The organism is Cellulosimicrobium protaetiae (assembly GCF_009708005.2).
GTDB classification, from domain to species: domain Bacteria; phylum Actinomycetota; class Actinomycetes; order Actinomycetales; family Cellulomonadaceae; genus Cellulosimicrobium; species Cellulosimicrobium protaetiae.
The window spans coordinates 4537284-4594168 of record NZ_CP052757.1; the positions used below are offsets into that span (position 1 = coordinate 4537284).

General features: G+C 74.1%; 51 protein-coding genes (1 of these 51 only partly in view). 24 read left to right on the forward strand and 27 right to left on the reverse strand.

Translation table 11 applies throughout. From position 1 onward, the window contains the following. Positions 1 to 58: 58 nt before the first annotated feature. The 4 genes from FIC82_RS19520 to FIC82_RS19535 all read right to left on the reverse strand — a co-directional run bounded on the left by FIC82_RS19520 (position 59) and on the right by FIC82_RS19535 (position 4373). Positions 59 to 883, reverse strand: coding sequence for a DUF5926 family protein (locus FIC82_RS19520; RefSeq protein ID WP_154799585.1), 825 nt, complete (start codon positions 881 to 883; stop codon positions 59 to 61). A gap of 81 nt (positions 884 to 964) precedes the next feature. Then, positions 965 to 2056 (reverse strand): pirin family protein, encoded by a 1092-nt coding sequence (locus tag FIC82_RS19525; RefSeq protein WP_154799586.1) that lies wholly within the window; start codon positions 2054 to 2056, stop codon positions 965 to 967. Positions 2057 to 2700: 644 nt separating this feature from the next. Next, the gene (locus FIC82_RS19530; RefSeq protein WP_154799587.1) at positions 2701 to 3708 is read right to left on the reverse strand and encodes a hypothetical protein; all 1008 of its coding nucleotides are present in this window, start codon (positions 3706 to 3708) and stop codon (positions 2701 to 2703) included. Between the two features lie 89 nt (positions 3709 to 3797). Then, entirely contained in the window at positions 3798 to 4373 is a 576-nt protein-coding gene (locus FIC82_RS19535) for a DinB family protein (RefSeq protein ID WP_154799588.1), read from the reverse strand. A 104-nt stretch (positions 4374 to 4477) separates the two neighbouring features. On the opposite strand from FIC82_RS19535, the gene FIC82_RS19540 reads away from it, so the two are divergent. The 5 genes from FIC82_RS19540 to FIC82_RS19560 all read left to right on the forward strand — a co-directional run bounded on the left by FIC82_RS19540 (position 4478) and on the right by FIC82_RS19560 (position 10002). Continuing rightward, positions 4478 to 5092, forward strand: coding sequence for a TetR/AcrR family transcriptional regulator (locus FIC82_RS19540; protein ID WP_154799589.1), 615 nt, complete (start codon positions 4478 to 4480; stop codon positions 5090 to 5092). 273 nt (positions 5093 to 5365) lie between these two features. After that, positions 5366 to 6034 (forward strand): biliverdin-producing heme oxygenase, encoded by a 669-nt coding sequence (locus tag FIC82_RS19545; protein WP_168732144.1) that lies wholly within the window; start codon positions 5366 to 5368, stop codon positions 6032 to 6034. A gap of 772 nt (positions 6035 to 6806) precedes the next feature. Further along, positions 6807 to 7970 (forward strand): heme/hemin ABC transporter substrate-binding protein, encoded by a 1164-nt coding sequence (locus FIC82_RS19550; protein WP_154799591.1) that lies wholly within the window; start codon positions 6807 to 6809, stop codon positions 7968 to 7970. Between the two features lie 152 nt (positions 7971 to 8122). Continuing rightward, entirely contained in the window at positions 8123 to 9133 is a 1011-nt protein-coding gene (locus FIC82_RS19555) for a FecCD family ABC transporter permease (RefSeq protein WP_082918938.1), read from the forward strand. Next, positions 9130 to 10002 (forward strand): heme ABC transporter ATP-binding protein, encoded by an 873-nt coding sequence (locus tag FIC82_RS19560; RefSeq protein ID WP_154799592.1) that lies wholly within the window; start codon positions 9130 to 9132, stop codon positions 10000 to 10002. The genes FIC82_RS19555 and FIC82_RS19560 overlap by 4 nt, the downstream gene beginning before the upstream one ends. 121 nt (positions 10003 to 10123) lie before the next feature. Here FIC82_RS19560 and FIC82_RS19565 read toward each other — a convergent pair whose 3' ends face one another. From FIC82_RS19565 to FIC82_RS19575, 3 genes are all read right to left on the reverse strand, one after another. Continuing rightward, positions 10124 to 13642: a right-handed parallel beta-helix repeat-containing protein gene (locus FIC82_RS19565; RefSeq protein WP_171445721.1), complete on the reverse strand. Its 3519-nt coding sequence runs from the start codon at positions 13640 to 13642 to the stop codon at positions 10124 to 10126. A 240-nt stretch (positions 13643 to 13882) separates the two neighbouring features. Further along, a complete protein-coding gene (locus tag FIC82_RS19570; protein ID WP_154799594.1) occupies positions 13883 to 15988 on the reverse strand; it encodes an elongation factor G in 2106 nt (701 codons plus the stop codon). A gap of 119 nt (positions 15989 to 16107) precedes the next feature. Next, the gene (locus FIC82_RS19575) at positions 16108 to 16941 is read right to left on the reverse strand and encodes a MerR family transcriptional regulator (protein WP_154799595.1); all 834 of its coding nucleotides are present in this window, start codon (positions 16939 to 16941) and stop codon (positions 16108 to 16110) included. Positions 16942 to 17135: 194 nt separating this feature from the next. On the opposite strand from FIC82_RS19575, the gene FIC82_RS19580 reads away from it, so the two are divergent. Beyond that, complete coding sequence (locus FIC82_RS19580; protein ID WP_064316144.1) at positions 17136 to 17921, forward strand: SAM-dependent methyltransferase; 786 nt, start codon at positions 17136 to 17138, stop codon at positions 17919 to 17921. Positions 17922 to 17993: 72 nt separating this feature from the next. Here FIC82_RS19580 and FIC82_RS19585 read toward each other — a convergent pair whose 3' ends face one another. From FIC82_RS19585 to FIC82_RS19595, 3 genes are all read right to left on the reverse strand, one after another. Next, a complete protein-coding gene (locus FIC82_RS19585; RefSeq protein WP_047231906.1) occupies positions 17994 to 18671 on the reverse strand; it encodes an HAD hydrolase-like protein in 678 nt (225 codons plus the stop codon). Next, the gene (locus FIC82_RS19590) at positions 18668 to 19045 is read right to left on the reverse strand and encodes a hypothetical protein (RefSeq protein ID WP_144425411.1); all 378 of its coding nucleotides are present in this window, start codon (positions 19043 to 19045) and stop codon (positions 18668 to 18670) included. The genes FIC82_RS19585 and FIC82_RS19590 overlap by 4 nt, the downstream gene beginning before the upstream one ends. An 83-nt stretch (positions 19046 to 19128) precedes the next feature. Beyond that, positions 19129 to 19659, reverse strand: a complete 531-nt coding sequence (locus tag FIC82_RS19595; RefSeq protein ID WP_168732145.1) for a DinB family protein — start codon at positions 19657 to 19659, stop codon at positions 19129 to 19131. Positions 19660 to 19739: 80 nt separating this feature from the next. Between FIC82_RS19595 and FIC82_RS19600 the strand changes: the two genes are divergently transcribed. Both FIC82_RS19600 and FIC82_RS19605 read left to right on the forward strand, forming a co-directional pair. Then, positions 19740 to 20354, forward strand: coding sequence for a TetR/AcrR family transcriptional regulator (locus tag FIC82_RS19600; RefSeq protein WP_082918935.1), 615 nt, complete (start codon positions 19740 to 19742; stop codon positions 20352 to 20354). 1 nt (position 20355) lies between these two features. Further along, the gene (locus FIC82_RS19605; RefSeq protein WP_053369304.1) at positions 20356 to 21582 is read left to right on the forward strand and encodes a glycosyltransferase; all 1227 of its coding nucleotides are present in this window, start codon (positions 20356 to 20358) and stop codon (positions 21580 to 21582) included. On the opposite strand, the gene FIC82_RS19610 is transcribed toward FIC82_RS19605, so the two are convergent. Together FIC82_RS19610 and FIC82_RS19615 are read right to left on the reverse strand one after the other, a co-directional pair. Continuing rightward, a complete protein-coding gene (locus tag FIC82_RS19610; RefSeq protein WP_053369303.1) occupies positions 21557 to 21940 on the reverse strand; it encodes a nucleoside triphosphate pyrophosphohydrolase family protein in 384 nt (127 codons plus the stop codon). The genes FIC82_RS19605 and FIC82_RS19610 overlap by 26 nt on opposite strands. A 29-nt stretch (positions 21941 to 21969) precedes the next feature. Continuing rightward, complete coding sequence (locus tag FIC82_RS19615) at positions 21970 to 22743, reverse strand: YwiC-like family protein (protein ID WP_253691296.1); 774 nt, start codon at positions 22741 to 22743, stop codon at positions 21970 to 21972. 258 nt (positions 22744 to 23001) lie between these two features. Here FIC82_RS19615 and nrdD point away from each other — a divergent pair, with 258 nt between their 5' ends. Together nrdD and nrdG are read left to right on the forward strand one after the other, a co-directional pair. Continuing rightward, entirely contained in the window at positions 23002 to 25212 is a 2211-nt protein-coding gene (gene nrdD / locus FIC82_RS19620; protein ID WP_154799596.1) for an anaerobic ribonucleoside-triphosphate reductase, read from the forward strand. A gap of 2 nt (positions 25213 to 25214) precedes the next feature. Further along, a complete protein-coding gene (nrdG, locus tag FIC82_RS19625; RefSeq protein WP_053369818.1) occupies positions 25215 to 25808 on the forward strand; it encodes an anaerobic ribonucleoside-triphosphate reductase activating protein in 594 nt (197 codons plus the stop codon). Between the two features lie 98 nt (positions 25809 to 25906). Here nrdG and FIC82_RS19630 read toward each other — a convergent pair whose 3' ends face one another. From FIC82_RS19630 to FIC82_RS19640, 3 genes are all read right to left on the reverse strand, one after another. Beyond that, complete coding sequence (locus FIC82_RS19630) at positions 25907 to 27040, reverse strand: cytochrome P450 (RefSeq protein WP_053369301.1); 1134 nt, start codon at positions 27038 to 27040, stop codon at positions 25907 to 25909. A gap of 214 nt (positions 27041 to 27254) precedes the next feature. Then, a complete protein-coding gene (locus FIC82_RS19635; RefSeq protein WP_154800602.1) occupies positions 27255 to 28052 on the reverse strand; it encodes an ABC transporter permease in 798 nt (265 codons plus the stop codon). Continuing rightward, a complete protein-coding gene (locus tag FIC82_RS19640; protein ID WP_168732146.1) occupies positions 27962 to 29134 on the reverse strand; it encodes an ABC transporter ATP-binding protein in 1173 nt (390 codons plus the stop codon). Before FIC82_RS19640 ends, FIC82_RS19635 begins: the two co-directional genes overlap by 91 nt. A gap of 132 nt (positions 29135 to 29266) precedes the next feature. Here FIC82_RS19640 and FIC82_RS19645 point away from each other — a divergent pair, with 132 nt between their 5' ends. Next, positions 29267 to 30196, forward strand: coding sequence for a TetR/AcrR family transcriptional regulator (locus FIC82_RS19645; protein WP_168732147.1), 930 nt, complete (start codon positions 29267 to 29269; stop codon positions 30194 to 30196). A 61-nt stretch (positions 30197 to 30257) separates the two neighbouring features. Beyond that, positions 30258 to 31952: a phosphoglucomutase (alpha-D-glucose-1,6-bisphosphate-dependent) gene (gene pgm / locus FIC82_RS19650; RefSeq protein WP_154799598.1), complete on the forward strand. Its 1695-nt coding sequence runs from the start codon at positions 30258 to 30260 to the stop codon at positions 31950 to 31952. Between the two features lie 117 nt (positions 31953 to 32069). Here pgm and FIC82_RS19655 read toward each other — a convergent pair whose 3' ends face one another. Beyond that, a complete protein-coding gene (locus FIC82_RS19655; RefSeq protein WP_154799599.1) occupies positions 32070 to 33485 on the reverse strand; it encodes an MFS transporter in 1416 nt (471 codons plus the stop codon). Between the two features lie 116 nt (positions 33486 to 33601). On the opposite strand from FIC82_RS19655, the gene soxR reads away from it, so the two are divergent. Continuing rightward, on the forward strand, positions 33602 to 34042 hold the full coding sequence (soxR, locus tag FIC82_RS19660; RefSeq protein ID WP_168732148.1) for a redox-sensitive transcriptional activator SoxR: 441 nt from the start codon (positions 33602 to 33604) through the stop codon (positions 34040 to 34042). Between the two features lie 80 nt (positions 34043 to 34122). Here the strand turns inward: soxR and FIC82_RS19665 are convergent, their stop codons facing one another. From FIC82_RS19665 to FIC82_RS19675, 3 genes are all read right to left on the reverse strand, one after another. Continuing rightward, on the reverse strand, positions 34123 to 34887 hold the full coding sequence (locus tag FIC82_RS19665; protein WP_253691297.1) for an alpha/beta fold hydrolase: 765 nt from the start codon (positions 34885 to 34887) through the stop codon (positions 34123 to 34125). 80 nt (positions 34888 to 34967) lie between these two features. After that, entirely contained in the window at positions 34968 to 35792 is an 825-nt protein-coding gene (locus FIC82_RS19670; RefSeq protein WP_154799601.1) for a 2Fe-2S iron-sulfur cluster-binding protein, read from the reverse strand. After that, on the reverse strand, positions 35789 to 37666 hold the full coding sequence (locus FIC82_RS19675) for an FAD-binding protein (protein ID WP_216609946.1): 1878 nt from the start codon (positions 37664 to 37666) through the stop codon (positions 35789 to 35791). The genes FIC82_RS19670 and FIC82_RS19675 overlap by 4 nt, the downstream gene beginning before the upstream one ends. A 202-nt stretch (positions 37667 to 37868) precedes the next feature. Between FIC82_RS19675 and FIC82_RS19680 the strand changes: the two genes are divergently transcribed. After that, positions 37869 to 38633, forward strand: a complete 765-nt coding sequence (locus FIC82_RS19680) for a hypothetical protein (RefSeq protein ID WP_154799603.1) — start codon at positions 37869 to 37871, stop codon at positions 38631 to 38633. Between the two features lie 108 nt (positions 38634 to 38741). Here the strand turns inward: FIC82_RS19680 and FIC82_RS19685 are convergent, their stop codons facing one another. Next, a complete protein-coding gene (locus FIC82_RS19685; protein ID WP_154799604.1) occupies positions 38742 to 39047 on the reverse strand; it encodes a GNAT family N-acetyltransferase in 306 nt (101 codons plus the stop codon). A 298-nt stretch (positions 39048 to 39345) separates the two neighbouring features. Here FIC82_RS19685 and FIC82_RS19690 point away from each other — a divergent pair, with 298 nt between their 5' ends. Next, positions 39346 to 40530: an MFS transporter gene (locus FIC82_RS19690; protein ID WP_253691920.1), complete on the forward strand. Its 1185-nt coding sequence runs from the start codon at positions 39346 to 39348 to the stop codon at positions 40528 to 40530. 74 nt (positions 40531 to 40604) lie between these two features. Here FIC82_RS19690 and FIC82_RS19695 read toward each other — a convergent pair whose 3' ends face one another. Then, complete coding sequence (locus tag FIC82_RS19695; protein ID WP_154799606.1) at positions 40605 to 41180, reverse strand: helix-turn-helix domain-containing protein; 576 nt, start codon at positions 41178 to 41180, stop codon at positions 40605 to 40607. Positions 41181 to 41227: 47 nt separating this feature from the next. Between FIC82_RS19695 and FIC82_RS19700 the strand changes: the two genes are divergently transcribed. The 3 genes from FIC82_RS19700 (at position 41228) to FIC82_RS19710 (ending at position 45265) form a co-directional block, all read left to right on the forward strand. Continuing rightward, on the forward strand, positions 41228 to 42178 hold the full coding sequence (locus FIC82_RS19700; RefSeq protein WP_154799607.1) for a class I SAM-dependent methyltransferase: 951 nt from the start codon (positions 41228 to 41230) through the stop codon (positions 42176 to 42178). 83 nt (positions 42179 to 42261) lie between these two features. Further along, on the forward strand, positions 42262 to 43245 hold the full coding sequence (locus FIC82_RS19705) for an NAD(P)/FAD-dependent oxidoreductase (protein WP_154799608.1): 984 nt from the start codon (positions 42262 to 42264) through the stop codon (positions 43243 to 43245). 223 nt (positions 43246 to 43468) lie between these two features. After that, positions 43469 to 45265 carry a pyruvate dehydrogenase gene (locus tag FIC82_RS19710; RefSeq protein WP_154799609.1) on the forward strand — a complete coding sequence of 599 codons (1797 nt, stop codon included), beginning with the start codon at positions 43469 to 43471 and terminating at the stop codon, positions 45263 to 45265. 20 nt (positions 45266 to 45285) lie between these two features. Here the strand turns inward: FIC82_RS19710 and FIC82_RS19715 are convergent, their stop codons facing one another. Then, positions 45286 to 45858, reverse strand: a complete 573-nt coding sequence (locus FIC82_RS19715; RefSeq protein ID WP_168732149.1) for a cytochrome b — start codon at positions 45856 to 45858, stop codon at positions 45286 to 45288. Positions 45859 to 45954: 96 nt separating this feature from the next. Between FIC82_RS19715 and FIC82_RS19720 the strand changes: the two genes are divergently transcribed. The 3 genes from FIC82_RS19720 (at position 45955) to FIC82_RS19730 (ending at position 49312) form a co-directional block, all read left to right on the forward strand. Next, positions 45955 to 47025: a phosphotransferase family protein gene (locus FIC82_RS19720; RefSeq protein WP_168732150.1), complete on the forward strand. Its 1071-nt coding sequence runs from the start codon at positions 45955 to 45957 to the stop codon at positions 47023 to 47025. Between the two features lie 179 nt (positions 47026 to 47204). Then, positions 47205 to 47675 (forward strand): NfeD family protein, encoded by a 471-nt coding sequence (locus FIC82_RS19725; RefSeq protein WP_154799611.1) that lies wholly within the window; start codon positions 47205 to 47207, stop codon positions 47673 to 47675. 167 nt (positions 47676 to 47842) lie between these two features. Then, positions 47843 to 49312, forward strand: a complete 1470-nt coding sequence (locus FIC82_RS19730; protein WP_154799612.1) for a flotillin family protein — start codon at positions 47843 to 47845, stop codon at positions 49310 to 49312. An 89-nt stretch (positions 49313 to 49401) separates the two neighbouring features. Here the strand turns inward: FIC82_RS19730 and FIC82_RS19735 are convergent, their stop codons facing one another. After that, positions 49402 to 50286, reverse strand: coding sequence for a GAP family protein (locus tag FIC82_RS19735; RefSeq protein WP_154799613.1), 885 nt, complete (start codon positions 50284 to 50286; stop codon positions 49402 to 49404). A gap of 160 nt (positions 50287 to 50446) precedes the next feature. On the opposite strand from FIC82_RS19735, the gene FIC82_RS19740 reads away from it, so the two are divergent. Beyond that, positions 50447 to 51832 carry a sensor histidine kinase gene (locus FIC82_RS19740; protein WP_154799614.1) on the forward strand — a complete coding sequence of 462 codons (1386 nt, stop codon included), beginning with the start codon at positions 50447 to 50449 and terminating at the stop codon, positions 51830 to 51832. Further along, a complete protein-coding gene (locus FIC82_RS19745; protein WP_168732151.1) occupies positions 51829 to 52608 on the forward strand; it encodes a response regulator in 780 nt (259 codons plus the stop codon). The genes FIC82_RS19740 and FIC82_RS19745 overlap by 4 nt, the downstream gene beginning before the upstream one ends. A gap of 499 nt (positions 52609 to 53107) precedes the next feature. On the opposite strand, the gene FIC82_RS19750 is transcribed toward FIC82_RS19745, so the two are convergent. Then, on the reverse strand, positions 53108 to 53701 hold the full coding sequence (locus FIC82_RS19750; RefSeq protein ID WP_154799615.1) for a TetR/AcrR family transcriptional regulator: 594 nt from the start codon (positions 53699 to 53701) through the stop codon (positions 53108 to 53110). A gap of 94 nt (positions 53702 to 53795) precedes the next feature. On the opposite strand from FIC82_RS19750, the gene FIC82_RS19755 reads away from it, so the two are divergent. Further along, complete coding sequence (locus FIC82_RS19755; RefSeq protein WP_154799616.1) at positions 53796 to 54860, forward strand: ABC transporter permease; 1065 nt, start codon at positions 53796 to 53798, stop codon at positions 54858 to 54860. Between the two features lie 24 nt (positions 54861 to 54884). Here FIC82_RS19755 and FIC82_RS19760 read toward each other — a convergent pair whose 3' ends face one another. The 3 genes in view from FIC82_RS19760 to FIC82_RS19770 are tightly spaced (at most 21 nt apart) and all read right to left on the reverse strand, a layout consistent with a single transcriptional unit that may run on beyond the window. Next, positions 54885 to 55781 (reverse strand): carbohydrate kinase family protein, encoded by an 897-nt coding sequence (locus FIC82_RS19760; RefSeq protein ID WP_253691298.1) that lies wholly within the window; start codon positions 55779 to 55781, stop codon positions 54885 to 54887. 21 nt (positions 55782 to 55802) lie between these two features. Beyond that, on the reverse strand, positions 55803 to 56468 hold the full coding sequence (locus FIC82_RS19765; protein ID WP_154799617.1) for a pentapeptide repeat-containing protein: 666 nt from the start codon (positions 56466 to 56468) through the stop codon (positions 55803 to 55805). Between the two features lie 9 nt (positions 56469 to 56477). After that, positions 56478 to 56885 carry the final stretch of an NAD(P)-dependent oxidoreductase gene (locus FIC82_RS19770; RefSeq protein ID WP_154799618.1) on the reverse strand. It continues 504 nt past the right edge of the window, so 408 of the gene's 912 nt are visible here — the last part of the coding sequence; the start codon falls outside the window, past its right edge; it ends in the stop codon at positions 56478 to 56480.

Genomic DNA, 56885 nt, shown 5'->3' on the forward strand with positions numbered 1-56885 from the left:
TACAAGACGCGACGGCCCGCCGACAGGGTGCCGGCGGGCCGTCGTCGGGCGACAGACCTCAGCGCAGGGTCACCTGGCGGGACACGATCCCGGCGCGCGCACGGCGCTCGTTCGCGTCGAGCGGCTCCGTGACGGCGAGCGCCTCGGTGAGGCGCGCGTCGAGCTCCGCGACCGGACCTTCGAGCTCGTCGGCCTCCGTCCCGCGCGGCAGCTCCCACACGGGCACCAGCAGCCCGCTCGACCGGAACGCGCCGACGAACTTGCCGCCCGCGAGGCCCGACTCGCGCCGCGCGTGCAGGCGCGAGATCGCGTCGATGAGCGCGTCCTCAGGCTCCGGGCGCGCCCAGCGCACGAACTCGCGCGACATACGGCACCAGTACGCCGACGGGACGGCGTCGAGCTTGACGGTGGGCACCATCGACTCGGCCGCCTGGTCGAGCGAGGCCCGCAGGTCCGGCGTGATCTCCTCGGCCGGGTCGAGCCAGAACGCGAAGTCCTCGTGGACCGTGACGTCGAACGGGACCGCGAGGTCGAGGACGTCCTGGAGGCGCGGGCCGGCGTCGGGCAGCGCGCTCATCTCGATGGACGTGCCGGGCTCGGCGTCGATCGCCTCGAGCAGCGCCGCCGCGAGGTCGCGGCTCGTGTCACCCGAGCCCGCGAGCGTCTGGACCGCGAGGAGGATCGCGCCGTCCTGGCGGTGCAGCGCCGCCCAGCCGGCGGGCAGGACGGTGACGACGGTGACGTCGCGCGCCCCGTGCTCCGCGGTCGTGCGGGCGGTCGCGGTGGCCGAGGGCACGACCTCGCGCATCGCGACCCAGTCGGTCTCTCCGGGCAGCCCCTCGAACGGGCGCAGCACGAAGTCGGGCGTGGTGTTCTTGGCCATGCGCCGCAGTCTACTGACCGCCGAGGTAGAACCCTGGTCCGCCGAGATAGAACCCCGGTTCCACCCCGCGCGACCGGGGCTCTACCTCGGCGCGCCCGGGCGGGTGCGGGGGCGCAGGCGGACGTCGGGGAGGGCGGGCGCGGGGAGCGGGCCGCCGTCGTAGCCGGCGACCTCGCCGTAGCGACCGTCGCGCGCGCCCTCGGCGTAGCGGGTGCCGCCGTGGTTCGGGCCCTCGCCGCCGGTGACCACGAGCTGCGCCTGCCATTCCGCGCGGGCGCGCGCGACGTCGTCGTGCGAGCGGCCGACGAAATTCCACCACATGACGATGTCCTCGCCGAACGGCTCGCCGCCCACGAGCACGACCCGCGCGGGGCCCTCCTGCCCGGCCTCGACCGTGAGCGTCGCGCGGCCCGGCGCGACGTAGCCGAGGGACGACGGCGGGATCGCCTCGCCCTCCAGCCGCACCGCGCCGTCGTCGACGAGCAGGCCGTGCTCGAAACCGGGGTCGACGTCGAGCGTCACGCGCGCCCCGGGCTCCAGGTCGACCTGCGCCCCGACGAGCGGCGAGTACGTGGTCGCGGGCGACCGCAGCGCGGTGCCGTCGACCCGGAGCGAGCCGAGGAAGACCTGCACGCGGGCGCCGCCGACCGTCGCCACGGGGAGGTCGGCGTGGTGCTCGAACGCGGGCGGGTCCGTGAGACGGTCGCCCGGGAGCGCGACCCAGAGCTGGACGCCGTGCAGGACGGGCGGGCGGACACCCCGCGGCGACTCCTCCGAGTGCGAGATGCCGCGGCCCGCGGTCATGAGGTTGAGCTCACCAGGACGGACCGTCTGGAGCGACCCGACAGAGTCCCGGTGCAGGATCTCCCCCGCGAACAGCCACGTGACGGTCTGCAGCCCGGTGTGCGGGTGCGGCGGCACCTGCATGCCGTCGGTCCCGTCGCCGATCGCGGGCAGCGGGTCCGGGCCGTAGTGGTCGAGGAAGCACCACGCCCCCACGAGCGAGCGTGCGCGCTGCGGGATCGTGCGCCGCACCCGCATGGCGCGCGTGCCGCCGAGCGGGACGTCGCGGTGCTCGAGGATCTCGACCGCCGGCGCCGCGCCGGCGCCTTCACGGTCAGAGGTGCCCGCGGAGCACACGCGCTCCTCGGGCCGGGTCTCGAGGTTGCTCATGCGACGAGCGTAGGCGTGGCGGACGGACCCGGCCCACCGACCCGCGGACGGGTCTTCGCGGCGCGGCGGCACCGCGGGACAATGGCAGCGAGGCCCCTCGGAGCAGGATTCCGAGGGGCCTCGCCGTGTCCGCGCGACCCCGGGGCGGTCGGGCCGGAGGCCCGTCGGGGCGCCGCTCGCGACGTGGCGGCCCGGCGCCGTCGAGCCTGCCCGAGGTGTCCCGGGCAGGCACGGTGACGCCGATCGCGGTCGGCCTTCCGGGTCCGGTCGGAACCTGCGCCGTCGCGCGCAGCCCCGCAGCAGGGGGTCGCGGGTCGTCCACCGTTCTCCGGTCAGCCGTGCCCTCGCGTTCGCGCCGGGCCGTCGTGCGCTCCTGGCGGGGCCGTCTGGCCCTGCGTGCCGGAACACCGTCGTCCGTGTGCGCCCGTCCGGGCCGTTAAGCACGTTTGTAGTCCTCACCCGAAGGGCCTGCAAGGGTTCCCGGCGATGTCATTTGGCCGGTCGCGAAGGCCACAGGTTCGTCCACAGGCGGCCCCGCGCCGTTCCCACGCGACCCACAGCCCTGTGGACGAAATCTGTGGACAGTTCGCCTGGCCGACACGCCCGGGTCGGCCAGGACGCGCGCCCCGTGCGCACGCCGTCGGTCAGACCCAGAACTGCGTCGTCGGCGTCGCCACCGGCGTGAGCCGCTCGTCGAGGTCGAGGTCGCGCACGACGAACCCGCCGTCGTCGACGAGCGTGCCCGCGAGCCGCCCCTGGAGCATCGCCGCGAGGCGCGCCACGAGCACCCGGGCGCGCGAGCGCGCGATGACGTGCAGACCCGACGGGTGCTCGACCTCCAGCTCGTACGGGTCCGGTGGCACCCACGTGACGCGGTAGGCGTGCGGGCCGTGCTCGCGCCAGTCGAGCGCGCCGAGCGCGAGCGGTACCTGCGGGACCCGCTGCGCCGCGAGCCGGACCGCGCCGTCGTACGAGGTCTCGCCCGAGAGCACGTACTCGGCGAGACCGTCCGGACGCGGGTGGACGGCGACCGCACGCGCGTTCGGGACGGTCGTGCGCAGGACCCCGAGCGCGTCGTCGGGCCCGAGGACCTGGGCGCTGTAGAGCGTGAGGTCCACTCCCGCTGCCGGGTCGGGCGTGAGCACGGTCCGGCCGTCCGCGACGACCGCACCCCCGACGCGGCGGGCAGCGGCGACCGCCCAGCCCAGCACCTGCAGCTCGAGACCCTGGGGCAACCCGGCGGCGAAGGCCCGCGCGAGGCCGTCGCGGTCGTCGACGAACGCGACCCGCGCCCCGCGCGGGGCCGGGTCGTCCACGTGGAGCGCGAACACCTCCGCGGTCCCGACCGCGAGGTCGAGCGCCTGCGTCTGCGGCGGCGTGAGCGGGAACGGCCCGACGACGCGCGCCCCCTCGGTGAGCCGCAGCTCCCCCGGCACGACCACGCCGTCGGGCACCACGCCGCGGAACCGCGCCCCGACCATGGGCCGGGCCGCTCCCCCGCCGCCGGGCGGCGTCGTCCACGCCGCGTCGGCGAACCAGGCGCGCGCGAGGGAGTCCACGGGCGTGCGGGCCGCGCCGCGGGAGCGTGGCATCGCGAGAAGGTGCGCTCCCGCGTGCGTGTCCGGCACGAGACCGGCGACGGTGGGGTCCATGACCGGAACGTAGTTGGTCCGGAATGCCGGGATGTTACGGCCGTGTCACGGACCGTGGTCGAACTCCGCCTCGAATGCCGGGCACGCGCTCAGGCGCCGACGTCGTGCAGGTGGTGGACGACGTCGTGCACGAAGTACTGGCCGAGCGTGCGGACCGTGAACACCGACCCGTTCGAGCGTCGCCCGGGCCGTTCCCACTGGTCGGGGACGAGTGCGTCGAAGCGACCCGCGACGCGGTCGCCCGCGATCTCGAGCTCGCGCGCCACGACCGCCGGGTCCTGGTGCGCGTAGTCCTCCTCGACGGCCGTCGCGTCCTGGTCCCAGTTGGCGAACCGGGGGTCGTCGCCCTCGATCATGGACTGCACGCGCACGTCGAAGATCGAGAACACGTCGCGGACGTGCGCCGCGTACTCGAGCACGGACCACGTCGTGGCGTCGGGACGCACGCGCACGTCCTCGCGGCCCAGGGCGCCGACGTAGCGCGGGACCGCGTCGCGCACGGCGGCCCCCACGCGGTCGGGCGTCACCTCGGCCGCCACGAACCCGCACTCCGGGCACGGCCGCTCCATGACCCACGTCCAGTCCTTGGTGTCCGCGGGCACGGGCGGGAATTCCGGGTCCTTGGCGGTGGCGGGGCCGCCGTCGGGCGACGCGGTCGTGTCCATGGCGGCAGTGTGCCAGACGGCGGCCCGCGCCCCGGGCGGTGCCCCCGCCTCGCCCGGGCGGCGAGGCGATTAGCGTTCTGACACGACCTCCCTATGATGTCAGCATGCCCAAGATCATCGGAGGGTCCCTCCACGAGCACCGCGCCCAGACCCGGCAGAAGCTCTTCGCGGCGCTCTCGACCCTCATGATGGACCGCGGCTTCGACGCCATCTCGCTCGCGGACATCGCCGCCGCCGCCGGCGTCGGCCGCACCGCGGTCTACAACCACTTCCCCGACAAAGAGGCCCTGCTCCTCGGGTTCATCACCCACGAGACGGAGCAGTACGTCGGGACGCTCGAGCGGGCGCTGGAGGACGTGGACGACCCCGTCGAGCAGCTGCGCACCTACATCCGCCAGCAGGTCCAGCTCAAGCGCATCTTCCACCTGGCCCCGGGCCCCGACCTGAGGACGGTGCTGTCGCGCACGACTCGCCAGCGCCTGCGCGAGCACGCCGAGCTCGTCGAGGCGATCCTGCGCCGCATCGTCGCGTCCGGGATCGAAGCCGGGGAGTTCCCCGAGCAGGACATCGACACGACCGTGCAGCTCGTCAACGCGTGCCTGTCCGGTCGGCTCGTCCCCGACGACCCGGTCGCGCGCGAGCAGGCGATCGAGGCGACCGAGGCCTTCGTGCTGCGCGCCGTCGGCGCCGACGCGGCCTCCCCCGCACTCTCGCGCTGACGACGTCGCACCGGACGAACGGCGCGGGTCGCCGTCGGCGGTTCGCCGGGTGGCGCCGTCCGCGCGTCGGGCGTCCGTCCCTTCGGGCGCCCGTCCCGTCGGGCTTCGGGCGCGCCAGGCTTCAGGCGCCGGGCTTCACGCCGAGGATGTCGACCGGATCCCGGATCGAGGATAGGCAAGCCTCACCTGGGTAGGCTAGAGTTCCTGACGCATCGTCATGACACCGCGTCAGGACGGAGCACCCTGACCGCCGCCACCCCGCAGGAGCACGCAGTGACCGCTCTCACCCACGACCTCGACCGCACCGACGAGTCCGTGCCGCTGTCCCAGCGCCTGCGCGAGGGCACGCGCCCCGAGCACGAACAGGCGGAGAGCTCCGGCTTCGTCGAGCGGCTCATGTCCGGGCAGCTCGACGTCGCGGCGTACGCCGACCTCGCCGCGCAGCAGTGGGCGATCTACGGCGCGCTCGAGGACGCGAGCGCCGCGGTCCGCGCCGACGCCCAGGGCGCGACGCTCGTGTTCGACGAGCTCACGCGCACCCCCGAGATCGAGAAGGACCTGACGTTCCTCGTCGGCGCCGACTGGGCCGAGCGCATCACGATCCACCCCGCGACCGAGCGCTACGTCGCGCGCCTGCGCGAGGTCGGCACGTCGCTGCCGGCGTACGCGGCGCACGCGTACACCCGCTATCTCGGCGACCTCTCCGGCGGGCAGATCATCAAGCGCATGATGGAGCGCCACTACGGCCTGTCCGGCGACGGCCTCGCGTTCTACACGTTCGTCGAGATCCCCAAGTCCAAGCCGTTCAAGGACGTCTACCGCGAGCGCCTCGACGCCCTCGTCCTCACGCCCGAGCAGCTCGACGAGACCGTCGCCGAGGCCAAGCACGCGTTCCGCCTCAACAGCGACCTCTTCGCGGACCTCGGCGCCGTCCACCGCTGACCCCAGCCACCGAGGGAGAACCCTGGTCGCGCGAGGTAGAACCCTGGTCGGCCGAGGTAGAACCGTGGTTGTGCCCGACGGCGCGTGGTTGCGTGGGGTGGTCGGGGTGGGTGGTGGTGCCGCGCCTACCATCCGCCGCTCGTTCCTCGCGGCTCCCGCCAGGCCCGACCACGACGCGGCACCACCACCCACCCCGACCGGCTTCGTCCCGCCCTGGTCTCCGCGTACCCGGGCGGAACACCCTGCGACACCGAGCATGAGGTTGTGGCCCGTCGGGGGTAGCCGACGAGCCACAACCACATGCTCGACCGGCCATTGCCACAAGGTCGAGCCGAGCGGTCCTCTCCGGCAACCAGGCTCCAGCTCGGCCGAACAGGGTTCTACCTCGACCAACCAGCGTTCTACCTCAGCCGACCGAGTTCTACCTCGGCAGACCGCGGCCCCCCGCCGACCAGCGTTCTCCTCCGGACCACGGTTCTACTTCGACCGACCAGGGTTCTACCTCGCGCGACCGCGGTTCTACTTCGGCAGACCAGCGTTCTACCTCGCGCCGGAGCGGTCGGTCGGAGCAGGGCGTGAGTCAGGTTAGCCTTATCTCATCTGGGTCAGGCGACGGCCCCGCCGGGTCGCGCCGCCCCCGCGTACCGCTCCTGGAGATCTCCCCATGCATCACCCTGTCCGCGCCGTGCTGCGTCCGAGCGCCCCGTCGACCCGCTCCGCGGGTGCCTCGTCCTCCCCTCGCGGCGTCGGGCAGGGACGCGCACGCCGAGCGGTGACGACGCTGGCCGGGGTGGGCGCCGTCGTCGTGCTGGGGCTCGTCGCCGCGTGCTCGCCGCTGCCCTACGAGCCGCCCGCGACGCCGTCGGCCGAGACGACCCAGGACGCCGCGCCCGTCGAGGCCACACCCTCCGAGCCGACTTCGACCCGTACGCCGGCGTGCACGACGCTCGAGGAGTCGCGGGCCGCGGGCGGCGGGGCCGACGTCGACCCGGCGTCGTTCCCCACCGGGCCCACGAGCGCGACGTTCGCCGACGACGCGATCCACCCGATCGCGGACGCCCCGACGCCGCAGCTCCCCGTCACGATCGAGTCGGTCGACGGCCGCCCGGTCGAGATCATTGACGTGAGCCGCATCATCCCCGTCGACCTGTACGGGACGCTCGGCGAGATCGTCTACAGCCTCGGCCTGGGCGACAACGTCGTCGGGCGCGACCTGCCGACGGGCTTCCCCGAGGCGGCGGACGTCCCGGTGGTCACGGGCGCGGGCCACGCACTGGACGTCGAGTCGATCCTCGGGCTGGACCCGTCGGTCATCCTCACCGACGCGACCATCCTCACCGACGACGTGCGCGGGCAGCTCGAGAGCTCCGGCATCCCCGTCGTGTACTTCGACGAGGCCCGCACGCTCGACGGCGTCGACGACCGGATCCGCGCCGTCGCGACCGCGCTCGGCGTGCCCGAGCAGGGCGAGGCCCTGGTCGAGCGCACGGACCGGCAGATCTGCGCGGCGCTCGGCGCCGTCCCGCAGGACACCGGGACGCCGCGCGTCGCGTTCCTCTACCTGCGCGGGTCCAACATCAAGATGCTGTTCGGGCCCGGCTCGGGCGCCGACGACCTGATCCAGGAGGTCGGCGGCGAGGACGCCGGGACCGCGATCGGCCTCACGCAGGAGTACGCGCCGGTCACGAGCGAGGCGATCATCAGCGCCGCGCCCGACGCCTACCTCGTCATGACCGACGGGCTCGAGTCGATGGGCGGCCTCGAGGCCATGATGGCGATCCCGGGCCTCGCGCAGACGCCCGCGGGCGAGGCGCGCCGCGTCGTCGACATGGACGGCTCGCGGCTCCTCACGTTCGGCCCCCGCACCGGGTCCACGATCGCGTCGCTCGTCGAGGCGTTCTACGGGGTGCCCGCGCCGGAGCTCCCGGCCTCGTGAGCACGCCCGTCACCCGTCCCGTCGGCACGCCCGAGGACGCACCGGTACCCGAGGACGCCACCGTGCCCGACGGCGCCCCCCGCCCGGGCGGCCGGCCCGCCCGGGTGGGCCCCGCCGTCGGGCAGCAGCGCCGCCGGGCCGCGCGCTGGCTCATGGTCGGGCTGGGCGTCGCGCTCGCGGTGCTCACGGTCGTGTCCGGGATGACGGGGCAGGTGCCCGTGTCGCCCGCAGAGGTGCTGGGTTCGCTCGCGCACCACGTCGGGCTCGACTGGGGGCCGATGCCGTCGCACCCGCAGGGCGAGAACGCGCTGTGGGTCGTGCGGTTCCCGCGCGTCGTGATGGCGATCGTCGTCGGTGCCGCGCTCGCGTGCTCGGGCGCGCTCATGCAGGGCGTGTTCGGCAACCCGCTCGCCGAGCCGGGCGTCATCGGCGTGTCGTCCGGTGCGGCCGTGGGCGCGTGCGCGGTCATCGTCACCGCGGGGGCGCTCGTGCCGGGCACCTGGGTCGCCGGGGCGGCGTTCCTCGGCGGGCTCGTCACGACGTTCGTCGTCTACGCGCTCGCGCGCGCCGGGGGGCGCACGGAGGTCGTGACGCTCGTCCTCACGGGCATCGCGGTCAACGCGTTCGCGGGCGGGATGCTCGCGTTCTTCACCTTCGTGGCGGACCCGGCCGCGCGCGAGCAGATCGTGTTCTGGCAGCTCGGGTCGCTCGGCGGCGCGACGTGGCAGTCCGTCGCGGTCGTCCTGCCGATCGCGGTCGTCGGCGTCACTGGCGCGATGCTCGTGCGCCGCAAGATGGACCTGCTCGCGCTCGGCGAGCGCGCCGCGCAGCACCTCGGGGTCGACGTCGAGCGGCTGCGCCAGCTCGTCATCGTCCTCGTCGCGCTGCTCGTCTCCGCCGGGGTCGCGTTCACGGGGATCATCGCGTTCGTCGGGCTCGTCGTGCCGCACCTCGTGCGCATGGTCTGCGGCCCCAGCCACCGCACGCTCATCCCCGCCTCCGTGCTGGGCGGGGCCGTCGTGCTGCTCGCCGCGGACCTCCTCGCGCGCAGCGCCGTCGCGAACGTCGAGCTGCCGCTCGGCATGATCACGTCGCTCGTCGGCGGGCCGTTCTTCTTCTACCTGCTGCGCCGGACGCGCTCGCGCCAGGGAGGCTGGGCATGACCGACCTGCGCCACGAGGGCTCCTCGTTCCTCGGCTCCCTGCGCACCGCTGTCACCGGTGCCCGACGGCGGTCCCGCCTCCCCGCACCCGTCGCGCCCGGCGACGTGGTCACCGCGGCGCACGGCGTGTCCCTCACCCTGGGCGAGGCGCCGATCCTGCGCGACGTCTCGGTCGACGTCCGGGCGGGCGAGGTCCGCGCGCTGCTCGGGCCGAACGGGGCCGGGAAGTCGTCCCTGCTCGCCGTGCTCACGGGCGACCTGGTCCCCGAGGCCGGGGACGTCGTCGTCGACGGGCGACCCCTGCGCGCCTGGACTCCGACCGAGCTCGCGCTGCGCCGGTCCGTCATGCTCCAGCAGGTCTCGCTGAGCTTCCCGTTCACGGCCGTGGACGTCGTGCGCATGGGCCGCTCGCCGTGGCGCGGCACGCCGTTCGAGGACGAGGACGACACCGCGGTGGCCGAGGCCCTCGCCGCGACCGACGTCGAGCACCTCGCCGACCGGCACTTCACGTCGCTGTCCGGCGGGGAGAAGGCGCGCGTCGCGCTGTCCCGCGTGCTGGCGCAGCGCACCGCGCTCCTCATGCTCGACGAGCCGACCGCCGCGCTCGACCTCAAGCACCAGGAGCTCGTGCTTCAGCTCGCGCGGGGGCACGCCGCCGCCGGGGGCGCCGTGGTCGTCGTCGTGCACGACCTCTCGCTCGCGGCCGCCTACGCCGACCAGGTGACCGTCCTCGCGGGCGGGCGCGTCGTCGCCGACGGCGGACCGCGCGACGTCCTCACCGCCGAGCTCCTGAGCGGCGTCTACGACTACCCCGTCGAGGTCGTCGACCACCCCGGCGGCGGCGCGCCGATCGTCGTGCCGCGCCGCTGAGCGCGGCCGGGAACCGTCGACCGCTCAGCGACGGGCCTCACAGCCGTCTCGCTCGAGCCCGGCCCGACCCTGGGCCGCGCTGGTCGAACCGGGTGCGAGAGGTGCGGTCGGTGCTCCGGCGTCACGCGACCTGGCGCCGACGAGCGAGGACGTAGCCCGCCGCCCCCAGGACGATGCCGACGCAGGCGAGGGCTGCCAGCAGCCCGACGTCCGCACCGGTCGCCGCCATGTGCTCGGCGGACGCGGGCGGGCCCGTCGGGGTCGAGGGCGTCACGACCGAGGTCGGGGTCGGCGGCGTCGGTGACGGCGTCGGTGTCGGCGGCACCTCGTTCGCCGCGACGGTCCACACGCCCTCGGTGTCGTTGTTGGTGGGGCTGGCGCTGGTGTCCGTCGCGAGGGTCGGCACGACGAGGGGGTTGGCGAGCTCGGCGATGACGTCCTCGAAGCCGTCGCCGTCCAGGTCGGTCGCGTCGGGTTCGACGAGAGGGGCCACGTAGGCGACGTTCCTCGCCTGCGTGTCGACGTCCACGACCTCGGTGATCCGCACGACCACCGTCAGGACCGGGCCGTCGGCACCCACGGGCAGGTCCGAGTCGGCGGTCGCCAGCAGGCCCGCGAAGGAATAGCCGGCGCCCGTGAAGGAGACCAGCTCGACACCGTCGGGCAGGAGCTGGGTGACCGTCCATCCAGCCGGGGCCGCCAGGGGGCCGTCGTTGTGCGGGACGAGCGTCCAGGTGACCTCGTCGCCCGTGGCGAACGGGCCGGCCCCGGCGGGCCCGAACGCCTCCGTGACGGTCAGGTCGATGCAGTTGCGCGGGTGCAGCGCGGGCGCGGCGGCGACCTGGTCGACACGCGCACCCCCGCCCGCGTACACGACGACGCCGTCCACGATGCCGGTCGCCCTGCACGGCGAACCCCAGTCGTTCGGGTCGCCCTGGTCCCTGGCGTCCACGGCGACCAGCGCCCCGGCGACGTCGCTCTCGTAGTCCGCCGTGGTGTCGGTGTCGTCACCCACGATGGCATTGCCGAACGTGCGGATCGCGGTCGAGTCGGCGGGGAAGACGTTGCCGACGACCTGCGCGGTGTCTGTCGTCGCGCGCCACGCGGCGGAGGTGCTGCCGAGCGGAGGCGGGTCGACGAGCGCAAGGACCGCCGGTGCGAGCGCCGCAGGAGCCGGGTCGGGTTCCGACTCGGGTGCCGGTTCCGGCTCGGGGGGCGGGGTCGGCCCGGGAGTGCCGATCTCTCCGAAGTCCAGGTCGTCGAGCGAACCGATCTGGACGAACGGGCCGGTACCCGTAAAGCGGTTGTTCAGGACGCTGAGCCCCGAGGACGAGTGCGACCCGGTCTCGCCGAGGTTGGAGTAGTACGGCACCACGCGGACCGCGGCGTCGAACGCCGGGTCGGCGGCCGTGAACGCGATGTCGTTGTCACGGACGACGACGTCGTGCGCGGGGGTGATCTGCACGACATAGGTGTTCGTCCCGGTCACGACGTTGCGTTCGAAGGTGAAGCCGCGGAACCCGAGGGGCAGGTAGATGCCGGTGACGTTGTCGGTGAACTCGTTGTCCGCGAAGACGACGTCCCGGCTGATCTGGGTCAGGTCCTCGGCGCTCGACTCGGTCGGGTTGATCGTCAGGTTGGCGATGCCGACGTTGCCGGTGAAGGTGCTGTCGCGCAGCTCCAGTCCGGTGGCCGACTCGGAGTAGATGCCATACCAGGTCTCCGCCGACACCGTGAGGCGGGTCAGGATCGCGTCGTAAGTCACGTCCAGGTAGATGCCGGTCGAGCCGCCCGTGATCACGGCGTCCGTGACGGTGACGCCCTCCGAGAAATAGGTCCGGACCCCGTTGGTCCCGTTCTGGTAGGACGAACCGGCATGTCCCGTGATCGCGATCGTGTCGATGGTCAGATCGCTCAGGTAGCGCCCATAGACGCCGCTGCCCGTGGCGTCGATGGTCGCGTTCGTGATGGTCGCGCCACCGTTGTTGTTCAGCGAGATGCCGTTGCTTCCCGAGAGGACGGCGTCGGTGATGGTCGCGCCGGGGATGTCCTTGCGGAGCGTACCGTCGGTGCGCGACATGATGCCCGTGACGAACGCGTCCGTGACCGGCCGCACCACGGTCGCCCCCTGGGAGACCGACAGGTCGATACCGACGGAGCTGCCGAACATCGTGCCGGTCACGTGGACGTCGGTCAGGACCGCGCCGGCGGTCGATCCGATGGACACCCCCCCATCGATCGCGCCCGTCACCGTGACATCGGTGGCGACCATCCCGACCCCCGTCGTCGCACCGAGTGTGCGCACTCCGTAGCCGAAGTCGCGCACGACGATCCTCGAGACCACGACACCGGTCGAGCCGGACAGGTCGAGACCGACGCTGTTGCGGATGCTGTTGCCGGTCACGGTCGTGTCCTCGATGCGCGCCCCGGTCGTCGCGCCCGTCGTGATCCCGAAGGTCGCCGCCGCGCCCACGGGTGTGGTCGTGACGGTCGAGCCGGTGATGACCGGGCCCAAACCGGTCGTGGTGAGTGCAGTGCTCACCCCCACCGGATAACCGGCCAGGTTCACGCTGGCGATCACGACACCCGTCGACGCCTGGAGATCGATCGCCGCGACGGTCCGGTTCGCAATGCCCGTCCCCGAGATGGTCACGCGCGTGAAAGTGGCCCCCGTGGTGGCCCCGGTGTTGACCGCGTTGGCGGTCGCCCCGGTCACCGTCACGTCGGTCATCAGCACACCCGCCCCGGTCTGGGCGGCGGTCTGAGCGTAGGCACGGGCGGCACCGGTGATGGTCGAGCCGCGGATCGTGACACCGGTGGCGCTGGCAGCGTTGATCGCGGTGACCACGCCCGTCGTAGCGGTCACGGTGAGTCCGGTGATCGTGACCCCGGTGGTCCCTGCGAGGTTGATGCCGATGATCGAGGTCAGCGCCGCGGGGTTGGTGATCGTCAGCCCCGTCAGCACCGCGCCCGTCCCGGCGACGGTGACGACCGACCGGTTGGGGAGGTTGGGAGACAGAGTCAGGTTGGTGGTCGTCAACCCTCCTCCGGTGACGGCCCACAGGGCGACGATCTGCGACGGGGTCGCTGAGGTGACGGTGACGGCGCGTGGGACGGTGAGCGTGCCCGTGAAGGTGAAGGTGCCCTCGACGACGTGCACGGTGTCCCCGGCGGCCGCCGCGTTCAGCGCGGCCTGGAGGGTGACCAGCGTGGGAGGCTGGGTGTCACCGCCCACCCAGGCGATGGGGACGTTGTTGGCGGGGTTGACCACGATCGGGTCCGCGAGGACGGCGACGTCTGCCGGTCCGACGGGCACGGGTTCGGCGGCGGGTGCGGTGACGGGTACGTCGGCGGTCGGCACCGAACTCTCGGCCGCCGACGCCTGCGGGTCCGAAGGCGTCGCGGCGCTCTCCGTGGCGGGCGCCTGCGTGTCGGCAGGGGCTGGGGACGGCTCGTCGGTCGTGACCGCCGGGTCAGTGGGCGGCGTGGCCGCGTCGTCCACGGCAGGCGCGGGTTCATCGGGCAGCACGTCCGGCCCGACGGCGGACTGCTCGGTCGGTGGCTCCGCCGACCCGACGTCGTCAGCACCCCACGCACCCGTGCCGGTGAGTACCCACGAAGCCACCAGCACGAGGACCACGCTCCCCCGCGCCAGGCGTGACCGACCGGGGTGAACGCTCAGCACATCGATAGACATCGTCGGACCGCCCGCTCGTCGACCACCGGTTCGGAACTTGCACGTCGCGGTGCCCCCGCGCCTTTCGTTACCGTAGACCCGCGCATAGCCAGGCGCGAGACCGTGCGATCCGGTGGCCCGGATCTCGATCCCGAGCGGCGGAGCGGTGGTGCGGCGTAACACGGCTCGTCGAGACGAACACCCCTAGCGACCTGCCACGACGCCGCCGGGACGGACCTCGTAGCGGTCGGGGGTGGCCATGAACGACCCGCGCCCGCCGGTGATCGAGCGCAGGTCGAGGACGTAGCGCGTGAGCTCGGCCTCGGGCACGAGCGCGTCGATGCGCACGCGGCCGTCGGGCAGGGAGTCGGTCGCGGTGATGTGCCCGCGGCGTGCGGAGAGGTCGCCCATGACGTCGCCCTGTGCGTCGGACGGGACGGTCACGGACACCGCGGAGACGGGCTCGAGCACGACCGTGCCCGCCGTCGCGAGCGCCTCGCGGACCCCGACCCCGCCCGCGGTGCGGAACGCCATGTCGGACGAGTCGACGGAGTGGGCCTTGCCGTCGAGGACCTCGACGCGCAGGTCGACCACGGGGTAGCCGTGGGGTCCGCCGCCCTCCATCGCCTCGCGCGCGCCGCGCTCGACGGCCGGGAGGTACTGACGCGGCACCGACCCGCCGACGACGGAGCTGACGAACTCGAACCCCTCGCCGCGCGGGAGCGGCGACACGCGGAGCTGCACGACGGCGAACTGCCCGTGCCCGCCCGACTGCTTCTTCACCTTTCCCTCGACCTCGACGGCGCGCGTGAGGGTCTCGCGGTACGCGACCTGGACGGGCTCGGTCGCGACGCGCACGCCGAACGAGCGTTCCAGCCGCTCGACCGCGACCGCGAGGTGCGTGTCGCCGAGCCCGCCGAGCACGGCCTGCGACCCGGTGAGGTCGACGTGCAGCGTCGGGTCCTCGGCGCGCAGGCGGGTCAGCGCGGAGGAGAGCTTGTCGTCGTCGGACTGCGACACGGGCCGCAGCGCGACCGCGTACACCGGGGGCCGCTCAGGGAGGTCTCGTGCGGAGACGGGTGCGCGCCGCGCCCCCAGCAGCGTGCCGGTCGAGGCGGCCGAGAGCTTCGCGACGGCGGCCACGTCGCCCGCGACCACGCGGTCGACCGCGACGTGCTCGCGCCCGCGCAGCCGGAAGAGCCCGTGCACGCGGTCCTCGGCGCCGGTCGCGGTGCTCACGAGCCGGTCGCCCGTCGCGACCGACCCCGAGAGCACCTTGAACACCGACACCTGGCCCACGAACGGGTCGACGACCGTCCGGAAGACGTGCACGAGCGCGTCCCCGGCCGGGTCCGCCGCGACCTCCGTGGTCGCGCGCTCCGACGGGACGCCGTCGGCGCCGCCCGACCCCGCGCCGTCGGGCAGCGCGACGACCGCCGCCCGGTCCGCGGGCGACGGCCCGAGCTCGCACACGAGGTCGAGCACGCGGTCCACGCCGACGCCCGTCACCGCGGACGCGAGCAGCACCGGCACGGCCTCGCCCGTGAGCACCTCGTGCGCGAGCGTGCGCTCGAGGTCGGCCGCGCCGGGCTCGTCGCCCGCGAGGTACGCCTCGAGCTGGTCGTCGTCGTGCGTGACGATCTCCTCCACGACCTCGTCGTGCAGCGCGTGCTCCTCGTCGCGCACGTCGGCGGGGACGTCCTCCTCGTGGGTGCGCCCGTCGCCGTCGTACTCCCGCGCGCGCTCGGTGAGGACGTCGGCCACGCCGTGCAGCGACTGCTCCTCGCCGAGCGGGAGCTCGAGCGGCACGAACGGCGCGTCGAGCGCGCCGCGCAGCGCGGCGAGCACCGTGCGGAAGCTCGCCCGCGCGCGGTCCTCCTGGGAGACGACGACGAGGCGGGGTATCCCCGCCTCGTCGCAGCGCCGCCAGACCTCCTCCGTGCCCGACTGGACCCCGTCGACGGCGCTCACCACCACGACCGCGAGGTCGGCCACGGCGAGCGCCGCGTCCACGGAGCCCGCGAAGTCCGGGGACCCGGGGGTGTCGAGCAGGGTGACCTGGTAGGTGCCGCCGTCGGGCGCGCGCCAGTCCAGGTGCGCGACGCCGAGGCTCACCGAGATGCCGCGCGCGACCTCCTCGGGCTCGTGGTCGCAGACGGTCGTGCCCTCGGCGACGGAGCCGGCCCGCGGGATCGCGCCCGCGCGATGGAGGAACGCCTCCGCGAGCGTGGTCTTGCCCGACCCGCTGTGCCCCACGAGGGCGACGTTGCGGGTCGTGGCCGGGCCGGTGGACGTCGACGTCGTGGCCATGGGTGCCTCCTGGCGGGCGGCGGGGCGCCGTGTCCCGCCAGGCTTCCAGGCTAGTGACGTCGCGGTGATCCCGCCCGGGCCGATGGTCCCGGGTCGGGATCCCCCCGCGTCGGCGCTCCTCAGAGGTTGCGCTCGACGTAGACGCGCAGGGCGTCGCGGACGAACGTCGCGCCCTCGACGCCGCCGTAGTTGAGCGCGAACCGCGGGTCCCCGACGTACATCTCGCCGAGGCCGAGCAGGTAGCCCCGCAGCGGCCCGGGCTCGTGTGCCGGGTTCGCGGGCACGGTCTGCAGCCAGTCGACGTGGCGCCGCGCGAGCTCCTGCGCCTCGTCCGACGCCGGGTCGACGCCGGCCTCCGCCGCCGCCGTCCAGTCGCCGTTGAGCCGCTCGACGCGGTCCGTGAACGCCGACTTCTCCGCCTCGCTCAAGCCGCTCCACCAGGAGTGCCCGCGCGCGTACGCGTCCTTGCCCCAGCGGTCCTCGACCTCGGCCTGGTACTGCGTGTGGTCGAACCCGTCGAACATGTCGTCCGCCATGAGCTCGCCACCTCCTTCCATCGTGGTGATCGTCCGTTCGACCGACGCGATCTGCCGCGCCAGCCGCTGCCGCTCCGCCCGCAGCCACTCGAGGTGGTCGCGCAGCGCCCGCACCTGGGCGTCGCGCTCGGCGGTGCCCGACGGCGGTCCGTCGCCCCCGGCGTCCGACGCCCCGTCGAGCGCCTCCCGGATCGCGGGGAGCCCGAGGCCGAGGTCGCGCAGGAGCAGGATCCGCTGGAGACGCACGAGCGCGTCCGCGTCGTAGTGCCGGTAACCGTTGGACGCGACCCGGCTCGGGCGCAGGAGCCCCACAGCGTCGTAGTGGCGCAAGGTGCGGCTCGTCGTGCCGGCGAGACGCGCGACCTCCTGGATGGACCAGTCGGCCGTTCGCTCGCTCGTCGTCCCTGCGGGGTGCATCGCCCGCCTCCTCTCACGGTCTCGGTGTCTCGGGGCGCCTCGTGCGGCAACGAGAACCACGCTAGAACTTGACGTCACGTCAAGGTCAACACCCTCACGACGAACCGCGCGGCGGACCGGCGGGGCGGAGACGACGGGCGTACGGTCGAGAGAGAGCGCCCGTGGGTGGACGCGCGACGAGCACGGAGGCCGCCATGGCCACGACGGAGCAGGTGCGGCAGCACTATGCGGGGAAGGACCTCGCGGCCCGCCTCCTGGCCGCGGCGGGAGCCGGCGACGGACCGGTGACGGTCGACGCGCTCGCCCCGTACGACGAGCTCCACGCCGGGGGCGCGACGTCGACCGCCGCCCTCCTCGACCTCCTCGGGCTCGCGCCGGGCACCACCCTGCTCGACGTCGGCAGCGGGCTCGGCGGACCGGCGCGGCTCGCCGCGCACCGGCACGGCTGCCACGTCACCGGCGTGGACCTCAGCCCGGACTTCGTCGACGCCGCCCGCGAGCTCACCGCACGGACGGGGCTCGCCGACCTCGTCACGTTCGCGCTGGGCGACGGCGACCGGCTGCCCTGCGACGACGCGTCGCACGACCGCGCGATGCTCGTCCACGTCGGCATGAACGTGCCGGACAAGACGGCCCTCTTCACGGAGATCCACCGCGTGCTGCGCCCCGGGAGCCCGTTCGGGCTCTTCGAGCAGATGCGGGTCGGGGCCGGCGACCTGCCCTTCCCGATGCCCTGGGCGGTCGACGCCGGGTCGTCGTTCGTCGAGACCCCGGACGACTACGGCCGCGCGCTGACGGCGGCCGGGTTCGACGTCCTGCGCGTCGACGACCGCCGGGCGGCCCTCGCCGCGGCCGGAGGCCCGGGGCAGGACGGCCTCGTCGTCGTGTTCGGCCAGGAGTTCGTCACGCGGATCAGCAACAACGTCGCAGCGACGCGCGCCGGGCTCCTCGCGCCCGTCGTCGTGCTCGCGCGCGCCTGAGCGCTGCCCCGCAGCCGTCGCTCTCTCGCGCGCCTGAGCACCGGCCCCGCCGTCCGGGTCGGCGCTGGCCCGTCAGGCCGCGAGCGGCGCCCGGCGGAGCAGGACGGTCGCGAGCTCGGCCGGCGTCCCGACGACCGCCGTCGCCCCCGCCGCGGCCAGCTCGCCGGGGCGCGCGTAGCCCCACGCGATCCCGACGCACGGGACCCCGTGGGCGGCGGCGCCGAGGACGTCGTGCTCGCGGTCGCCGACCATGACCACGCGCCGGGCCGCGTCGAGCGACGCGAGCGCGTGCGCGACGACGTCGGCCTTGCTGCTGCGCGTCCCGTCGAGCGTCGCGCCGAACACGTCGTCGAGGCCGCGGTCGAGGTGCGCGTCGAGCCCGAAGTGCTCGACGATCCGCCGTGCCATCGGCTCCGGCTTCGACGTCGCGACGGCGAGGCGCAGCCCGGCGCCACGCAGCGCCGTCAGGCACTCGGGGATGCCGGGGTAGACCGCGTTGTCGAGGAGGTTCCCCGCCGTGTACACGTCGCGGTAGGCGGCCACGGCGTCGGCCACGCGGTCGACCGGCACGCCGTGCGCCGCGAACGACTCCCCGAGCGGCGGGCCGACGAAGCCGCGGAGCACCGGCTCGGCGGGGACCGGGAGCCGCAGCGCGCCGTACGCGTGCCGCACCGACGCGAGGATGCCGGGGGCCGAGTCGGTGAGCGTGCCGTCGAGGTCGAGCAGGACGAGGTCGTCGCGCGCGCTCATCCGGCCGACGCCTCGTCGCCGGTGGGGCCCGACGTGCGGGGATCTCCGGGACCCCGGCCGGCGGCTCCGGAGCCTCCGGGCACCGTCGGCGCGGTGGCGCGCCCGACGAGGAACCCGACCGCGCCGCCGACGAGCAGGGCGCCCGCGCCGGCGAGGAACGCCGCGCGTCCGATCCCGAAGACGCCGGACGGGACGAACGCCGTGCCGGACACGGGGGCGTACGCGAACCACCCGAACGACGCGGGGCGGCTCGCCACCCAGGACGCGGCGACCAGGAGCCCGACGCCGACCAGGAGGAGCGCCGCGAGGACGACGGTCGCGACGCGCGGGCGGCGCGGAGAGGGAACGGACGAGGGCTGCTCGGGAGCGGTCACGCCGGCCATCGTCCCGGCCCGAGGTGCCTAGAGCAACCATCGACCCGGTACGCCGCACGGGTCACGGCGTCCGCCGCCGGACGCTACTCCCCGACGGTCCCGTCGATCGCCTCGCGGAGCAGGTCGGCGTGGCCGTTGTGGCGGGCGTACTCCTCGATCATGTGGACGAGGATCCAGCGCAGGTTCCAGCGCTCGCCCGTGTGCCGGTCGGGCCGCGCGCTCAGCCGGTCCAGGCCGCCGTCGGCGAGCGCGTCGTCCAGGATCGCGTCGGACGCCGCGACCGCCCGGTCGAACAGCATGCGCAGCTCCTCCGGGGAGTCGCCCGCCGCCGTCGTCCAGTCCCAGTCGCGGTCGTCGGCCCAGTCCGCGGTGTCGAACGGCGCCATGAGCGGCTCGGCGAGGAGCACCTGCGAGAACCACTGGGACTCGACGAACGCGAGGTGCTTGAGCAGCCCGCCGAGCGTCATCGACGACGGCCGGAGCCGGTGGGCGAGCTCGGCCGCGTCGAGGCCCGACGTCTTCCAGCGGAGCGTGTCGCGGTGGAAGTCGAGGAAGCCGCGCAGCGTGGCCACCTCGTCGGCGCTGACGGGCGGGTCGGTGCGGTGGTCGGTCACGGCGTCACCCTAGCGGGGGCTCCCCTCCGGCACCTCGGGTTCCTAGACCGGATCGGTTCAGGAATGCTACGGTCCTGCTCATGGCCCGCCCCCGCGCTCCGATGGACCCCGCCGCCCACGCCCGGCTGCGGCAGGCCGCCGCGGAGGAGTTCGCCCGGCTCGGCTTCGAGCGCGCGTCGCTCAACCGGATCGTCGAGGCGTCCGGCGTCGCCAAGAGCTCGGTGTACCACCACGTGGGCGACAAGCGCGCGCTCTACGACGACGTCCTGGCCCGTCTCGCGACGATCGTGGACGACGCGCTCGCCCTGCCCGACCCGGCGACGCTCACCGCGACCACCTACCTCGACGCCCTGACCCGCGCCGCCGCCGGGCTCGAGCGCTCGCTCGCGGACCACCCGGAGGCCCGCGCGCTCGGGCTCCTCGCCCACCGCGCGCAGCCCGACGCGGCGCTCCGCGCGCTCCGCGACCGCTGGGCCGCCGTCGCCCGCGCCTACGTCGAGCGGGGCCAGGAGCTCGGGGTGCTGCGCGACGACGTCCCGCCCGACCTGCTCACCGACGTCGCCCTCGCCGCGCTCCTCGCGGTCGACGCGTGGGCCCTCACCCGGGGCGACGCCGGCGCGGACGCCACGCGCGCGGCGCTGGCCATGCTGCGCGACGCCGTCGCACCCCCGACCCGCCCGACCGAGAGGGGCTGACATGGCCGCCGTCGTGTTCTGCCCGATCACGTTCAACCTCGCCGAGGTCACGCGCATGATCGAGGTCGCCCGCGCCCTTCCCGCCCGGCACACGCCGGTCTTCATGGGCTACGAGGACGACTTCGCCCACCTCGTCGCCGAGGCCGGGTTCGAGTACCGGTCCCAGCGACCCGCGTTCACGCCCGCGGACCGGGCGCTCGCGCTGCGGTTCGACCAGGGCCGGACGCTGCGCAACCCGTTCACCGCCGAGCTCGTCGCCGCGCGCGTCGACGCCGAGCGCGCGCTGATCCGCGACGTGCAGGCCGCGGCCGTCGTCATCGGCACCAACCCGACGTCCATGATCTCGGCGCGGGCCGAGCGCGTACCGCTCTTCTACCCCGTCCCGTTCGCCCTCACCCGGCCGCAGGTGGAGCAGACGGCGCGCCTCGGCCTCGTCCGCGGCACGGGACGCGCCACGCGGGCGCTCGACCGCGTCGCGACGACCGCGCTGCGGTGGGCGTACAACCACGCACCCCTCGCCCCGCGCGCGTTCGCCACCGTGGCCCGCGCGCACGGCGTCCCGCCGCTGCGGACGGTCGTGTCGCTGCTGGAGGCCGACCGCAACCTGCTCACCGTCATGCCGTGGGAGCTGGAGGGGTACACGCTCCCCGCCGGGTACGAGCGGGTCGGGCCGCTCTTCGCCCACCTCGACACCCCGCTCCCCGACGTCGTCCACGAGCTCGCCGCGCGGCCCGAGCCCCTCGTCTACCTCGGCCTCGGGTCGTCGGCGAGCCGCGACCTCACGCTCGCCGCCGCACGACGGCTCGGCGACCTCCCCGTCCACGTGGTCGCGCCCGTCGCGCACTACCTGCACGAGGGCGACGCCCTGCCCCCGAACGTCCACGTCACCGACCTGCTCCCCGCGCACCGCCTGGGCGGGCTCGTCGACGCCGCCGTGCTGCACGGCGGGCAGGGCACCGTGCAGACGGCGTGCGCCACGGGCGTGCCGTTCCTCGGCATGGGGCTGCAACCCGAGCAGGTGTGGAACGTCGACGTGTGCGTCCGGCAGGGCAACGCCGTCGCGCTCTCGCCGAAGCAGGCCGGGACCACCGCCCTGCCCGACGCCGTGACGCGCCTCCTCACCGAGCCGCGGTTCCGCGAGGCGGCCGGGCGCGTGCGCGACGCCTACGCCCGCGAGGACGGCGCCGCCGCGAGCGCCCGGGTCATCGCCGCGTCGATCGACCGCTGAGCTCCGCCTCCCAGACGAGCCACTTGCGCCGCACCGCGGCGTCGATGTCGACGCCCTGGGAGCGCGCGAGCAGCAGCAGGTGCGCCAGGACGTCGGCGACCTCGTCCGCGAGGGGCGAGGCCGCGCCGTCGCTCCCGGTAGCCCCGTCAGGGGCAGCCCCGGACGACGCGTCCCCGCGCGGGCGGGTGCGCCCCGTCGCGACGAGGAACGCCTGGGTGAGCTCCCCCACCTCCTCGGCGAGCTTGAGCATGAACCAGTCCGGGTCGCGCTCGACGGCGAACTTGCGCGCGTAGAGCGCGGAGATCGCCTCGACGCGCTCCGTGAGGTCGTCGAGCGTGAGAGGCGCGTCGTCGTCCATCGCGCCAGTGAACCACCGCACGCCCGGGGCTACCGCACCACGAGCGCGACGGCGAGCAGCAGCACCGTCGCGACGATCTCCCCGATCCCGACGGCCTTCGGGCTCAGCGGCCGTCCCGGCAGGACCGCTGCGCGCGCCGTCGCCGCGGCGAGGAACGCCGTCGCCCACCACCACGTGGGGTCGTGCACGACGGCGAGCACCCCCGCCGCGACGGTGACCCCCGCGTGGTACGCGACCGAGGCGACGACGTACGACCGCACGCCGCGCTCGCGGATCATCGTCTTGACGTAGAGCACCGTGCCGAAGAGGTAGGCGAGCAGGAGCGCGGCGACGAGCCAGACCTCCGCCGGGACCACCAGCCCGGGGGTGCCAGGCGGTCGGGACGCGGCGTACGCGACGACCGTCATGAGCGACGCCGCGACGGTCATCGCGCCGCCCGCGGCGACGGACCGTTCCGTGCGCTGCGCCGACGCCCACAGGCCGAGCGCGAGGAACGGGACGAACACGGGGGCCCAGAGCGCGAGCGCGGGGTCGAGCACGAGCACGACCAGCCCGAGCGGCGCGGCGACCGCGCCGTACGTGAGCATCGGACGCCGGTAGCGAGCCCGGCGACGCGACTTCAGCCAGAGCCCGGCCGCGAAGTAGGCGAGGTAGCCGACCAGCCACAGCGCACCCAGCGCGACGGTCACCGGCCGGAAGCCGGCGTCCTGGATCCCCCGGACCGTACCGACGACGAACGGCAGGAGCAGCATCGGCCACGCGCCGTGCTGGTTCGGCACCCAGCCGGGGGGACGTCGGGACACGCCCCGACGCTAGCGCCGCGACGTGCGGTCCCGACCGCGAGAAATCCCCGCTCCGTCGGGTCGCACGACCCTGCCGGACGGGACCAACGTCCCGACCTGTCCCGCGGTCGCCGCCACGCCGGGGATCGGCGTCGCACGCGTCGGCGGGACTAGATATGGTGGCGCAGCCGTGATCAAGACCCCACATGTTGGGGTGCGGTCCGTCTCGCAACCCCTGCGGGACGCAGACGAGAACTCGGTGGGCAGAGGGGACGAGCGATGAGCACCATCGAGCTCGACCAGGCAGCACCGCGCAGCACGACCGCCACGCTGGAGGTCCTCAAGCGCGACGGCCGACGACGGCCGTTCGACGACGGCCGGATCCGTGCCGCCGTGACGAAGGCCTTCGCGGAGGTCCACGGCGACCTGAGCGCGACGCACCGGAGCCGCGTCGACGAGGTCGTGGGCCGCGTCGACGAGGAGATCGCCGCGCGGTTCGTCGGGGCGGTCAAGATCTACGAGATCCAGGGCGTCGTCGAGCACGTGCTGCTCGAGTCGCACGAGTACGACGTCGCGCGCGCCTACATCGACTACCGCGTGGAGCGCGACTTCGCGCGCAGCCGCGCGACGGACCTCAACCACTCGATCGTGCGGCTGCTGGACAAGGACTCCACGGTCGTCAACGAGAACGCGAACAAGGACAGCGAGGTCTTCAACACCCAGCGCGACCTCACGGCCGGGACCGTGGGCAAGGCGATCGGGCTGCGGATGCTCCCTCCGCACGTCGCGAACGCGCACCAGAAGGGCGACCTGCACTACCACGACCTCGACTACCACCCCTACGCGCCCATGACGAACTGCTGCCTCATCGACTTCCGGTCGATGCTGTCGAGCGGCTTCCGGATCGGGAACGCCCAGGTGGAGCCGCCCCGCTCGATCCAGACCGCGACCGCGCAGATCAGCCAGATCATCGCGAACGTGTCCTCCAGCCAGTACGGCGGGTGCTCGGTCAACCGCATCGACGAGCTCCTCGCTCCCTACGCCGAGCGCAACCTGGAGAAGCACCTCGCCGACGCGCGCCGCTGGATCGCCGACGAGTCAGCGCACGAGGAGTACGCGCGCGAGAAGACGCGCAAGGACATCTACGACGCGATGCAGTCGCTGGAGTACGAGATCAACACCCTGTTCACGTCGAACGGGCAGACGCCGTTCACGTCGGTCGGGTTCGGTCTCGGCACGGGCTGGCTGGAGCGCGAGATCCAGCGCGCGATCCTCCAGATCCGCCTCCGCGGGCTCGGCAGCGAGGGTCGCACCGCGATCTTCCCCAAGCTCATCTTCACGCTGCGCCGCGGGGTGAACCTCGACCCCGGCGACCCCAACCACGACCTCAAGCAGCTCGCCGTCGAGTGCGCGACCAAGCGGATGTACCCGGACGTGCTGTCGTACGACAAGATCGTCGAGCTCACCGGGTCGTTCAAGGTGCCGATGGGCTGCCGGTCGTTCCTCCAGGGTTGGCAGGACGAGCACGGCAACGACGTCTCCGAGGGCCGCATGAACCTCGGCGTCGTGACGCTCAACCTCCCCCGCATCGCGCTCGAGGCGGACGGCGACCTCGACACGTTCTGGCGACTGCTCGACGAGCGCCTGGAGACCGTGCACGACGCGCTCGTCTTCCGCATCGAGCGCTGCAAGGAAGCGACGCCGGGCAACGCGCCGATCCTCTACGTCCACGGGGCGTTCGGGGAGCGCCTCGCTCCCGGCGACGACGTCGACCGGCTCTTCCGCGACGGTCGGGCCACGGTCTCGCTCGGGTACATCGGGCTGTACGAGGTCGCCGCGGCGTTCTTCGGCGGCGCCTGGGAGCACGACCCGCGGGCCAAGGAGCTCACGCTCGACGTCCTACGCTCCCTGCACGCGCACGCCGCGGGCTGGACGGCGCGGACCGGGTACCGGATCAGCGTCTACGCGACGCCGAGCGAGAGCCTCACCGACCGGTTCTGCCGCCTCGACCGGGAGCGGTTCGGCGCGGTGCCGGACATCACGGACAAGGACTACTACACGAACAGCTTCCACTACGACGTCCGCAAGAGCCCGACGCCGTTCGAGAAGCTCGACTTCGAGGCCGAGTACGCGCGGTACACGTCGGGCGGGTTCATCCACTACTGCGAGTACCCCGTGCTCCAGCAGAACCCGAGGGCGCTGGAGGCCGTCTGGGACTACGCCTACGACCGCGTGGGCTACCTCGGCACCAACACGCCCATCGACCGCTGCTACGCGTGCGGGTTCACGGGCGACTTCGACCCGACCGCGCGGGGCTTCGCGTGCCCGTCGTGCGGCAACGCCGACCCGCGCACGTGCGACGTCGTGAAGCGCACGTGCGGGTACCTCGGCAACCCGCAGCAGCGCCCCATGGTGCACGGCCGCCACGCGGAGATCTCCGCGCGCGTCAAGCACCTGGCAGGACCGACGTCGGGCGCCGCGTCGGCGTGACCGTGGCGCGCACCCCCGGCCCCGGCTGGCGCTCGGACCGCGTCAGCCGGGGATACGTCGCGGACTACAAGCCGTTCGTCATGGTCGACGGCGAGGGCGTGCGCTGCTCGCTGTACGTGAGCGGGTGCCTCTTCGCGTGCGAGGGCTGCTTCAACGAGGCCGCGTGGAGCTTCCGCTACGGGCGGCCGTACGACGACGCCCTGGAGGACCGCGTCCTCGCCGACCTCGCGCACCCCGCCGTGCAGGGCCTGTCCCTGCTCGGCGGGGAGCCGTTCCTCAACACGGGCGTGTGCCTGCGGGTCGTGCGCCGGCTGCGCGCGGACCACGGCGACCGCAAGGACGTGTGGTGCTGGACGGGCTACACGCTCGAGGAGCTGCGGGAAGGGACCGCGGACCAGCGCGCGCTGCTCGCCGAGGTCGACGTGCTCGTCGACGGCCGGTTCGAGCTCGCGCGCCGCGACCTCACGCTCGCGTTCCGCGGCAGCACGAACCAGCGCGTGCTCGACGCGCGCGCGTCGCTCGCGACGGGCCGCGCCGTCGCGTGGCCGCGCCTGCCCGACGCCGGGCGCGCCCCCGGTGCGTCGCTCGCCTCCTAGCGTCCGGCGAGACGGGAGAAGCGGCCCCTCCGGCCGATGCCGGAGGGACCGCTTCTCGCATCTCGGCCGGGATCGCCCTCGCCGGGGCCCGTCGAAGGTCAGGGGGCGGCGACGACGCGTACCGGGACCGTGCGGAAGCCCGCGACAGGCGCGGTCTCGCGCTCGGCCGGGCGGGCGTCGTCGTGCACGACCGTCCCCGCGCGCAGGAGACGGCGGACGAGCACGCGCAGCTCGAGCGTCGCGAGCGGACGGCCCGGGCACACGTGGGGGCCGGTGCCGTAGACGAGGTTGCGGTCGGCGTGGCCCTCCGGGTCGTAGGCACCGGGGTCGTCGAACGCCTCCCGGTCGCGGTTGGCCTCGCGCCAGTCGAGCACGACCTGCTCGCCCGCCGCGACCGGACACCCGGCGACGACGGTGTCGCGCGTCGCGACGCGCCGGTTGGAGACGAACGGGTCGTCGAGGCGCAGGATCTCGTCGACCGCCGCGTCGAGCGCGGGGTCGGGTGCGTCGCGCAGGTGGTGCTGGTGCGCGGGGTGCTCGGCCAGCCAGTGCACGACGACGCCCGCGCACAGAGCGAGCGAGGACAGGTCTCCCCCGGTCCAGTTGCGCAGGATCGAGACGAGCTCCTCGTCCGTCCAGGCCGGACCGTCGTCGTCCTGTTGGGCGAGCAGGCGGGCGGTGACGTCGGGACCGCCGGTGGCGCTCGCGTCGTCGCGCTCCGGACCGCTCGTTGCCGGACCGGCCGTCGCGCCGGCGCGGCGGGCGTCGAGCAGGCCGCGGACGATGCGGTCGAAGCGCGCGGCGACGCGGCCCGTCCACGCGCGGTCGCCGGAGCGCGTGGCGGCGCGGTTCTCGGCGACCCAGTCGAGCAGGTCGGCCTCGAGGTCGGCGGGCCAGCCGAGCCACGCCGACTGCGCCCGCACGGCGTAGCGCGCGCCGAGCTCGACGGCGTCGAACGCACCGCCCGCGACGTCGGCAACCAGGCCGACGGCGAGGTCGTCGAGCACCGGCCCGAGCCACGCGAGCTCGTCCGGGGCGAAGAACGGGTCGAGCAGACGCCGCGCCCGCGCGTGCGCCGCGCCGTCGAGCCCGTTGGGCACCTGGAGGTGGGCGGACGCGGCGCTGGAGAAGAGCCCGGGGTCCTGCGCCGCCGCGACCACCTCGGCGTGCCGCCGCACGACGACCCTCCCCGCGCGGTCCCGCGTCCCCTGCACCGTCTCGGTGTCGCTCACCCTCGGCCCTCCCGTCGCGTCATCAGCCCCGGCTCGGGGGCCTCTGCGAGCGTACGACCGGCCGGGTCGCGCCTCAGGACGAACGCCCGCAGGACGGGCACGACGTCCGCCCGACCCGGGACGAACGTCCCGCCCGTGCTGCGGGAATGAGATGGGCCCGGTTCTGCGGCGAGAACCGGGCCCATCTCATGCCCACAGCGAGGCCGGTGTCCGGTCAGACGGTCTTGCGCGTGCGGCGGATGCCGACCCACAGGCCGACGACGCACGTCACCGCCGCGGCGACGAAGCCCCAGAGCACGTCCGTGCTCGCGAACGTCCCGGCGAGCAACGCACGCTCGGCGTCCACGATGTACGTCAGCGGGTTGAACAGTGCCGCCGTGCGCATCCACGCCGGGCCGGCCTCGAGCGGCAGCATCATCCCGGACAGGATGAGGAGCGGGAACAGCAGCGACTGCTGCACGCCCCAGAACAGCCACTCGCGGTTCTTCGCGGCGAGCGCGAGCGCGATGGACAGCGCCCCCACACCGATGCCGAACAGCCCGAGCAGCAGCAGCCCGACGAGCAGGTGCAGCGGGTAGAGCGTGAACCCGAACGGGACGCAGACGAGCGCGATGAGCAGGCCCTGCACGACGAGCGGCGCGAACTCCTTGAGGGAACGGCCGACGAGGATCGCGGAGCGGTCGAGCGGCGTCGCGAGGACGCGCTCGTAGGAGCCGGTCATCATCTCGTAGAGCAGGTTCGACCCGCTCATCGAGGTCCCGAACAGCGAGATCATGACGATCACGCCGGGGACGAACCACTGGAGCGTCTCGGCCGTCGACCCGCCACCGCCGGGCGCCCCGCCCCCGAACCCGCCGACCGCGCCCGTGAGCAGCGGGCCGAACAGGCCGAGGAAGATCAGCGGCTGGAGCAGCGAGAAGATCAGCGTGAAGGGGTCCCGCAGCACGAGCAGGATCTCGCGCGTGAAGACGGCCCAGGTGTCGGCGAGGAACTTCGCGACCCCGGTCCGCAGGAACGCGTCGGTGCCCGGCGTCGTCCGGCTGGCCGGGGACGAGAGGTCGGTGCGCGTGCTCGTGCGGCCTCCTCTCGCAGGCTGCGGCCGGTGAGGTTGAGGAATACGTCGTCGAGGCTCGCCTGCTGGAGCTCGGCCGAGCGCACGGCCAGGCCGCCGACGCGCAGCGCCTCGATGGCCTCGGGCAGCCGGTCGGCGCCGTGGGTCGTGGAGATCCGGACGGACACGACGCCGTCGGCGCCGCTCGTGGTCTCGACCTGGCCCACGTCCTCGGTGAGGGACGCGCGGACGCGGCCGACGACGTCGGGCACCGCGCCCGACCTCTCGCCCGGGGCTCCGCCCGGGAGGCTGCCGGCGCCCGGCGCGGGGACCACCGCGAGCGTGATGACGTCGTCGGCGTGGCTGTGCTTGAGCGCGTCCGGCGTGGCGTCGGCGATGATCTCGCCGTGGTCGATGACGACGACGCGCTCGGCCATGCTGTCGGCCTCGTCGAGGTAGTGCGTGGTGAGGACGATCGTCATGCCGTACCGCTCGCGCATCGCGGCGATGTGCTCCCACAGGTTGGCGCGGGCGTGCGGGTCGAGGCCGGTCGTCGGCTCGTCGAGGAACAGCAGCGGCGGGTGGTTCATGAGCCCGAGCGCGACGTCGAGCCGACGCCGCTGGCCGCCCGAGAGCGACTGGACCGTGCGCTTCTCGAGCCCGCCGAGGTCGAGCGCGGCGAGCAGGTCGGCGGCGCGCCGCGCGTACTCGGCGGGCGGCAGGCCGTAGAAGCGGCCCTGGTTGTGCAGCTCGTCGAGCACGCGGTAGGAGTACCCGCCCCCGTTGCCCTGGCCGATGAAGCCGATGCGGGAGCGGACCCGGGCCGGGTCGCGGGAGACGTCGTAGCCAGCGACCTCGGCGGTCCCGGCGGTCGGTTCGAGGAGGCTCGTCAGCATCCTCAGGGTCGTGGACTTGCCGGCCCCGTTGGGACCGAGGAAGGCGACGAGCTCGCCCTCCCGGACGTCGACGTCGATTCCCTTGACGGCCTCGACGGTCTCTTTCTTGCGGTGGAAGGTCTTGGTCAGGCCACGGGCTCGGATCACCGGAGCCACCCTTTCGTACGCCGTACCGAAATTGACGATCTACGTTAGCATACGGTGTACGGGAACAGGCAAGCCTTGGCCCCGCCAGGCTCCTCCGGGCGGGACGCGACCGAAGTCGGGGAGGATACGCACGTGACGACCGACCGCACCGACGAGCGCGACGGCGACCTCGCGCCGTCGGGCACCCCGCAGACCTCGCCCGCACCCCCGGAGCCGGAGGAGCCGGAGCGACCGCGCGGCGTCGTCGCGGCCGCGGACGCCGGGGTCGCCTCCGCCGTGCAGGCCGCCGAGCACGCACGGGCCCAGTTCACCGAGGTCGTCCGGACGCCCGAGATCACGCGCCGCCTCGCGCTCCTGTGGGACCCGCCCGCGCCCGCGACGCGCGGGCGCAAGCCGCGCCTCACGCTCGACGACGTCGTGAAGGCCGGGACCGCCGTCGCGCAGGAGGGCGGGCTCGACGCGCTGTCCATGCGCCGCGTCGCGACCGAGCTCGGTGTCGGCGCGATGTCGCTGTACACCTACGTGCCCGGTCGCACCGAGCTCGTCGACCTCATGATCGACCGCGCGTACGCCGAGCTCGACCTGCCCGCGGCGGGCGCGCCGTGGCGGGCCGCGCTCGCGCAGTACGCGCACGAGCTGTGGAACCTCTACCTGCGCCACCCGTGGATCCTGCAGACCAACATGTGGCGCGCCCCGCTCGCGCCCCACGTGCTCGACGCCCAGGAGGCGGGGCTGCGCACGATCGTCGACACCGGCCTCTCCGAGCTCCAGGTCGTCGACACGCTCGGCCTCGTCGACAACTACGTCCAGGGCCTCGCGCGCGCCACCGTCGCCGAGCGGACCGAGCGGGACGCGACCGGCGTCGGCAACGACGAGTACTGGACGACGCTCGGCAGCTTCTGGGAGGACTGGTTCGACGTCGAGCGCTACCCCGTCATGACCCGCGTCTACGTCGCGGGCGGGTTCGACGCGCCGCAGGGCCCGTTCGACGCGAGCCTCGACCGCCTGCTCGACGCCGTCGAGATGGCGATCGACCGCGCGAACACTCCCGGGCCGAGGTAGAGCCCTGGTCGGACGGCGGTAGCGGCTGACGCGCGGGCGCCACCCCTGGCAGGATCGACCCATGGATCCCCGCGCCGGCACGCCCGCCCAGCCCAGCGACCTCATCGACGTCGACGCCGTGGTCGGCGCCTACTACGACCTCGCCCCCGACGTGGACGACCCGGCGCAGAAGGTCGTCTTCGGCACGTCGGGCCACCGCGGGTCGAGCCTCGACCACGCGTTCAACGAGGCGCACATCGTCGCGATCACCGCGGCGATCGTCGAGTACCGGCGCTCGCAGGGCACCGACGGCCCGCTGTTCATCGGCCGCGACACCCACGCGCTGTCGCTCCCGGCCTGGCAGACCGCGCTCGAGGTCCTCGTCGCCGCGGGCGTGCAGACGTACGTCGACGCGCGCGACTCGTTCACCCCGACGCCCGCCGTCTCCCAGTCGATCCTCCTGCACAACGAGGCGACGACGGTCGACGGCGTCCGCACCACCGGGCCCGGGCTGGCGGACGGGATCGTCGTGACGCCGTCGCACAACCCGCCGCGCGACGGCGGCTTCAAGTACAACCCGCCGCACGGCGGCCCCGCCGGTTCCGAGGCGACCGGCTGGATCGCGGACCGCGCCAACGAGATCCTGCGCGACGGCGTCGCGAGCGTGCGCCGCGTGCCCCTCACCCAGGCGCTCACCTCCGAGCACGTGCACAAGCACGACTTCCTCACCACGTACGTCGACGACCTCGTGAACGTCCTCGACATCGACGCGATCCGCGAGTCGGGCGTGCGCATCGGCGCCGACCCGCTGGGCGGCGCGTCGGTCGAGTACTGGGGCGAGATCGGCGAGCGGTACGGGCTCGACCTCACGGTCGTCAACCCGCAGGTCGACCCCCGCTGGGCGTTCATGACGCTCGACTGGGACGGCAAGATCCGCATGGACTGCTCGTCGCCGTACGCGATGGCGTCGCTCGTCGCGGGGATGACCGGCGACTCCGGGGACGCCGAGGGCGGCGCGCCGTTCGACGTCGCGACCGGGAACGACGCCGACTCCGACCGCCACGGGATCGTCACGCCCGACGCCGGGCTCATGAACCCGAACCACTACCTCGCCGTCGCGATCCAGTACCTCTACGGCGGCGCGCGCGAGGGCTGGCGCGACGACGCGGCGATCGGCAAGACGCTCGTGTCGTCCGCGCTCATCGACCGGGTCGCGGGCGGCCTCGGGCGGCGCCTCGTCGAGGTGCCGGTCGGGTTCAAGTGGTTCGTGCCCGGCCTGCTCGACGGGACCGTCGGGTTCGGCGGCGAGGAGTCCGCCGGGGCGTCGTTCCTGCGCAAGGACGGCCGCGTCTGGTCGACCGACAAGGACGGCCTGCTGCTCGCGCTCCTCGCGTCCGAGATCATCGCGACCACGGGCCGCACGCCGTCCGAGCACCACCGCGACCTCGTGGAGCGCTACGGCGAGTCCTGGTACGCGCGCGTCGACGCGCCTGCGACGCTCGAGGAGAAGGCGACGCTCGGCAAGCTCTCGCCCGAGCAGGTCACCGCGACCGAGCTCGCGGGCGAGCCGATCACCGCGAAGCTCACGAACGCGCCCGGCAACGACGCCCCGATCGGCGGGCTCAAGGTCACGACCGAGAACGCGTGGTTCGCGGCCCGGCCGTCGGGCACGGAGAACGTCTACAAGATCTACGCCGAGTCGTTCGTCTCCGCCGAGCACCTGACCCAGGTCCAGACCGAGGCGAAGGACGTCGTCTCCGCCGCCCTCGGAGGCTGACCTCCCTGCCGAGGGAGAACCCACGCGCTGACCAGGGTTCTCCCTCGGCGAACCGCGGTTCTCTCTCGGCAGGACCAGGGTTCTCCCTCGGCGCGGTGGGCCGGCTGACCCACCGCCTCACGCGACCGCCCTGACTCCCGCCGCGGCGCGGCGCGCGACGATCGTCCCGACGAGGGAGACGCCGGCGAACGTGAGCATGAGCAGCTGGGCGGACCGGACGAGGTCGGGTGTCCCGAGGTTCACGAGGACGCCGGCGAGGGCGGCGCTCAGCGCCGTCGCGATGAGGAAGACGGTGTTGACCGCGGCCGCGGCCTTGGCACCCTCCTCCTCGCCGACCGTGCTCCCCAGCGCGGCAACCGTCAGGTGCGGGAACCCGAGCCCGATCCCGGCTCCCGCGAGGAAGAGCGTCACGAACCAGAGGGCGATCACCGTGCCCGACGGCCCGTCGTGATGGAGCAACCCGTACGCGGTGAGACCGAGCGCGACCACCAGCGGGCCCACCGTGATCAGGCCCCGCCGCGCCCGGACCGTCGTGGCGTTCGCGGTGACCATCTGGGTCACGGACCAGCCGAGCGAGAGTGCCGCCCCGAGCAGTCCCGCGACGAGCGGACCGAGTCCTCCGATCTCCTGCCCGAAGAGCGGGATGAACGCCTCGGTGCCGATGCCGAACGCGAGGACTGCGACGGTGAGGTAGACCCAGCGCAGCGAGGACCCGCGCGCGAACGTGACCTGGGGCAGGATCCCGCTGTGCCCGCTCCGCTCGTGACGGACGAACCACACGCCGAGCACGACCCCGACGACGAGCGCCGCCGCGGTCGCGACACCGGAGGGCACGACGCTCGCGACGCCCACCGCTGCGACGGCGCTCGCGAGCAGCACGAGCGACGCCCACGGCACCGACTCGCTGGAGCGGCTCCGCGCCGTCCGCGGCATCGAGCGGACGACGAGCACGCACACGAGCGCCGCGACGACCGCGAGGCTGACGAACGCGGCGCGCCAGGCGCCGACCTGCCCGAACCCGCCTCCCACGACCGGCCCGACGATGTTCCCGACGCCCCACATCGCCGACACGAGAGCCGCAGCCCGGGCCCAGAGCCGCTCGGGCAGCGCCCGCTGGATCAGGGCGTACCCGAGGCCGGCGAGCAGTCCTCCACCGAGTCCTTGGACCGTACGGCCGAGCAGCAGGACGAGCATCGACGGGCTCGCCGCGCACAGCAGCGAGCCCAGGGCGAACAGCCCGAGCGCGAGCAGGTACGCCCGGACGGCGCCCTGCTGCGTGAGGACCCTGCTGACGAGCATGGAGGTGACGACGGACGCCAGCAGGAAGGTCGTCATCGTCCAGGCGTAGAACTCGGCTCCTCCGATCTCCCCGACGATGGTCGGGAGCAGGCTCGTCGTGAGGTAGACGTTGCTCGCCTCCAGCAGGACGCCGCCCGCGAGCACGGCCGCGACGGGGGCGTGGCGCCCGCCCAGCAGCTCGCGCCACGTGCCTGCCGTCCCCGTGTCCTGCCGTTCCTGCTCGGTCTGGGTCATCTCGGGCCGTCCTCTCGCCACGTCCGGTCGGGGCGTACGCCCCCTGCGGGCGCCCCGGTGGACGACCCGCCGCGACGCTAATACCTCGAGTAAACTTGAGGTCAAGGGAGGTACCTGTGTCGCTCGAACCCGACGATCTCCTCGCTGTCGGCGAGGTCGCGCGCCGCACGGGCGTCGCTGTGTCAGCGCTGCACTACTACGAGCAGCTCGGCCTCATCGCCTCGACCCGCACGGCCGGCAACCAGCGCCGCTACCCCCGGCACATGCTCCGGCGCATCTCGCTCGTCGTCGTCGCGAAACGGCTCGGCATCCCCCTCGCCGACGTCCAGGAGGTCTTCACCAGCCTCCCGCTGGACCACCCGCCGTCGCAGCGCGACTGGCGGCGCGTGGCCAAGCTCTGGAACGACGAGCTCGAGCTGCGGCGCACCCAGATCGACCACCTGCAGCGCGAGCTGACCGGCTGCATCGGCTGCGGCTGCCTCTCGCTCAAGGCGTGCCGGCTGCTCAACCCCGAGGACGCCCTCGGGTCGGACGGCCCCGGTCCCCGGCGCATCTGAGCGGCGCGAGCGCACCCTCCGGCGTCCCCGCCGCTGCGCTCCGCCGACATGGGCGGCCGTCGCTGCGACCGACACGCCGTCTACGCGCCCAGCAGGTCCCGGAGCCTCGCTGCCAGCCACTCGGGTCGGCGCAACGGGATGTCGTGCCCGGCGCCCTCGACGACCTCGTGGCTGCTGCCCGGGATCGCCTCGGTCCATGCTCGCGCGGACGCCGTGACGACCGCCTTCTCCCGGCTGCCCGTGAGCACCAGGGCCCGGCCCGGGAACGTGCGCAGCCCGGCGGGCACGGTGAAGCGGATGTTCTCCCCGACGGCGTCGAGGAGCGTCCGCCTCGAGAGGGTTGCCGACGTGCGCAGGTAGTCGTCGAGGAGGTGGTCCGGGACGGAGAGCTCCTTGGCCTGCAGCCGGGCGAACCCCTCCCGCCGCGCGAGCCCGGCGGTCGACGCGAGGAGCGCGAGGGTGAGCCGCGGCGCCGGTGTCGGCGTGGCCTGGCCGCTGACCAGGACGAGCCGGTCGACCAGGTCCGGCCGTCGCGCCGCGAGCAGCGCCCCGAGCTGGGCGCCGAGCGAGAACCCGACGACCGTGATCGGCCCCGCGCCCGCCCGCTCCTCGACCAGGGAATCCAGCTCGTCGACGACGTGGTCGTGCGACCCGTACGGCTCGTCGGCGCTGTGGTCGTGACCGGGCAGGTCGGGGACGAGGAGCCGCAGCTCACCGTCGAGCTCCGCCCGCAGCGGCTCCCACATCCAGCCCGCGACCCCGCCCCCGTGCAGCAGCAGGACGGTGGGGGCGGCAGCGGCGTCGACGTCCAGCACGTACACGAGGGCCTCGCTCTCAGCAGTCACGGTCAGACACCAGTCGCGGTCGAACACCCGATATGACCGGTTTCGCCGTCATCGCCTCAACGTACCCGACGTACCCGCCCTCACCCGCGCCGGCTGCGAGCCTCCCACGTCTCGGTCGCGACGCGCTGGGCGTCGCGGAGCGCACGCGCCGGGTCGACCCCCTTGGGGCAGACCTGGGTGCACGCCCCGACCTGGATGCACGGCCAGGCGCCGAACTCGGTGTCCAGGACGTCGGCCCGGTCCAGCTCGCCCGCGTCGCGCGAGTCCTCGTCCCATCGGCGCGCGGTCGCGACGACGGCCGGGCCGAGGAAGTCCGGTGCCGGATCGAGCTGAGGGCACGCCGCGTAGCAGAGCATGCAGTCGATGCACTCGGCGAAGCCCTTGAACGCGGCGAGCTCGCCGGGCGTCTGCAGGCTGCCCGACGACGGCCCGTGCGCCCGCAGCGCGTCCTCGCCCCGGTCGGGGGCCGGGTCCTCCGCAGGCGCGTCGACGAGCGGGAGCCGCGTCGCGCCGGCGGGCACGAGCCAGGGCTGCACGGCGGCGAGCTTGCCGAGGAACGTGTCGGTGTCGACGACGAGGTCGCGCAGCACCTCGGCGTGCGCGAGCGGCTCGACGACGAGGCCGGACGTGCGGTAGCCGCGCACGAACGTCTCGCACCCGAGCACCGGGCGGCCGTTGACCATGACGCCGCAGCTCCCGCAGACGGCCATCTTGCACGACCACCGGAACGTCAGCGTGGGGTCGGCGTGGTCCTTGACCCACTGGAGCGCGTCGAGCACGGAGGTGCGGTCGTCGTAGGGCACGTCGAACACGTCGCGCCGCCCCGCGTCGGCGCCATCGGCCGACGTCCGCGCGACCTCCAGCCGCACGGTCCGCGCCTCCACCGGCAGGTCTGCCTCGCTCACGAACCCGCTCCCCTCTCCGCCGAGAACGACATGGGGGTCGTTATCGGTCTCTTTCCGACCCTCATGTCGTGTTCGGCGCCCACGGGGACGTGCGCCACCTCGATCGTTCCGCCCGCGTCCAGCCGGACCTCCGAGTGGCGCGGCACGTCGTCGACGTCCGGGAAGTCGAGGCGCTGGTGCGCTCCGCGGGACTCCTCGCGCGCGAGCGCGGCCGCCACCGTCGCGTGCGCGACCAGCAGCGTCGCGCCGAGCTCCACCGTGGTCGCCCAGTCGGTGTTGAGCACCGGGTTCGTGTCGGCGACGCGCACGTCGGCGTACCGCGCGCGCAGGTCCTCGACCGTCGCGAGCGCCCGCCGCAGCCCGTCGGCGTCGCGGTAGATCCCGGCGTCGGCGTCGAGCACGCGCCCGAGCTCGGCCCGGATCGCGGCGGGCGGCTCGGTGCCGCGGCCGCGCATAGCGAGGTACCGGTCGGCGATCTCGGCGGCGCGGTCGACGACCTCGCCGTCCGCCGACGCGGGACCGACGCCGGCCCCCGCACCGGCCGCGCCGCCGTCGGCCCCGGGGTGCCCGGCCGCGCGCGACCACGCGAGCGCCGCCTCGCCCGCCGCACGCCCGACGACGAGGGTCTCGACGAGCGAGTTGGACCCGAGCCGGTTGGCGCCGTGCAGCCCGGTGGAGGCGCACTCCCCCGCGGCGAACAGCCCCGCGACGCCGGTCGCGCCGCGAGCGTCGGTGCGGATGCCGCCCATCGTGTAGTGCGCCGTCGGGCGGACGGGCACGGGCTCGGTCGCGGGGTCGACGCCAGCGAACTGCTTGGCGAGGCCGGTGACGAGCGGCAGCCGCTCGGCGAGGCGCTCCTTGCCGAGGTGGCGCAGGTCGAGCAGGACGACGCCGCCGTCGGGCGTCGGGATCGTGCGCCCGTCGCGGTCGGCGTGCCAGAACGCCTGCGAGAGCCGGTCGCGCGGCCCGAGCTCCATGGTGCGCGGCACGGGCGCCCCGACCGGCGTCTCCGGGCCGAGGCCGTAGTCGGCGAGGTAGCGCCGGCCGTCGGCGTCGAGCAGCACGCCACCCTCGCCCCGGGCGGCCTCCGTGAGCAGGATGCCGCTGCCCGGCAGGCCGGTCGGGTGGAACTGGAGGAACTCCATGTCCCGCAGCGGCACGCCCGCGCGCAGCGCCATCGCGGTCCCGTCGCCCGTGCAGATGCCCGCGTTCGTGCTGGTCCCCCACGCGCGCGCCGAGCCGCCCGTCGCGAGGACCACCGCGGGCGCCTCGATCAGCAGCGGCTCCCCGCGGTGCTGGTCGTGCACGACGACGCCGCGCACCCGCGCGTCCGGCCCGCCCGCGTCGTCGACCACCAGGTCGAGCACGTGGTGCTCGTCGTACCGGCGGACGGGACCGTCCACGCCCGAGTACCGCAGCGACGTCTGGAACAGGGTGTGGAGCAGGTGGAAGCCGGTCTTGTCGGCCGCGAACCACGTGCGCGCGCGGCTCATGCCGCCGAACCGGCGCACGGCCACGTCGCCGTCGTCCGTGCGCGACCACGGCAGGCCCCACCGCTCCAGCCGGTACAGCTCACCCGCGGCGCGCTCGACGACGAACCGGACGGCGTCGTCCTCGCACAGTCCCGCGCCCCCGGCGAGGGTGTCGGCGACGTGCTGCTCGAGCGAGTCGTCGTCGCCCACCACGCCCGCGGCCCCGCCCTCCGCGGCGACGGTGTGCGAGCGCATCGGGTACACCTTGGAGACGAGCGCGACGACGGGCACGCGGCGGTCCTCCCGGGCCGCGGCCTCCGCGACCGCGAGCGCCGCACTGAGACCTGCACCACCGCCGCCCACGACGACGACGTCGGCGCGCTCGACGCGCAGGGCGGTCACGAGCGCCCCCGCGGTGCGACCGTGCGGGGGCGAACGCGCAGGTCCGCGCGCACGGGAGGGGTCGGGGAGACGCGGAGCCGAACCATAGGGGAAGGGTCCCCGCGCTCGGGCGGCACCGCAACAGGCGAAGGTCCCGGACGTCTGCGACGTCTCATGGGCACCCCTCCCCATCGAGCCGACGGCTTGTCTGTGGGTAAAGTCCGTGCGGCACCCCTCCCCGAAGCACCCGGAGCTCCTCATGCGTCCCGTCCGTACCGCCGCCCGCCTCACCGTCGCGACCGCGCTCGCGCTCGGCCTCACCGCGTGCACCATCAACGTCGGTGGCGGCACGCCCGAGACACCGACGCCGGAGGAGACGACCGCCGAGGAGACCGCGCCGGTCGAGGACGCAGAGGAGGTCGACGACGCCGCAGCCGAGGAGACCGGCGCGAGCGGCGAGCTGCCCGACTGGGCGAACCCGCTGAAGAACCCTGGCGAGCAGATCTCGACCTTCACCATCGGCGAGGTCCGCGTCGACGTCTACCAGGTGGGCGTCACGCAGGCCACGAAGGACGGCCTGTTCGTCGACCCGGAGAACAACCTGCCGATCATCGCCGAGGGCGACGACATCGTCTTCGTCAACTACGTCATCACGAACGAGGGCGCGCCCATCGACCTCGGGTCGAGCCTCGTGAGCATCGACGAGCGCTACGACGACTGGCCCTACATGCAGGGCATGGACACCATCGTCGACGACGAGCTGTACGAGGCGCAGGGCGTGAACGACGACGGCATGGCGCCGGGCGCCTACCGCGAGCCGACGGTCTACACGTTCGGCACCGGCCAGTCGTACTCGTACGCGACGAACTTCCGCTACCAGTCGGGCTCGCCCATCACGTTCGACGGCACGATCGTCCCGGTCGACGCCGAGGGCGAGCTGCTGCACGACGAGCGCATGGAGGGCGAGGGCACGGGGACCATCTCCTGACCCTCGGCGACCATCGCGGATGCTGCCGCGTACGAAGAGCCCTGGTCCTGCGGGACCAGGGCTCTTCGTCGTCCTCGCCGCGGGGGTCTTCTCACCGGCGGGCGTCGTTCACCGCCGGGTGAGGTCTTCGTAGTCCGGGTGGCGCTGGATGTACGCGCGGATGAACGGGCACAGCGGCACGACGCGCTCGCCGGACGCCCGGACCTGGTCGAGCGCGCCCGCGGCGAGCGCGGACCCGACGCCCTGGCCCTCGAACGCGGGGTCGACCTCGGTGTGCGTGAAGATCACCGTCCCGGGCTCGCGGACGTAGGCGGCGAACCCGGCGACGACGCCCTCGTCGGTGCGGGCCTCGAAGCGGTCGCCCTGGTCGGTGACGGTGACGGTCGTGGTGCGGGGTGCGGGGCTGTCGGTCATGGCGCCCATCGTCGCCGCCGCACGGCCGTCGGACAACCGCCGGGGCGCGGCCCCGGCCACCACCGAGACGGTCGTCACGTCCCGCTCAGAGCCGCGACATCGCACCGATCGGGCGGCTTCCGGGTGCGACACTGGGACGGTGGTCCAGGACTCCCCGTCGCGCGCCGACGACCCCGAGAACCCCGAGCACCGGCGGGACGACCTGACGACCGACGCGACGCCGTCGGGCACCCCCGCGGAGCCGGTCCTCCCGGCCTCGCGCAGCACCTCGCGCAACCCCTACCGCGCCGTCCTCACGCTGCCCGGCGCATGGCGGTTCTCTGCCGCGGCGCTCGTCGCGCGCCTGCCGATGTCGATGGTCGGCATCGGCACGATCCTCATGATCCAGGGCATCTACGGCGAGTACGCCCTCGCCGGGCGCGTCGCGGCGGCGCTCATCGTCGCGCAGGCGATCGTGTCGCCGCAGATCGCGCGGCTCGTGGACCGGACCGGGCAGCGGGTCGTCATGCTGCCGATGCTGGTAGCGTCCGCCGTCGGTCTCAGCGGGCTCATCCTGTGCGCGGTGCTGCGGGCGCCGGAATGGACGCTCTACGTGTTCGCGGCGATCTCCGGCGCGACGCAGGGGTCGTACGGGTCGATGGTCCGCGCGCGCTGGACGCACACCGTGCCCGACGCGCGGCGCCTGCACACCGCCTACTCGCTCGAGTCCGCGCTCGACGAGCTCGTGTTCGTCGTCGGGCCCGTGCTCGCGACGATCCTCGCCACGAGCGTGTCCCCGTCCGCCGGGCTGATCGTCCCGCTCGTCGCGGCGGTCGTCGGCGGACTGTGGTTCCTGTCGCAGCGCGCGACGGAGCCGCCCGTCGTCGTGCCCGAGGCGGGCGTGAAGCAGCGCTCCGCCATGCGGTCCACCGGCATGATCGTGCTCGCCGTGATCTTCGTGGCGATGGGCATCGTGTTCGGCGCGACCGACGTGTCGACCATCGCGTTCGCCGAGGAGCAGGGGCAGAAGGGCGCGGCCGGGCTGATCCTCGCCGTCTTCGCCATGGGCTCGCTCATCTCCGGCCTCGTCTACGGCGCGCGGCACTGGGTGTCGCCGCTGTGGCGCCGGTTCGTCATCGGGATCGTCGCGCTCGCCGCGGGCGTCTCGCTCTTCTTCTTCGTCACGTCGATCCCGGTACTCGCGGCGGTGATGTTCGTGACCGGGTTCGCCATCGCGCCGACGCTCATCAACGGCAACAACCTCGTGCAGAACCTCGTCGCGCCGAACCAGCTCACCGAAGGTCTGGCGTGGGTCGGGACGTCGCTCGGCGTCGGGGTGTCGATCGGGTCGTCGGTGGCCGGGTCGCGCATCGACGCGGGCGGCGCGCACGCCGGGTTCGAGGTCGTCGTCGCGGCGGCGGCGCTCGCCGTCGTGCTCGTGCTCGTCGCGCTCCGGTCGCTGCGTCGCAGCGCGGACCGCGAGGACGTCGCGCCCGCGCACTGACGCCGCCCAGCCCTGGGTCTCTCCCCACGCGGGGCCGCGACTGAGGAGCGACCCCGGGTTCGGCACGGTGGCCGTCAGGACGGGTCGGTGCCCGAGAGGTGGGCGCGCTCACCCTCCTGGTCGAAGATCGTGAGGATCTCGACCGGGCCCTCGTGCGCACCGAACGAGTGCGGAACCATCGTCGAGAACTCGGCCGCCTGGCCCTCCTCCACGAGGATCCGCCGGTCCGCGAGGTAGACGACGGCCGTCCCCGACAGGACCGTGAACCACTCGTGCCCGGGGTGGACGCGCTGGTGCTCGGGGCCCGTCGCGCGCTCGGGCGTGAGGCGCATCTTCGCGACCATCGTCCCGGGACGGTCGCGCGAGAGCAGCCACGTGGTCTCGCCGGGTCGGCGCTGCGGCTCGGGCCGGATCACCACGTCCTCGTCGTCGACCGGCTCGACGAGCTGGTCGAGCGTCGTGCCCAGCGCACGGGCGATGGGGACGAGCTGGTCGAGCGCGATGCGCCGGTGGCCGGTCTCGATCCGGCTCAGCGTCGACGCGCTGAGGAAGCAGCGCGCCGCGAGCGCGTCGAGCGTCCAGCCGCGCGCCAGCCGCAGGCCCCGGATGCGCTGACGGACGACGGCGTCGAGATCCACTTCTTGCGTCATGAGCAAGATCCTATGTCTTGGACGCAGGAGCGTCCTACGGTGGACGCATGGAACCCACCGCGTCCCCGCACCCCGCCCCCGGACCTGGTGCACCCCACCGACGTCCCGATCCCCACGAGGCACACCACGAACCGGGCCACGCGCACGGCTCCGGGCACGATCACCATCACGACGACGCCGGGTGCGCGCAGGTCCTCGACCTCGACGCCCAGGTCTTCGGCGGGCTGCTCGACCAGGCCGTCGCGGTCGCGGTCGAGCACGCCCCGACGCCGATGCGCACCGTCGTCGACCTCGGCGCCGGGACGGGCACGGGGTCGCGCGCCCTCGCACGGGCGTTCCCGGACGCCGGGGTCGTCGCGGTCGACGCGGACCCGGCGATGCTCGACCGTCTGCGCGCCGGGCTCGCCGGGACCGGTCTCGGAGACCGCGTGCGGACCGTCGAGGCCGACCTCGACGCCGGGTGGCCGGACGTCGGCACCGCCGACGTCGTGTGGGCGTCCGCGTCCCTGCACCACGTGGCCGACCCTGCCCGCGTGCTGCGCGACGCCCACGACGCGCTCGCGCCCGGCGGCCTGCTCGTCGTCGTCGAGATGACCGCGACGTCGCCCGTCCTGCCCGACGACGCCGCGCACGCCGACCTCGCCGCCCACCTCGCGAGCGCGATGACCCACGCCGGCTGGAACCGCTACCCCGACTGGACGTCCTACCTGGTCGACGCCGGGCTGGAGGTCGTCGACCGGCGCGAGCCGACCGCCGTCGTGCCGCCAGGACCGGACGCGTCGCGCTGGGCGCACGCGACCGCCGCCCGCCAGCGCGAGCACCTCGCCGACCACCTCGCCCCCGCCGACCTCGCCGCGCTCGACGCGGTGCTCGCTGCGACGGCACTGACCCACCACGACGACACCACCGACCCGGCCGACACCACCGGCCCGACACCCACGCACACCATCGGCGCGCGCGGCGGCCGCATCGTCTGGGCCGCCCGCCGCCCCCGCTGAGTGCATGAATTAGTCGCCGTCCAGGCCGATCCTCGCGACTATTTCACGCACTCAGCGGAGCCCCGTCACTGCTGAGGAGAGTTATGACCATCACTTCCGACAACACCCTCTACGACGTCGCGATCGTCGGCGGCGGGCCCGCCGGGCTGAGCGCCGCGGTGGCGCTCGCGCGGTCGCTGCGCTCCGTCGTCGTGCTCGACGCCGGCGAGCCGCGCAACGCGCCCGCCGAGGGTGCGCACAACGTGTTGGGGCGCGAGGGCGTCGCGCCGCGCGAGCTGCTTGCCGCGGGCCGCGCCGAGGCCGAGGGCTACGGCGCCGAGGTCCGGGACGCGCGCGTGGCCCACGCAGCCGGCGACGCCGAGACCAGCTTCACGCTCACGCTCGACGACGGCGCGCACGTTCGCGCGCGCCGCGTGCTGCTCGCGACGGGCCTCGTCGACGAGCTCCCCGACGTCCCGGGCGTGCGCTCGGCCTGGGGGTCGACCGTGCTGCACTGCCCGTTCTGCCACGGCTGGGAGGTGCGCGGGCAGCGGATCGCGATCCTCGCCACGGGACCGGCCGCGGCGCACCAGGTGCTCCTGTTCCGCCAGCTCTCGCCGCACGTCACGCTCTTCCAGCACACCGCGCCCGAGCTCGACGACGCCACGTGGGAGCAGCTCTCGGCGCTCGGCGTGCGCGTCGTCGAGGGCGAGGTCGCGCGGCTCGACGTCGAGGGGCGGGCCGTGCGGTCCGTCGTCCTCGCGGACGGGACCTCGTTCGCGGTGGACGCGGTCGCCGTCGGGCCGCGGTTCGTCGCACGCGGCGAGCTGTTCGAGGAGCTGGGCGGGACGCTCGAGGACCACCCGGCGGGCCGGTTCGTGCCCGCCGACCCGCGGGGCATGACCGCCGTCCCCGGCGTCTGGGCGGCCGGGAACTCGAGGGACCTCATGGCCATGGTCGGCGCGTCGGTGGCGGCCGGCGTCATGGCGGGCGCGGGGATCCACGGCGAGCTCGCGCAGGCCGACGCGGCGGCGGCCGTAGCGCGCCGCCGCACCCCGTTCGCCGCCCACACCGAGCCCGCAGTCTGAGCCCCCCCCCCCCCGCGGACCATCCGCCGAACCCGGGGTTGCTCCCCGGATCGCGCCGAACCCGGGAACAACCCCGGGTTCGGCACCCTGAGGTGCTGCAACCCCGGGTTCGGCGCCGGGCGGGGCGCGTGGCGAACCGTGACGCACGAGTCGGCTCGCGCTGCGGCCCCGGACGACCCGGCGCACGATGGGAGGCGACCTTAGCCACCCGTGGAGGTACGTCATGCCGTTCGGAATCGGTCGCTCCCCGCAGGACAAGCGCAACCGCACGGTCGCGGACCTGCTCGTCGCGCAGCTCATCGAGGCAGGGGTGCGGCGGATCTACGGCATCGTCGGCGACAGCCTCAACCCCGTGGTCGACGCGGTGCACCGGTCCAACACGGGCGAGAACGCGGGCCAGGGCATCGAGTGGATCCACGTGCGCCACGAGGAGGCGGCGGCGTTCGCGGCGGCCGCGGAGGCCGAGGTCACGGGGAGCCTCGCGGTGTGCGCGGGGTCGTGCGGACCGGGGAACCTGCACCTCATCAACGGCCTCTACGACGCCAACCGGTCGCGCGTGCCCGTCCTCGCCATCGCGAGCCACATCCCGAGCAAGCAGATCGGCACCGGGTTCTTCCAGGAGACGCACCCCGACCGCCTGTTCACGGAGTGCTCCGTCTACTCGGAGATGATCTCGAGCGCCGACCAGGCGCCGCGCGTCATCAACTCCGCGATCCACCACGCGTACGGCGCGCGCGGCGTCTCCGTCCTCACGCTCCCGGGCGACGTCGCGGACCTCGACGCCCCCGCCGCGGTGCCCGACGTCGCGTGCCGGCCCGCTCCCCCGCGCGTCGTCCCCGACGCGGGCGCCGTCCATCAGCTCGCGGACGCGATCGACGCCGCGAAGAAGGTGACGATCTTCGCCGGTGCGGGCGTGCGCGGCGCGCACGACGACGTCATCGCGCTCGCCGACAAGATCGCCGCGCCCGTCGGTCACTCGCTGCGCGGCAAGGAGTTCATCCAGTACGACAACCCGTTCGACGTCGGCATGTCCGGCCTGCTCGGCTACGGGGCCGCGTTCGACGCGATGCACGACTGCGACCTGCTGATCCTGCTCGGCACGGACTTCCCGTACGACCAGTTCCTCCCGGAGTCGGTGCGCACCGCCCAGGTCGACGTGGACCCGACGCACCTCGGCCGCCGCACGCGCCTCGACCTCGCGGTCGTGGGCGACGTCGGCGAGACGGTCCGCGCGCTGCTGCCGCTCGTGAAGAAGGCGCGGTCCCGGAAGTTCGTCGACTCGATGGTGTCCAAGCACGAGAAGGCGATGACCGGCGTCGTCGGGGCGTACACGAAGAAGGTCGAGCGCACGACGCCCATCCACCCCGAGTTCGTCGCCGACACGCTCGACCAGGTCGCCGCCGACGACGCGGTCTTCACCGTCGACACGGGCATGTGCAACGTGTGGGCCGCGCGGTACATCACGCCCAACGGGAAGCGCCGCGTCATCGGGTCGTTCATCCACGGCTCCATGGCCAACGCGCTCCCCCATGCGATCGGCGTCGCGGCGGCGCAACCCGGCCGCCAGGTCGTCGCCATGTCCGGCGACGGCGGGCTCTCGATGCTGCTCGGCGAGCTCGTCACGCTCCGGCACTACGACCTGCCCGTCAAGGTCGTCCTCTTCGACAACGCGAGCCTCGGCATGGTGCGCCTCGAGATGCTCGTCGACGGGCTGCCGATGTTCGGCACCGAGTCGCCGCAGGTCGACTACGCCGCGGTCGCGAACGCGATCGGCATCCCGGCGGTGCGCGTCGAGAAGCCGAAGGACCTGCGCCGCGCGCTCCAGGAGGCGCTCCACCGGCCCGGTCCCGCCCTCGTCGACGTCGTCACCGACCCGCGCGCGCTGTCGATCCCGCCGAACATCACCGCGGGCCAGGTCCGCGGGTTCGCGGTCGCGATGAGCAAGGAGATCCTCGGCGGCGGCATGGGCGAGGTCGTGTCGATGGCGCGCGCGAACCTGCGCAACGTCCCGCGCCCCTGACACGGCACGCCCGGCCGCTCTCAGAGCATCCGGTGCAGCAGCCGGTCCCGGTCGACGAGCTGGTGCTTGATCACGAGCCCGACGTGCAGCGCGAGGGCGACGAAGAAGGCGACGTGGCTCGCGACGTGCAGCGGCAGCAGGTCGTCGTCGACGAGGAGGAGCGTGATCCCCGTCGCGGGCATGACGAGCAGGCACACGTACAGGGCCGTCTCGGTCGCGTGCGCGAGCCGCCGCTCGCCCGCCGACAGGCCCGGCGCCCACGGGGGCAACGGCGTCGTCCGCCGCCACACGATCCGCAGGACCGTCACGACGAGGATCGTCACGCCGAGCAGCACGTGGACCCGCAGCAGGACGTCGTCCCCGCCCAGCGCGGCGAGGACTCCCTCGCCGTCGTCGTCCTCGCCGCCACGGCCCCGCCCGCGACCACGACCCGACTCCTCGCCGCGACCCCGGCCACGCCCGCGCCCCTGGCCGCCGTCGTCCTCGTCCAGCAGGTAACCGACGACGAGCTGCGCGACGAGCGCGGCCACCGTGACCCAGTGCAGGGTCTTGGTGACCGCGCCGTACCCGCTCGCGTCGTTGCGCAGCCTCACGTCCGCAGTCTGCCCGGTGACACCGATCGCTCGCGCGCCGGGCGCCCGCCCACCGCGTGCGGTCCCCTCGAACGGCACGCCGCTAGGCTCGCGCGCGTGCTCACGAAGACCTCCGTCTCCGCCGACCAGATCGCCGCGATCGTGGCCCCGCTCGGCCGGGCCGTGCGCGTCGAACCGCTGAGCGGCGGGATGTTCGCGAGCGTGTTCGCGGTGGACCTCGCCCCGCGCCCGGGCGAGGAGGTGCCCGACGGCGTCCCGGCCCGCGTCGTCGTCAAGATCACGGGGGCGGACACGTCGCGGCTGCTGCGCTACGAGCACGGGATCCTCACGACGGAGGACACCGCCTACCGGGCGGCGCGCGCGGCCGGGCTGCCCGTCCCCCGCGTCCTGCACGCCGACCTCACGCGCGAGCACGTGGACGGCGACGCACTCGTCGTCACGTTCCTCGACGGCACCCTGTGGAGCGGGCGCGAGCTCGACGCCGCGGCGACCGCCGTCGTGCGCCGGGGGCTGGGCTCGTTCATGGCCCGGCTGCACGGGATCACGGGCGACCGGTTCGGGTACCCGGCCCCGGCGTCGGACCTCGCCGCCGGCTCGTGGCCCGACGCGTTCGGGCGCATGGTCGGGGCCATGCTCGACGACGCGCGCCGGTGGGGCGTGGAGCTCCCCGAGGCCCGGGTGCTCGACGCCGTCGCGCGCCACCGCGACCTGCTGGCCCGGGTGACGGTCCCCCGGCTGGTGCACGCGGACCTGTGGCCGGGGAACGTGCTGCTCGGCGACGGGGACGACGACACCGCGACCGGCGGCGGCCCGGATACGGACGCGGGCGCGGGCCTGACGATCGTCGGCGTGCTCGACGCCGAGCGGTCGCTGTGGGGCGACCCGCTGTTCGAGCTCGCGGGTGCGGACCAGCACGGCGCCGGTGCCGTCGACCCCGCCCTGCTCGCGGGGTACGCCGCGGCGGGCGGGGACCTGGGCCTCGGCGACGGCACGCCCGGGTCGGGAGACCCCGACGCCTGGACGCGGCTGAGCCTGTACCGGGCGTACCTCGCGTGCCTGCTCGTCGTCGAGGTCGTGCCGCGCGCCTACGAGGGCGACTGGGTCGAGGGGTACGCCGGCACCGCGCGCGCGAACCTCCTGCGCATGCTGGACGACCTCGGTTCCTGACGGCACCGTCGCACCTGGGGAGTCCTCCCCATGCCCAGGTGCCCGGGGCGGGCTCTCGGCATGGTCGGGTCACGATAGGGTGTGCGTACGTTCACGACACCTCCACACGCCACGTCGGAACGACAAGTCCACACGACACCGCCACACGCACGGCCGCCCGCCGCAGCAAGGGGACTCGCATGATCGCGTTCATCGTCATCGGCATCGCCGGACTCGCCCTCCTGCTCCTCTCGCTGCTCGTCGGCGAGATCGTCGACCTGGGTGACGGCGCGGTGTCGGGGACGACGCTCGGCGTCGGTGGCGTGGTGTTCGGCGCCGTCGGCGTGATCGTGACGACCAACGACCTGCCGACGTGGCTCGCCTACGTGGGGTCGCTCGTCGTGGCGCTGGTCGTCATGGCGCTCGTCCAGGCGCTGGTCAAGCACCTGCGCGTGTCCGAGGACGGCGTCCCCGCGTCCCTCGTCGGCGTGCAGGGCACCGCGACGACCGCGATCGACCCCGCCCGCGGCGAGGTCTCGCTCGACGCCGTGCACGAGCTCGAGCGCCGCCTCGCGTGGTCGGACGAGCCCATCCCGGAGGGCGCGCGCGTCGTCGTGCTCGAGCAGTCCGGGAGCCGCGTCCGCGTCCAGCGCCACTACCCCAACGACTGAGGTCCGCAAGGACCGCCAGCGACGCCCCGCGCGTCGACCCGTGGGTGCCGCGCACCCGCACGCACCACCGGCGGGCCGGCCGGGCACCACCCGGCCCGGCCACCGAGCACCGCCGCACGCCCTGACCTGCACGCACCCACGGAAGGAGACGCGCCCCGGCGCGGACCATGTTCGACGACACGAACCTCATCACGACCCTGGCGATCGTCGCCCTGGTCATCGCGTTCTTCGCGGTGGTCATCTTCATCAGCAAGCGCATCCGCCGCGTCCCGCCGAACGAGGCCCTGGTCATCGTCGGCCGCGGCGCGGGCCGCAAGGAGGCCGCGGGCAGCGGGCAGAAGGTCGTCGTCGGCGGCCGCACGTTCGTCTGGCCGATCCTCCAGCAGGGCTTCTCCATCTCGCTCGAGCAGCGCCAGATCGGCATCACGGTCGAGGGCGTGGACAAGAACCGCATCAAGATCGCCATCAAGGCGTCGATCAACTTCAAGGTCCGCGGTGACGAGGAGGGCGTGCGCCGCGCGGCCCAGCGCTTCCTCTCCCAGCAGGGCACGCTGACGGAGATCATCAAGGAGTCCCTCGAGGGGTCGCTGCGCTCCATCGTCGGCGACATGACGATCGAGCAGATCATCTCCGACCGCAAGGGCCTGTCCGACCGCGTCGTCGAGTCCACCAAGGCCGACCTCTCGGAGCAGGGCCTCCAGGTCGACCTGCTCAACATCTCCGACATCTCGACGCCGGGCTCGGACTACCTGTCGAACCTCGGTCGCGCCGAGTCCGCCCGTGCCCGCCAGGTCGCCGAGGTCTCCGAGGCCGAGGCGCAGCGCGCGTCGGAGTTCGCCGTCATCGACGCGGCCGAGCAGATCGCGGAGCGCCAGAAGGCGCTCGACCTCAAGCGGGCCGTCATCAAGGCCGACACCGACCGCGCGAACGCCGAGGCCGAGGCCGCCGGTCAGCTCGCCCGTGCCGAGCAGGACCGCCTCGTCGCGCAGCAGGAGCGCGAGGCGCTCGCCGAGCAGGCCCGCGTGACGCAGGAGCGCCTCGACATCGAGATCCGCAAGCCCGCCGAGGCCAAGGCGTACGCCGAGGTCCAGGAGGCGAACGCGCGTCGTGACGCCGCGAACGCCGCGACCGAGGCCGACGCGTACAAGCGCACCGTCATCGCCGAGGCCAACAAGACGGCCGCGATCCAGGACGCCGAGGCGTCCGCGCAGGCCGTGCGCCGCGCCGGTGAGGCCGAGCGTGACCGTCAGGTCGCCCTCGCCGCCGGTATCAAGGCCGAGGGTGAGGCCCGCGCCGCCGCGATCGAGGCCGAGGGTCGCGCCGAGGCCGTGGCGACCGACGCCAAGGCCGACGCGCTCCAGAAGTACGGCGAGGCGGCCCTGGTGCAGGAGCTCATCGAGCGCCTGCCCGAGATCGTGCGCGCCGCTGCCGAGCCGATCGGCAACATCCAGGGCATGACCGTCGTCTCGACCGACGGCGCGTCCGCGATCACGAAGAACGTCGCGTCGGTGCTGGGCGAGGGCCAGGAGGTCGTCAAGCAGCTGACCGGCGTCGACATCAACCAGCTCATCGCCAACCTCGCGGGCACGCAGCTCACGGGCTCGGGCGAGAAGGCGTCGAACGGCACCTCGCACTGACCCCCTGACCGGCTCACGCCGGTGGCACGACGACGGCCCGCCCGGAGGTTCTGGGCGGGCCGTCGCCGTGCGGCGCGGACGCTGCCTGCTCAGGTCCAGCCGAGGCGTCCGAACGCGTTGAGGGCGAGCAGGACTCCGAGGATCCCGAGGACCCAGCCGGTCATGTCGGTCGCGTTCTTCGTGAGCCACGCGTCGAGCCGGCGCAGCAGCGGGTCGACGGCGCGCGCCGCGACGAGGCGCCCGAGCAGGAGCAGGAGCGCGGGCGCGATCATCACGACGCAGTACGCCGCGAGGATGCCGCCGGTCGCGGGCCAGCCGACGTCCGACGTCGTCAGCAGCCCGATCGCCGCGAGGTACGGCAGCATCGTCCCGACCTCGATCGCCGCAGCTCCGAGCGCGAGCCCCATCAGGGGCAGCACGGACGGGCGGGTGCGGACGGCACCGGCCGCGTCCGCCTCGATCCCCAGCGCGCGCTCGCGCCACCGGGACAGCCGTCCCGGGCGCGGGGCCGACGTCGTCTCCCGTGCGACGCCGGGTGCGTCGCCCGTGCCGTGGCCTGGGGCAGGCGGACGGGCGCCGACCGTCGCCGGTGCGGCAGCGGCCGCGCGCTCCTCCCGGCGTGCCTGGCGCTTGCTGTCGAACCGGAAGCTCAGGGCGAACAGCCCGATGCCGAGCAGGAGCTGCACGATCGCCGCGGCCCGCGAGTCGAGCGCGTCGCCGAACCGGTCGAGGAACGCGCCGGCGCCCAGCAGCACGACGATCCCGACGGCGAGGTAGAACGCGGCGACGGTGCCGAGGTACGCGAGCACGCGCCCGGCACGCAGCCGTCCCGGAGCGAGCAGCAGCCAGACCGGGATGAGGAGGGTGCCGAAGCTCGTGGAGTCGATGAGGGCCAGCACGACGAGCACGCCCGCCATCGCGGCGAGGCCGAGACCCGGCCCGCCGACGGCGTCGAGGTCGAGAGGGATGTCCATGCCGTCGAGCCTCTCGCTCGGGGAGCCGTCCCGTCGTCGGGCGAACGACCGACCCGGACGGCCCTCGGGCGCTCCGTGAGCGTGGGCCGGGGAGGCGACGACCGTCGTCGTACACCGTTCGACCGATCCGCAGAGCGGTTCCCTGTGCTGGGATGGGGGTGTGAGCACGGAGGACGGCAGCGCGGACGAGGCGCGCCCGGTCGCGTCCGCGCGGTCGGGCCGCTGGCGGGCGGCGACACGCTCGCTCTCCCAGGTGTGGCGCATCGAGGACCGCCGGAACGACGTCTTCTCTGCCGTCATGACCTTCGTCCTCGGGTGGGTGCTCCTGGAGGTGGGCCTGGTCGGGCTCGTCCGGGCACCGTTCGTCGTCGAGCCGGCGGAGCCGTGGTGGCGCGTCGCCCTGCTCGGGGTCGGCTGCCTCCTCATCCTCGTCAAGCGCGCCCACCCGATCCTGGCGCTCCTCGGGGGCGTCGCCGTCACCGCCGTCGACATCCGGTGGGGCGGCAGCCTCGCGATCACGCTCGTGCTGTGGGACCTGCTCTACGCCGCCGCCCTGTGGTCGGGGCCGCGGGCGCGCGCGTGGCTCTGGGGAGTGGCCGTGACCGTCGCCGTCCTGGGCTCCGTCGGCGCGGGCGAGGCCGCGCGCGACGTGCGGCAGTTCGTGTACATGGGTCTGCAGCTCGGCGCGGTCCTCCTCGTGCCGATGTGGTGGGCGACCAACGTGCGGACCAAGAGCGAGCTCGCGGAGCTCGCGGGCGAACGGGCCGACCTCGCGGCACGCGAGGCAGAGGCCGCGGCGCGCACGGCCGACCTGGAGCGGCAGCGCGCGAGCGACCTCGAGCGCATCGCCGAGCTCGACCGGCACGAGGCCGTCCGGGCCGAGCGCGCCGCGATGGCGCGCGACCTGCACGACGTCATCGCGTCCCACCTGTCGACCATCGCGATCCACTCCGGCGCCGCGCTCGCGCTCCCGCCCGACGCCACGAAGGACCGTGCCGCGCTCGAGCAGGTGCGCGTGAGCGCCGTCGCGTCGCTGGACGAGATGCGGTCGATGATCCTGCTGCTGCGCACGGAGGGGCGGCGCGACGACGACGCGGGCCCAGCCGTGGACGCCGTCGCCGCGCCGGGCCGGCTGGCTGGTCTCGACGCGCTGCTCGACGCCGCCCGGGCCACCACGACGGTCACGCTCGACGACCCCGGCGGCGTCGCGACGTCGTCCCTGCCGGCCGCGGCGGACCAGGCGCTGTTCCGGATCGCGCAGGAGGCCGTGACCAACGCGCTCAAGCACGCGCCGGGTTCACCCGTGACGGTGCGGCTCGCGCGGCACGACGCGGCCGTGGCGCTCGAGGTCCGCGACGACGGCGCGCCGCGCACCGCACCGCCCGTCGAGGGCCCGCTCAGCGCGGGCACCGGGCTGCTGACGATGCGCGAACGGGCCGACGGGCTCGGGGGGACGTTCGCGGCGGGTCCGACGTCGACCGGCGGGTGGGTCGTCCGGGCCTCCGTCCCCGTCGCCGACCGTCCGGTCGTGAGGGAGAACGCGTGACACGACGACCGGTCCGGGTGCTGCTCGCGGACGACCACGCGGCCATCCGTGCGGGCCTGCGCCTCCTGCTCGACGCCGCCGACGACGTCGAGGTCGTCGGCGAGGCGTCCGACGGCACCGCGGCCATCACGAACGCGCGGGCGCTGCGCCCCGACGTCGTGCTCATGGACCTGCGCATGCCCGGGGTAGACGGCATCGAGGCCACGCGCGTCATCACGGGCGAACGGCTGGCCGACGTGCTCGTGCTCACCACGTTCGACCTCGACGAGTACGTCGACGGCGCGCTGCGGGCGGGCGCGGCGGGATTCCTCCTCAAGTCCGCAGAACCCGCCGCGCTGCTCGACGCGGTCCGCCGCGTCGCCGACGGAGACGGCGTCCTCGCTCCCGAGGTCACCCGCCGCCTCCTCGCCGCGTTCGCGCGCGGCCCGGCACCCGACGGCGCCCCGCGCACCGGCCCGACGGCCCGCCCGGGCGGGCCGGGCGGCGCAGCCCCGGGACCGCCGTCGGGCACGGCCCGTGCCGTCCCGGCGGCGGGCGGCGAGGCGAGCGGTGAGGTGGGCGCACCGGCCAGGGACCCTCGTCTCGCGGACCTCACACCACGCGAGGTGGACGTGCTCGCCGCGCTCGGCCGCGGCCTCTCCAACCAGGGCATCGCGAGCGAGCTCTTCATCACCGAGGCGACGGCCAAGACCCACGTCTCGCGCGTCCTCGCCAAGGTCGGCGTCGCGACCCGCATGCAGGCGGCCATCGTCGCCCGCGACACCGGCCTCGCCTGACACCCGCTCCGCGGCACGACCCGGACCAGGTCCTGGAGACCCGACCGCGCGAGGCAGAACCCAGGCCCCGCGAGAAGGAACCCCGGTCACGCGAGATAGAACCGTGGTCACGCGAGATAGAACCCTGGTCTGCCGAAGTAGAACGGTGGCTACGCGAGATAGAACCCTGGTCTCGCGGGCTGGACCAGGGCGAGACAGCCGCCGAGCGGCGGGGGTGGGCTCGGATGCGAAGGGGCGTCAAAGCCGCGCTCCATGAACCGACGGCCGCGAGACCTCGGCGACGGCGCGGCAGCCCCGAGCACCGAGTCCACCGCCGCCGCGGACCCGACCACGCGGGCCTGAACCTGACCACGGTTCTACCTCGCGCAACCACGGTTCTACCTCGCGCGACCAGGGTTCTATCTCGCGCGACCAGGGTTCTATCTCGCGCAACCACGGTTCTACTTCGGCAGACCAGGGTTCTATCTCGCGGGACCAGGGGTCTACCTCGGCAAGCGCCTCAGCGCGGGAGGTGGCGGGTCGTGCGGTCGAGGTAGGCGTCGGCGTCGAAGTCGTGCATCAGCGCGCTCTGGATGATGAAGCCCTGGCACGCGGCGACGAACAGCGGTGCCTGCTCGGCGCCGAGCTCTGCCGCGCGTGCGGGGTCGAGGCCGTGCGTCTGCTCGTGCCAGGCGGCGACGTAGTCGGCAAAGACCGAGCGCAGGCGGGCGAGGACGGCCGAGGCGAACTCGAGGATGCGGGGGTCCGTCACGGCCTCGCCCCAGACCTGGAGCAGGATCGCCGTGCTGCCGATCTCGCGCATCACCCCGTGCATGAGGACGGCGACCAGGTCCGACGGCGGAGGGAGCGGGTCGCGCTCGGCGAGCCGTTCGACGTCGGCGATGCGCCCGCCGACGATCCGGCCCGCGACGTCGTGCACGATCGCCATCTTGGAGTCGTAGTAGCCGTAGATCGCCCCGGCGGACAGCCCGGACTCGGCGATGATCTCCGCCATCGAGGTGGCGGCGAAGCCCTTGCGGCGGAACACGCGCAGGGCTGCGGCGGCGATGTCGTCGCGCCGCTGCGCTCGGTACTCGTCACTGACCCGGGGCATCCGCCCACCCTAAACCGAACGTTCGTTCTTGACAGTCGCGCCGGACAGGTCGACTCTATAGAGAACGAACATTCGTTTTAGGAGAGGTCTCCCCATGAGCTCCGCCGCCCCGCACACGCACTGGCCGCGCGTCGTCACGACCGCCGTCGGGCTCGTCGCCGTCGTCGCGGTCGTCGTCCTCGCGTTCCTCTGGCCGTCCGTCACCGCCGAGCCGAAGGACCTGCCGGTCGCGGCGGTGGCCGACCCCGCCGTCGTCGCCCAGGTGCAGGCCGGGCTGGACCAGAACGCGGAGGGCGCGGTCACGCTCGTCCCCGTCGCCGACCGGGACGCCGCGGTCGACCTCGTCGAGTCGCGCGACGCGTACGGCGCGCTCGTCCTGGGACAGCAGCCCGAGGTCCTCACGGCGTCGGCCGCGAGCCCCGCGGTCGCCCAGCTCCTCACCGGCCTCCAGCCGGCGCTCCAGGCCCAGGTCGACGCGGCCGCGACCGCGCAGGGGGCACCCGCCGAGGCGGTCCCGTCGGTCACGGTGACCGACGTCGTGCCGCTCTCCCCCGACGACCCGAACGGGAGCATCCTCGCCGCGTCGTCGTTCCCGCTCCTGCTCGGCGGCATGGTCGGCGGCATCGCGATCTCGCTCGCCGTCGTCGGGGTGTGGCGCCGCGTCGCGGCGCTCGGGGTGTACTCGGTGGTCGGCGGCCTGACGATCGCCGGGATCCTGCACGCTCTCGGCGGGCTCCACGGTGGCTACCTGACCGACTCCCTCGCGGTGGGTCTCGCCCTGCTCGCCATCGGCGGCACGATCGTCGGGGCGGTCGCGGTCCTCGGGCGCCCCGGGATCGCGGTCGGGCCCGTGCTGTTCATGCTCGTCGCGAACCCCATCTCGGCCGCAGCGGTGCCGGTCGAGTTCCTGCTGAGCCCGTGGGGCGCCGTCGGGCAGTGGTTCCCGCCGGGCGCTGCGGCGACGCTGCTGCGCGACCTCTCGTACTTCCCCGGCGCGGACGCGACCTTCCCGTGGCTCGTGCTCGCGGGCTGGGCAGCGCTCGGGCTCCTGCTCGCGCTCGTCGGCCACTTCCGCGACCGGGGTGCCGCGACCGCGGCCGCCCTGCGCGAGGCGGACGACGTCGCACCCGCGGCCGAGCCCGTCGGCGTCGCGCGCTGACCGAGCACGCGAGCCGGCACAGGATCAGGCCGGGGCGAGGCCGGGGCTCTGCACGACGCGTGCGGCGTGCAGAGCCCCCGCCGTCATCGCCTCCTCGACGCCCGCCCCCCGCAGGTGGGCGTCGAGGAAGCCCGCGAAGAACCCGTCGCCGGCACCGTTCGTGTCGACGACGTGCGGCACGCGGTGCGCGGGCACCTCGACGAAGCCGTCCTCGGCCGTGAGCGCGACGGCGCCGCGCGACCCGTGCGTGCACACCACGAGCCGCGCGCCCGCGTCGACCCGCGCGATCATGAAGCCGCGCCAGTCCTCGAGCCGGTCCGCGCTGAGGAAGACGTGCGTCCCCGCGTCCACCCACGGCCGGTGGAACGCGGACTCGCCGTCGTAGTCGTGGAGGTCGACCCAGACGTCGCGGCCGCGCGACACCGCGAGGTCGAGCACCGGCAGCGCGGGGACCGCGAGGTCGACGACGACGGCGCGCGAGGCGTCGAGCGCCGCGACCGCGGTATCCCACGCCGCGCCGTCCGCGGGGACGTCGCCCGGCGCACGCAGGTAGACCGAGACACGCCCGCCGTCGTCGTCCATGAGGTTGAGGTGGCTCTCGGTGCGCCCGTCGGGCGAGGGCTCCGCGAGCACCCGGACGCCCGCGCCCTCGAGCACGGACCGGACGCGCGCGCCGTCGTCGTCCGCCCCGAGCACGGTGCGCAGCAGCACCGACCGGCCGAGCCGCGCGAGGTTGAGCGCCTTGCCCGCCGACGTCCCCCCGACCGTGTGGCGGTGCGACCGGGCGAACACGGTGTGCGGCGTGGGCGCGGGCAGCTCGTCAAGCTGGACGAGGAGGTTCCACGACGCCGGTCCGGCGACGAGGACCTCGGTCCCGGCGGGGTCGGGCAGCGCGGTGGACGGGTGCGTCGCATCGGTCACGTCGCGCACCCTATCCCCCGGTCAGTCGGTGACCGTGATGCCCAGGCTGTGCGCGAACGTCTCGGCGAGGCGCGCGAGCTGGGTCGAGTCGATCGTCGAGCCCCGCAGCGACTCGATGCCGCTCAGCTCGTCGATCTCCGCGCCCCGCAGGTCGACGTGCGCCAGCGTGGACGCCTGCACGTCGAGCCGGCGCACGCGCGTGCCCTCGAACGCCACGCGCAGCGCGTCCGCCGCGACGAGGTCGAGCTCGTCGATCGTGCAGTCGGTGAACATCACGTCGCGCAGGGTCGCGCCCCGCAGGTTGACGAACCCGAGCTTGCAGCCGACGAACCGGACCCCGGCCCACGACGACTCGTAGAGCTCTGCCGACCCGAGGCGTGCACCGTGCACCTCGACCTCGCGCCACCGCCCGCGCGTGCCGCGCATCACGGGCACGTCCAGACGGTCGAGCACCACCTCCGTGAGCGTCACCGCCCCGAGGTCGGCCTCGTCGGCGCGCACCTGGTCGAGCCGCGTGGAGAACACGCTCGCGCCGTGCAGGTCGAGGCGGTCGAGGCGGAGGTCGACGAGCTCGAACCCCTCGAGGTCGGCCTCCGCCTCGAGGTCGTACGCGTCGCCGCGCTGCAGGTCGTCCAGCACGACGGGGTCGATCACGGGCGGCTCGGTCGTCGGCTTCCTCGGGGGCACGCTTCGAGCCTAGGACGCGCCACCGACGCCCTCCACCGCCGGCGTGCGCGCCTTGATCACCTCGAAGATCGCGGACCAGTTGTCCCGTCCGTGCCCGGCCGCGAGCGCCCGCTCGTAGTGCGACAGGATCGCGCGCGGGAGCCCCGTGTCGACGCCGAGCTCCTCGCTCGCCCCGAGGATGTGCGCCGCCGTCGCGCCCATCATCGTCGCGGTGCTGAGGTGGCCGGGGTGCTCGCCGGTCTCGAACTCCGTGCCCGGCGCCGTTCCGTCGTCGATCATGGCGGGTGTCGAGGCGAGCGTGGCCAGCGCCTCCGGGACGAACCGCGTGGGCGGGACCCCTGCCGCCTGCGCGAGCGCGGCCGCGTGCGCGACGCCCGACAGCGCGGTGAGGAACACGTCGAGCTGCGCCTGGTACAG

Bases quoted from the DNA above. Each gene is read 5' to 3' on its own strand.
- nrdD (WP_154799596.1), top strand. From the start codon at position 23,002: ATGAGCACCATCGAGCTCGACCAGGCAGCACCGCGCAGCACGACCGCC.
- FIC82_RS19520 (WP_154799585.1), bottom strand. From the start codon at position 883: ATGGCCAAGAACACCACGCCCGACTTCGTGCTGCGCCCGTTCGAGGGG.
- FIC82_RS19730 (WP_154799612.1), top strand. From the start codon at position 47,843: ATGTTCGACGACACGAACCTCATCACGACCCTGGCGATCGTCGCCCTG.
- FIC82_RS19540 (WP_154799589.1), top strand. From the start codon at position 4,478: ATGCCCAAGATCATCGGAGGGTCCCTCCACGAGCACCGCGCCCAGACC.
- FIC82_RS19710 (WP_154799609.1), top strand. From the start codon at position 43,469: ATGCCGTTCGGAATCGGTCGCTCCCCGCAGGACAAGCGCAACCGCACG.
- pgm (WP_154799598.1), top strand. From the start codon at position 30,258: ATGGATCCCCGCGCCGGCACGCCCGCCCAGCCCAGCGACCTCATCGAC.
- FIC82_RS19655 (WP_154799599.1), bottom strand. From the start codon at position 33,485: ATGACCCAGACCGAGCAGGAACGGCAGGACACGGGGACGGCAGGCACG.
- FIC82_RS19700 (WP_154799607.1), top strand. From the start codon at position 41,228: ATGGAACCCACCGCGTCCCCGCACCCCGCCCCCGGACCTGGTGCACCC.
- FIC82_RS19535 (WP_154799588.1), bottom strand. From the start codon at position 4,373: ATGGACACGACCGCGTCGCCCGACGGCGGCCCCGCCACCGCCAAGGAC.
- FIC82_RS19600 (WP_082918935.1), top strand. From the start codon at position 19,740: ATGGCCCGCCCCCGCGCTCCGATGGACCCCGCCGCCCACGCCCGGCTG.
- FIC82_RS19610 (WP_053369303.1), bottom strand. From the start codon at position 21,940: ATGGACGACGACGCGCCTCTCACGCTCGACGACCTCACGGAGCGCGTC.
- FIC82_RS19525 (WP_154799586.1), bottom strand. From the start codon at position 2,056: ATGAGCAACCTCGAGACCCGGCCCGAGGAGCGCGTGTGCTCCGCGGGC.
- FIC82_RS19695 (WP_154799606.1), bottom strand. From the start codon at position 41,180: ATGACGCAAGAAGTGGATCTCGACGCCGTCGTCCGTCAGCGCATCCGG.
- FIC82_RS19605 (WP_053369304.1), top strand. From the start codon at position 20,356: ATGGCCGCCGTCGTGTTCTGCCCGATCACGTTCAACCTCGCCGAGGTC.
- FIC82_RS19580 (WP_064316144.1), top strand. From the start codon at position 17,136: ATGGCCACGACGGAGCAGGTGCGGCAGCACTATGCGGGGAAGGACCTC.
- FIC82_RS19725 (WP_154799611.1), top strand. From the start codon at position 47,205: ATGATCGCGTTCATCGTCATCGGCATCGCCGGACTCGCCCTCCTGCTC.
- FIC82_RS19755 (WP_154799616.1), top strand. From the start codon at position 53,796: ATGAGCTCCGCCGCCCCGCACACGCACTGGCCGCGCGTCGTCACGACC.
- FIC82_RS19570 (WP_154799594.1), bottom strand. From the start codon at position 15,988: ATGGCCACGACGTCGACGTCCACCGGCCCGGCCACGACCCGCAACGTC.
- FIC82_RS19530 (WP_154799587.1), bottom strand. From the start codon at position 3,708: ATGGACCCCACCGTCGCCGGTCTCGTGCCGGACACGCACGCGGGAGCG.
- FIC82_RS19575 (WP_154799595.1), bottom strand. From the start codon at position 16,941: ATGCACCCCGCAGGGACGACGAGCGAGCGAACGGCCGACTGGTCCATC.
- FIC82_RS19560 (WP_154799592.1), top strand. From the start codon at position 9,130: ATGACCGACCTGCGCCACGAGGGCTCCTCGTTCCTCGGCTCCCTGCGC.
- FIC82_RS19735 (WP_154799613.1), bottom strand. From the start codon at position 50,286: ATGGACATCCCTCTCGACCTCGACGCCGTCGGCGGGCCGGGTCTCGGC.
- FIC82_RS19585 (WP_047231906.1), bottom strand. From the start codon at position 18,671: ATGAGCGCGCGCGACGACCTCGTCCTGCTCGACCTCGACGGCACGCTC.
- FIC82_RS19685 (WP_154799604.1), bottom strand. From the start codon at position 39,047: ATGACCGACAGCCCCGCACCCCGCACCACGACCGTCACCGTCACCGAC.
- FIC82_RS19705 (WP_154799608.1), top strand. From the start codon at position 42,262: ATGACCATCACTTCCGACAACACCCTCTACGACGTCGCGATCGTCGGC.
- FIC82_RS19750 (WP_154799615.1), bottom strand. From the start codon at position 53,701: ATGCCCCGGGTCAGTGACGAGTACCGAGCGCAGCGGCGCGACGACATC.
- FIC82_RS19555 (WP_082918938.1), top strand. From the start codon at position 8,123: ATGGTCGGGCTGGGCGTCGCGCTCGCGGTGCTCACGGTCGTGTCCGGG.